This is a genomic window from Mesorhizobium qingshengii (assembly GCF_027563465.1).
Classification (GTDB): Bacteria; Pseudomonadota; Alphaproteobacteria; order Rhizobiales; family Rhizobiaceae; genus Mesorhizobium; species Mesorhizobium qingshengii_A.
This window is the reverse complement of record NZ_JAPFQA010000023.1, coordinates 1-56,899: the sequence shown is the minus strand read 5'-3', so window position 1 is coordinate 56,899 and position 56,899 is coordinate 1. Positions and strand designations below refer to the sequence as shown.

Genomic DNA, 56,899 nt, shown 5'->3' with positions numbered 1-56,899 from the left:
CGTCTTGCCGAAGGCCAGAGCCTCGGTCTGCGCGAACAGATTTGCCATCAGGAGATCGTGGTGCCGCCCAAGCGGGTTCAATGCCCGACAAAACCCAATGAAGTCGCATGGAACCAGTTTGGTGCCCTGGTGAATGAGTTGGTAGAAGGAATGCTGCCCGTTGGTGCCAGGTTCGCCCCAATAGATCGGCCCTGTCTGGTAATCGACTTTCGTGCCGTCAAGCGTGACGTGCTTGCCATTGCTTTCCATCGTCAGCTGCTGGAGGTAGGCGGGAAAACGCTTCAGATATTGCTCGTAGGGCAGCACCGCGACCGTCTGCGCTTCGAAGAAATTGATGTACCAAACTGCGAGCAGGCCCATCAGGACCGGCAGGTTCTGATCGAACGGCGCGGTGCGGACGTGCTGGTCCATGTCGTGGAAACCCGACAGCATCGCGTGGAAATTCTCCGCGCCGATGGCGAGCATGGTGGACAGGCCGACTGCTGAATCCATCGAATAGCGGCCGCCGTCCCAATCCCACATTCCAAACATCTCATTGGTGTCGATGCCGAATTCAGCGACCCCTTCGGTATTAGTCGATACGGCGACGAAATGCCGGGCCACCGCCTGCTCGTCGCCCAACTTTCGCAGGACCCATTCCCGTGCGGTGTGGGCGTTGGTCAGCGTTTCCAACGTCCTGAACGTCTTCGAGCAGATGATGAACAGCGTTTCTTCAGGATTCAAATCCCGCGTCGCCTCTACGAAGTCGGTACCGTCGACGTTCGAGATGAAGCGGAAAATCATGTCGCGCTGGCTGTAGTGGCGCAGCGCTTCATAGGCCATGACCGGCCCGAGGTCCGAGCCGCCGATGCCGATATTGATGATGTTGCGTATCGGCCGGCCTGAATGGCCGCGCCAGGCGCCTCTGTGAATCTTGTCCGTGAAGTCGGCCATCTTGCCGAGCACCTTGTGAACTTCCGGCACAACGTCGATACCGTCGACTAAAATTCGCTCGCCAATAGGCGCGCGCAGGGCCGTATGAAGCACCGCGCGCCGCTCCGTCACATTAATCTTCTGACCGCTGAACATCGCTTCTTGGCGCTCACGCAACCCGCACGCCTCGGCAAGTTGAATGAGAAGCTGGACCGTCTCGGCCGTGATGCGGTTTTTCGAATAGTCGAGATAAATTCCGCACGCATCGATGGCGAAACGCTTGCCACGCTGGGGATCGTCGGCGAAGAGCTGCCTCAGATGAAAACGACGCACTTCCTGACAATGTGTCAGCAACGCCTGCCATGCTGGAAGTTCCGAGAGCGGCAATGTCCTGGTCGTAAGCAGCGCGCTCATCATCCGCCGACCGAGACGGGGCTATGTAACTGCTCGCTCTTCGACGCAATCACCGCCATCAGATCGGCCCATGATTTGGTGAAGGATTGGGCGCCTTCCAATTGGAGCTGTGCGGCAAGCGCCTGAATGTCGACGCCGGCTTTTGCGAAGTCGGCAAGCATGGTTTCGCTGTTGCCACCGTCCTCCCGCATGACGCCGTTCACCGCCCCATCTTTCGAATATGCAAGGAGCGTTTTCTCCGGAATGGTGTTGATGGTGTCCGGCGCGGCGAGCGCTTCGATGTAATAGGATTGCGGAAGCTGCGGATCCTTGGTGCCGGTGCTCGCCCATAGCAGACGCTGGGAAAGTGCGCCGGCATCGGCGAGCTTCCGCCATCCGGTAGAGGCAAGCCGCTCCCGGTAGGCTTTATAGACTTGCCCGGATATGGCGATGCCGAGACGGTTCCGCAGCGTAGGGCTAACCTTATCCATGACCGCCTTGTCCAAGCGGCTGACGAAGATCGAGGCGACAGAGGCGATCTTCGGGTCGAGCCCGGCATCGATCCGGCGCTGAATGCCTCGGCAATACGCGTCGGCCGCCGCTATGTACTGCTCGCACGAAAACAACAGGGTGACATTCACCGGCACGCCGGCGAAGATCGATTCTTCGATCGCCTCAACGCCCGCGGACGTACCAGGAATCTTGATGAACAGGTTGGAACACTGCGCCTGCGCGTGCAATCGCTTGGCAGCCTCCACAGTGGCGCCGGCATCGTTAGCCAGCAAAGGCGACACTTCCAGGGAAACCCAGCCATCAATGCCGCCCGTCGCTTCATGGACTGGCCTGAACAGCGCTGCGGCCTGTGTCAGGTCTTCGAGTGCCAATTCGAAGAACACCTGCTCACCGTTTTGTCCTTCCTTGTCTTTTCGATGAAGGGCTTCGTCGTAAGCAGTGCTGTTCTTAATCGCCTTATCGAAAATCGTAGGGTTCGACGTCAATCCTGTCACCGAAAAGTCGGTGCAATAGCGTTTAAGGGCGCCGCTGCTCAGCAGATCGCGGGTGATGTTGTCCAACCAGAGGCTCTGGCCGAGTTCATGCAATCGGGTTGTTGCGTTCATGGCGACCTCGCTGGTGGGCGAGAAAGTAATTCACCCCGCCACTCTCATAATCGGCGCGCAGCTCACTCTACCAATATGCGCGCTTCCCGAGCTGCGTCGATGAAGGCGTCTCTCGCGACGTCAGCCGAAACACTGCCGTTCAAGGCCTGCTGGCATGCCCGTTTCGCGGATCGGTGCTTATCGTTACCTCCGTCACGCCAATGGTCGTTAAGCAGGTCAAAAGCTTGCCGAGCGTTGGTCAGGTTTCGGATGTCGCCGCTTATGCCGGTGGCAACGGATATTGGCTTGGAAAACCACGCATCATACATGGGGCGGCCTGCCTCGACCTGGCTGAACTGTAACAACGCGCCTCGCCAGGCGAAGTTTCATCGACAGGCATCACCCTTGCGTGAATGGCAGCGGCGCGTTTGAGAGCGGTCGCGCCGGAAAGGCAGCAAGGAGGCTTTGGTCTGGAAGAGCGAACCGGATGCGCTCATTTCTTGCTACTCTGATCGGGAAAGCGTTATCTGCGGAACACAACGCAGTTTGCTAGTCGATAGAAGCGCCGTGTCGAGGACCAGATCGCTATCGAGTGTGATATTCCCGCGAATGACTGCCTTTCCAGATGCAAACGGCGAACGCTGCCGCACTTTTCGTTGGAACCCAAACGCCGCAGGCGCAGTTGGCCGCGAAGCGCGGAACTTCGGCCTTAGTCGCAGTGCATGCAGTCGCGTATTGCGAATCGAGAGGAGCCAACCATGTCCCAAGTACGGAACCCGGGAACCGCCCCTCGATCGACGGGCCCGTAAACAACACACCAAGCCGAACAGATCCAGGATGCGCGCTGGAAGTTGATAGCGAAACTGGGGCCCGCTAGACTTCGAGGCGATACGGAAAGACTAGGGCCGCCGACTTTCACACGTCGCTGCAAGCAAGCGCAAAGCCTTGCCGGAATTAATGATGATTGAAGACCTTTTTGTCCGAAACAAAATCTGGTCAGACGAACGGAAAGCCGAAAGGGTTGATTATTTTCAACGCCTTTCGAACTTGCAAAATCCTGAATATCTCTGGATCGGCTGCTCTGATAGTCGCGTACCAGCTAATGTCATTGCCGGGTTGGAACCCGGCGAGGTTTTTGTGCATCGCAACGTCGCCAACCTCATCCATCCCACCGATCTGAATATGCTCTCCGTCGTCGAATATGCTGTAAATCAACTCGGCGTGCGGCACATCATCGTTTGCGGGCATTATGGCTGCGGTGGCATCCGTGCCGCTATAAGCGGCCAACGTCTGGGGCTTATCGATCATTGGCTGCAGCCGATCAGAGATGTTGCCGAGGCCGAATTCCAATGCCGGGAGTCGGGTACTTGGAGCGACACGGATCTTGACCGGCTCTGCGAGTGCTCAGTCGCGTCCCAAGTGAAACGTCTTGCACGCACGCCCATCCTGCATGCGGCATGGAGGTCAAATAAGAGCGTATCGATCCATGGTTGGATATATGGATTGAAGGACGGTTTGCTCTCTGACCTGAACTGTACCATAGCCAGCAACCAGGGTATCTGAATTCGTTTAGCTTGGGCACGTACCCTTTCCTGGGCGCGATCTTGCAGGCAGACAGCCCGAAATCTCAAAACCCAGCGGTAAGCTGACACCCGGTTGGCTTATACCCAGGTGTCGTCATCACGCTCTCCTTGTTGCCAGTCCGAACGGACTGATCCTCGTTGTCAAAGCGCGTTTGGGAGGGCGTAAGCGATGATGGCATCGCCGGCCTCTGTCCCCGTCGATCCGTGGCCGCCGGCAACAACGACGAGGTACTGCCGCCCATCCGCGCCCTTGTAGGTGGAGGGCGTCGCCTGTCCTCCCGCCGGCAACCGGTCGCGCCAGATTTCGGCTCCGGTTTTTAGATCATAGCCGCGGATATAGTAGTCGAGAGTGCCGCTTAGAAAGGCAACACCCCCTTTGGTGATGATCGGCCCGCCAATGCCGGGCACTCCCATCTTGAACGGCACTGGAACAGGCGACAGGTCACGCACCGTGCCGTTAACGTGCTTGTAGACAATCTGGCCGTTGGTCAAGTCGACGCCGGCGACATAGCCCCAGGGCGGCGACTGGCAGGGCAGACCTAGGGGTGACAGGAAGGCACCCATCTTGGCCGCATAGGGCGCGCCAAAATTCTCGTTGAACACGTCCTGTCCATCCTTGCTAATGACCCGGGCAAAGGCGTCGGGGCGTGGCACTAGCTTGGACGTGAAGGCCAGATAGACCGGCATGGCGAACATCACTTGTCGGTCCGGGTCTACGGCCACCGCGCCCCAATTGAACGTGCCGAAATTCCCGGGATAGATAATCGAGCCTTTTGTCGTGGGTGGCGTGTAGCGCCCAGCGTAGTTGAGGCCGCGGAAGGCAATACGGCAGGCGAGTTGGTCGAGTGGGGTGGCCCCCCACATATCCTTTTCCGTAAGCGGTACGGGTTTGAACGAAATGGTCGACACGGGCTGGGTTGGTGCGGTGGTATCGCCTTTGACAGCACCGCTCGGTGCGGGCTCCTCGGTAACCGGCAGAACCGGCACGCCCGTCTTCCGGTTCAGCACATAGACCTCGCCCTGCTTGGTCGGAGCCACCAGCGCTGGCACCTCCTTACCGCCAATGGTGAGGTCAACAAGGCTTGGCTGTGCAGGCACGTCCATATCCCATAAATCGTGGTGCACGCCTTGGAAGACCCAGGCCACCTTGCCGGTGTTCACGTCTAGCGCGAGGATCGAGGAGGAGAATTTTTCGACTTCTGCACTGCGATTGACGCCGTACTGGTCAGGCGACTGGTTGCCCATCGGGAGATAGATCAAGCCGAGCTTCGCATCATAGCTGGACACACTCCATGAGTTCGGCGCGTTTTCCGAGTACGTCTGGCCATTAGAGATCGGCGATGTCGCATCGGGCTTCTTGGAGTCAAAATTCCAGACAAGCGCTCCAGTGTATATGTCGAATGCGCGAATAACGCCCGATGGCGAGGTCGTTGAGACGTTGTCATTTACCGCCCCGCCTACGATTACCAGATGGTCGGTGACGACGGGCGGCGAGGTTGAATAGACCGAGCCCGGGGTTATGTTCGGCATGTTGGCCCACAAATTGATGGTACCGTCGTCGCCCCCAAAGCCAGGGCAGATCTTGCCAGTCTCGGCACTGAGCGAGATCAGCCGACCATCGGATGTCGGAGCGATAAGCCGCTTCACGCAGGAAGGATCGATCGAGGCGGTGATCGTTGGGTCCTTGCGGTCGACTTCGGGATTGGGTGCGCCCCGTTTGGCCTGGCCGGTCACCACATTTTGCGGCACACCTGCCGCTTGTGTCGTCACTTCGGCCACACTCGCCGCGAGGCGCTGTTCTTCCGTCGACGCCGTCTGAGGCGACCCGCTTACCGCGTTTGCTGCAGCCAAGGCGGGCTGCGCTGCGCTGCTGGGCCTCGGGCTCGAAGCCGAGCCATCGAAATAAGAAACGCCGCGGCATGTAAGGTGCTGAGTGGTCTGCTTCATCGTCTGCTGAAGATGCGGATCGAAGCGCCACTTCTCCTTGCCTGAAACCGCATCGAGGGCAATCACGATATTGTGCGGTGTACAGACGTACACGGTGTTGTCGATCATCAGCGGCGTGACCTCATAGGTCGCTTCGCCGGGATCGTTTGGGCCGCGGATGTCCCCGGTATGATAGGTCCAGGCGACTTTCAGATTGCCGACGTTCTGCGCGGTAATCTGCGTCAGGGGCGAGTAACGGTCGGCGGCAGCCGTTCGGCCATAGGCTTGCCATTCCCCGTCAGGGACGACTGTTTCTACAGCTCGCGAGGCCGACATTCGGTTATCGGCGAAGCTGCCGCCGATATCATGGGGGGACTGCAACATCGCATAAATGCCCGCCAGCGCCGTGATGACGAGGGCGCCAGCAAGGCTTCCGCTGTAGGCATCATAGCGCGCCAGACCCGTGCTCGGCCTGTGCAGTGAGCGAACCATGGGCGGCAGGAGCAAAAGCGCGCCGAGCACGATGAGAAGGCTGCCGCGCGCCGAAAGTGCCCACCAGTCGAAACCCACTTCCCACAGCGACCAGCCAAGCGTCACCAGCAGGCTTGCGCCATAGAGTGCGAGGCCGACGGGATTGCGGCGGTAAGTCAGCACCGCCGAAATCACAAGGGCAATACCAAGGCCTATGTAAAACCATGAACCGCCAAGCGACGCGAGCCAGATTCCCCCGGCGAGCAGAGCAGCCCCTATGACCAATATTATGGCTGAAAGAATTAACCGATACATGACGTTACCACGCGTTTTTGCCGCATGGTTCTTTCACCAAGAGCTAAGGAAAAGACGTCTTCGCTACGACGCCCTGCCTGCCAGGGTACCAATCACGCGGGAGGTTATTACGCCAAACGGCCAGCTACTGATAACGTTCCCAATACGGACGTTAACAATCCGTCATAACTAAGCGCCGGGGCCGCACGGAGGATAAAAAGTGGCCTGGCCAAATCTGGCGTAAGGACTCGAGGTGCGGCATTGGTTCCGAACCTTCGAAAGAGCTACGGACATAGCCACCTCACAAAGCCTTGTTGCGTGGTCCCCAACTGGGAGATCCGTCAGGCGCGCGAATAGTTCAGTCGATAATTCACCTCGTCTCCACGACCTAGGTCGGAGTCAGGCTCAGGTTCACTGCGTTCGCTGCGCAAATGGCAATTGGTTCGTATTGGTCCTGGGCGCTGTTGAAGTGAAAAGTTCTGCCACTTCAGAAGCCCGGCGGCCCTTGGCGCATTGCGCAGGAGCCGAAAAAGGGGCGTCCGACGTATGGGCGGGTTGGCGGATTGGCGGGATGCCGATAACCAGACGCTCTACCCATTCAACTCGGTACAAAACGATGCCGGGTTCTCAGCCTGGGTTTTTCCAACTGTTGCCCGACTTATCCGCACTTGCGCTTTCGGACACCCGGTTGATCCGCAAATTCGGAACAAAGCAGCACAGGCTGCGTTTTTTTCAGAGACGAGGTCCATACGTTCAACCGACCGCGTTTGGAGTGGGCAAGAGAGTGCTCTTTAGACGCCGAAATCCTGATGGTCTCTTCGAGCGATTGCGCATTTATATGTGGCCGCGCCGCTCCTTCTCGCGATCGTTTCAGTATGTTTCAAAGCGTATCCTCCGTCTGAACGCCACTCCAACGGCCGTCGCGGCGGGGGTGGCGGCTGGGGTTTTCGCGTCTTTCTTTCCACTAGGGTCCCATTTCGCCATTGCCGCCATCGTGTGCTGGCTGATTTCAGGAAACATGGTGGCGGCAGGGCTAGGAACATTTGTCTTTGGCAATCCGCTGACCCTCCCGTTTGTTGTGGGAGCGACTTGGGAGACCGGCAAGATCATGTTGCACGGCCACATGCAAAGTCACGAACAGCCAGCCCATCTGAGTGAGATGTTGCAGACCCTTTCAATTTCGCAACTGTGGGCACCGGTCTTAAAGCCCATGCTGTGCGGTGCGGTGCCACTCGGGCTGATTTTTGGCCTGTTGTTCTATGGCATCACGCGCTATGGCATGACAGTTTTCCGCGAACAAAGGCGCAAGCGACTGGCCGAAAAGGAGAGCTTGCTCCAGCAGCACGAAGACATCGTGTTATCGCCCCCTCTGCCCACTCGACATCGCCGTTCTGGAGGGTGAATTACGGAAGGGCAGCCGTAAAAATGCGTCCGCTCGTCGGCAATATCGCCGCTATAACCGCTTCTTCCCTACAACTGACGGGCCCGGATCTGGAGCCTCCGTCAGGGGTTCCTCATCGCACTCTCATTGATGAACGTTGATGAACGCCCACTCAGAGGTCGTCTGCCGAATGGTAGCTATCCTCCGAGCTCGCCCTGACAGCGGACCGGCCGGTTCCGGCCCCAATGCTGCCATTCCAGAACCTCCGCTCAGTGGCCTGTCATGGTGCCTAGCCAGCACCGCCGAACTTGCCGAGCATATAGACGAACACGGCCTAGCCGCGAGCATCCCCAGGTTTTGAATCGACAGATATTATGGCGCCCACGGAAATTTGAGCTCTATCATCTCCTCCCAGAGATCGCGCGTCTCCACGAAACCCCATGGGCGCAGTTTCTCTAGAAGCTCCTCGGAACTTCGCTTGAGGTCGTCGATAACCTTTATGTCCTTTTGGATGTCTTTGTTGATGCGCTTTCGCCTGGCCGGATTGCTTTCCACTCCGAGCGCTTCCTCAGAGGCCGCAAGTCGGTTCCTGATGAATTGAACCATTTGGCGGGAATCCTCTCGGTATTCCTCGTAGGTGGCGATCGACTGGGCCTTTTCCTCCTTAGTCCAAGGACCAACAAACCAAATCTTGTTGTTGCGGATATCGAAGGTGATCTGGTCGGGATGCGGTATGATTTCCGGCAGGTCTTTTAGACCTAGCCGAGCGCGCCGCTCGAGTTCTTGCTCCGCCTAAATTTTGTATTCCATGAATTCTGAAAGGTTTTCGCGTTCAATGCGATCTTGCTCTCTCTGGGCTGCATGCATCAGTTCGGTTGCTCGGCGCTGGGCGTGTACATTGCCCTTCAGAGCATTGATGCAAATGGCGCGCACTACGGCCCGTCCGACTGATAGCTTGATCGAGCGCCCGCCGTCATTGATCTTGATGGAGCGCTGAGCTTCCCCCAACACGATAGAGGTAAGGTCGCTATCCTTGATTCTGTTTTTGGAGCCACGTGGGCGACCGGCAGGATTGCCGGACCGACCGGGCTTGAACTTTCTCTCAGCAGGCGGCTTGGCATAGCCGACCTCATAGTTCCGCTCCGGCTTCTTCGAAGAAGGCTTGTCACCTCGATTGCTTGCCTTACTCATTGTGCTGCCTCCTGGAATTTGGAACTGGTTGACGTGCCTTCGACGATGCGGATCGCTTCGTCCTTGGCGTAGACCTCCCATCGTCGAATGATGCGATCGCAGTAGATCGGGTCGAGTTCGCACAGAAAGCCCCGTCGACCGGTCTTCTCCGCCGCAATGAGCGTCGAGCCTGACCCGCCGAAAATGTCGAGAATGATATCGCCGCGGCCAGAGCAATCCTTGATCGCGTCGGCAATCATCTGAACGGGCTTGACCGTTGGATGGAGCGCAAGCTCGTCCATTCGGCCGGCCTTCAAAGTGTTGACGCCCTTGTACTGCCAGACGTTTGTCCGGTAGCGCCCGTGCTGGCCAAGCTCGAACGTGTTGATGTGCGGCGCGTCGCCATTCTTGAAGGCAAAAATCAGTTCGTGACGAGACCGGTAGAATGTCCCCATTCCGCCATTGTCCTTGGCCCAGACGATCAGGTTCTTCAGGTCGGAATAGACACCTCCGCCGGCCTTGAGCATTTCACCCATATGGCGCCAGTCCATGCAGATGAAGTGAATGGAGCCACCGCAGGAGTGACGCACGAGATTTCGAAACGAGGCGGCGAGGAAATCGGTAAACTCGGTAGAGGTCATCTCGCCCGAAGCCATCGCAAACTCGCGGTGCTTCGTCTTTCCCGAACCGCCGACGTGGCCCTGGATTTCAACATTGTAGGGCGGATCAGAGAATACCATCCTGGCAATCTGGCCATCCATCAGGGCGGCGATCACCTCAACATCGAGCGCGTTGCCGCAGATCAGTCGGTGCCGGCCAAGCTGCCAGACGTCGCCTGGATTGCATCGCGAGCCTTCTTCGAGCGGAGGTAACGCATCGTCTTTGGGGTTGCCTTCTTCCTCTGGAGCCAGCCCTTCGACGAGGTGGTCGATCTCGGCGATCGAGAAACCGGTAATCTCGGCGCCGAAGCCAAGGTCAACATCGACATCGATGAGCGCTTTGAGTTCTTCGGCAAGCAAGTCTTCGTCCCATCTTGCATTGAGAGCTAGCTTGTTGTCCGCCAGTACGAAGGCGCGCTTCTGCTGCGGCGTCATCGTGTTCAGCATGACGCAGGGAACCCGGTCCATCTTGAGCAGCTTGGCTGCCTCTACCCGGCCATGACCAGCGAGAATAGTCCCTTCCTGATCAAGCAGAACCGGGTTGGCGAAGCCGAATGTCGTGATGCTGTCGGCGATCTGTTTGACCTGTTTGCGCGAATGCGTTCTTGCATTGCGCGCATAGGGCTTCAGCGATGTGATCTGGCGGTATTCAACATGCAGAAGCTCGTTTGAGGCGCCAGCTCCGGTGGGTGGTTCTCGCTCTCCATCGTGAGAGCCTAATTTGGTAGTTCTATTTTTGTTCGACATATGTAATCCTTTTGTTCAGACATTGGGTAAGCTTCGGCAGCGAATGTCAGCGAGAAGCGATGTGTGTTATCAACGGCGGTTGCAAATAAGGGCGCTCCGACGTCGGGCACTAATCTACGTTTGTGGTGATTCGTTCACTCGCGTCGAGATCGTACTATTTCTGTCCCACGATCCGATCACGTACACAGTGAAAGGAGCTGAGCGACCGATTTGCGCCGACGGCTGTCAGAACGGTTCTAGCCGAGATGCTAGATCACGCGCTTCATGGAGGTTGAGGGACTGCAGGGACTTTCGGAGTTCTTCACAAAGGCAGTCGAGGATCCTGTCGTCACCATCCGATCCCGTGTGGCGAGCGGCCCGATGCTCGAAGAAGAGACAAAGCCACAAGTCTCTTGCGCTTCCGCGCCACGGCGAACGGCCGTCCCGTACACCTGTGGCGATCCGACGGTGCAGGTGAGCGAGTTCATCAAACCCGCCGGCTTCCTTGTAGCCATTCAAGAAATGCGCCAAGCGCGCCGACTGACTCCAGAGGAATGGATGCGGTATTTGGGAAAAATCCCCAGCTAGCGACCGTCGCTCCCAATCTTCCAACTCGTCGTCCAAGTGCGTCGTTACCGCCGTGTTATCCCGATCATGCAAAGACGTTCGCTCTGGTGCGGGACTACATCAAGTCCTTTTTCAGCGTATTGGCGACCGGGTCCACGACGGAGAGGTACTCGAACTCTGGCGCGATTATGAAATTCCGCAGCTTCGATAAATTACTGTCAATTGGGAAACCGGGAGTTTCGGACGATTTAGTTGCATTCTCGGTTCCCTGCTTCGCGATAGGCACCCGTAAATTATAAATGTCTGAATTCATTGATCAAAACAGCAGAATGGGAGGCGAGGCAACGCCTCCCAGCGTGAAAAATCGCTGTAAATTCCCTGTAAACAGGCAGAGACGGGTTCGCCTGAGACTGCGTCCTTCACCAATATTTTCAAGCGCTTAGCGAAAATCCGCCGTACTTTTTTTGCGAATTGAGTACGGCGGAATTTCGTGGACGCACGACATCGAACAGACTGGCATACGCCTCGACAATGCGATGGAGAGTGTCCTTCCGGCCAGGAGCGCTCCCGTTCCATGGGCGTCACACGCCATTCCAGGCTGGACTCCCGACTTGAGAGGGGTAGTCTGCTTTCGCCGGTGATAAAAGATCACGAGCATTGGCGGGCTTGAACCGAGCTGCCATCCAGGTGGGAGTGAGCCATGGCTAACCCCAAAACGTCCAGATTTGGAACCACTCATCGGAGCGACCTCATCCTTTTGAAGCGGGTCTACAACCGCGTTTGCCGCGAGCAGGGAATTGCCGAAGGCAGTCATCGCGCGGCCGAACTGAGAGCAAGCGCAATGGCGCTTATCTCGATGGGCACGCTCGACGAAGCATCTCTTTACGAGCGCCTTCGACGGGTCGAATATCCCGTTCCTCCTCGAGGCTAGATAACGATCCGGCCCGTCGCAACGCCGTAGATCCCAACAAGGCAGCCAACTGCCGCGGCCGCAAAGACAATCCATTCCGCGCCGACCAACACCGGCTTGTTCTGCTCCCGTCTGACCTGAACAAAAAGCAAGGTGCCGGGTGCATAGAGGATGGACGACAGCAAAAGGAATTTCAGGCCGCCTGCGTAGATCATGAACGCGGCATAGAGCGTTGCGATACCGGCAACGATCAGGTCGCGGGATCGCTCCTGCGGTCTGGTGTCGTAGGTCTCGTGACGCAGCGCGAGAAGGAGGCCGTATGCGGCAACCAGCAGGTAAGGAATCAGGATCATGGCGCTGCTCAGCTTCACCATCAGCGCGAATGCGTCTTCCGAGAAAAGAGTGCTGATCAGAAACAACTGAATCACGATATTGGTCAGCCAGAGGGCGGCGGATGGCACCTTGTGGCGGTTTTCGATCGCAAAGATCTTGGGCATGTCTCCGCTCTTCGCGGCTGCGAACAACACCTCCACACAAATCAGAGACCAGGCCAGATAGGCTCCAAGCACCGAAACAATCAGTCCAATGCTGACGAAAATTCCGCCCCACGGTCCGACGAGGGCCTCCAGCACGGAGGCCATGGATGGCTGTCTCATAGCCGCGATTTCCGTCCGCGCCAGTGTGGCGTAGGGCAGCAGAGTAACCAGGACCATCAAGCACAGCACGCCGACAAAACCCAGGATCGTGGCGGTGCCGACGTCCGAGCGTTTTTGTGCGTAGCGGGAATAGACGCTTGCTCCCTCGATACCGATGAAGACAAATATGGTGACCAGCATGGTCGCGCGGATTTGCTGGAAGAGACCATCCGGCGATGCGGACCCTGCGTCCCAGAGGTTCGCGACGAACAGGTCGGTGTTGAACGCGCCCATCAGAAGCACGATAAAGACAAGGATGGGGACGACTTTTGCGACGGTCACAACGGTGTTGACGACGGCAGCCTCTCTGATCCCGCGCAGGATCGTGAAATGGAATAGCCAGAGGCCGAGCGAGGAGACCAGGACGGCCGGAACCGTGTCGCCGTTGCCGAAAAACGGGAAGAAAGCGCCAAGCGTCGACTTGATCAGGACCCAGTAGGAGACGTCGGCGATACAGGCGACCAGCCAGTAGCCGAAGGCGGAGAGAAACCCCGCGTAGTCACCGAAACCGGCCTTGGCATAGGCAAAGATGCCGGCGTCTAGTTCGGGCTTGCGCTCCGCGAGTGCCTGGAAGACGCGCGCCAGGGTGTACATCCCGGCTCCGGCGATACACCAGGCGATGATGGCGCCAACCGGCCCGGTCGCGTGGGCGAAAGTGCGCGGGAGCGAAAATATACCCGCGCCGATCATTGATCCGACCACCATGGAGGCTAGCGCGGCCAATGAAAGGGATCGCGGGGTCTCGGATGTCATGGTCGCGTCCTAAGGAGGGCCTTTGCTTACCCGGCTGTGAGCGCTTTACTGTCGCATTCCAGACCATCCTTCCGCCCGCTCCAGCGCGGCCAGGGAGGCGATGAGGTTCGATGCTGCATCGACGTCATCGCCAAGTCTAGCCGAGGTGACGCTCTGCGACGCCACAAGTCCCAAATAGAGACTTGGTGCCAAGCCGTGAGATTCCCAGCTAATTTCACGCCCGTTTCAAAGGCATAGATTTGCTCGCCCATCGGTTGTGGGCTCGCTTTGTCGCCCATCGCCGGAGAGAACCGTGACCAGCAAATCCGAGCAGAAGCTGTCCTTATTCGCATTGATCGGAATGGTCGTCGGATCGATGGTTGGGGCGGGTATCTTTAACCTGCCTGGCCGGTTCGCTACCGCAACCGGCCCGTTCGGCGCCATCATCGCCTGGCTGATCGCCGGTACCGGCATGTACATGCTGGCCCGTGTGTTCCAGGCATTGGCCGAGAAACGGCCAGACATCGATTCCGGCGTTTTCGCCTATGCCAAGGCCGGCTTCGGCGACTATATGGGCTTCCTGTCCGCCTTCGGTTACTGGCTCGGCAGTTGCCTCGGTAACGTGTTCTACTGGGTGCTGATCGGCTCGACGCTGGGACGCTTCTTCCCGGGCCCCTTCGGCGATGGAAGCACCGCGATCGCGATCATCGTGTCGCTGATCGGCATCTGGGCGTTCCACTTTCTGATCCTTCGGGGGGTTGAGCAGGCGACCTTCATCAACACCGTCGTCACCATCGCCAAGATCGTGCCACTGATCGTTGCGATCCTCGCCTTCATCTTCTTCTTCAACTATTCGCAATTCTCCGAAAACTTCTTCGGCGGCGTGGGCATGCCCGAGAAGACGCTGGTTGCGCAGGTGCGTGACACCATGCTCATTACGGTCTTCGTGTTCCTCGGCATCGAGGGCGCGAGCGTCTATTCCCGCTTTGCCAAGACGCGGTCGGATGTGGGTTCCGCAACCATCCTCGGCTTCGTGGCCGTGACCGGCCTCATGGTCGCGATCACGATGCTGCCCTATGCGACCGCGCCTCGCGCGGCGATCGCCGGGGTGCAGAACCCCTCTCTCGCCGGCGCGCTGGAACTGGCCGTCGGCCATTGGGGCGCGGTGCTGATTTCCATCGGCGTTCTGATCTCGGTGCTCGGCGCCTATCTCGCCTGGTCGCTGATCTGCGCCGAGGTGCTCTTCGCCGCCGCCAAGTCGCAGGACATGCCGAAGCTCTTCGCGGCGCAGAACAGCAACCGCGTGCCGGCCAATGCGCTCTGGCTGACCAACATCGTCGTCTCGCTGTTCGTCATCTCAACCTACTGGTCGCGTGACGCCTTCAACTTCATGCTCGACATGACCAGCGTGACGGCGCTGCTGCCCTACCTGCTGGTCGCGGGCTATGGCGTGCTGATCGCGCGCAGCGGCCTGGGCTACGAAACCACGCAGAACGAGCGCGGGCGCGACCAGCTCTTCGCCTGGATCGCTGTCATTTATACACTGTTCATGTTCGTCGCCGCCGGCCTGAAATACGTGCTGCTGGTGGCGGTCCTCTTCGCGCCTGGCACCATCCTCTATTTCTGGGCGCGGCGCGAACAGAACGCGCGGTTCTTCACATCGGTCGAACTCATCATCTTCGCTGTCACCCTGGTCGCTGGGCTCGCCGGTTTCGTCGGCCTGCTGACCGGCGCCATCACACCTTGACGAGAAAGGCACAATCCATGGCGATGGAAACGAAATTCGGCGTGCATTCCGAGGTCGGCCAGCTTCGCAAGGTCATGGTCTGTGCGCCCGGCCGCGCCCATCAGCGCCTGACGCCCAGCAACTGCGACGAACTGCTGTTCGACGATGTGCTGTGGGTCGACAATGCCAAGCGCGACCATTTCGACTTCATGACCAAGATGCGCGACCGCGGCGTGGAAGTGGTCGAGATGCACAATCTGCTCGCCGAGACCGTCGCCATTCCTGAAGCAAAAAAGTGGATTCTCGACAATCAGGTGGTGCCGAACCAGGTCGGCCTCGGCCTCGTCGACGAGGTGCGCTCCTATCTGGAGGGGCTCTCCAACCGCGATCTGGCGGAGACGCTGATCGGTGGCCTCTCGACCCATGAATTTCCCGAATCCATCGGCGGCGAACAGCTCGAGCTGATCCGCGACGCGGCCGGGGTGAACGAGTATCTGCTGCCACCGCTGCCGAACACGCTCTACACCCGCGACACGACCTGCTGGATTTATGGCGGCGTCACGCAGAACCCGCTCTACTGGCCGGCGCGGCATGAGGAGACCATCCTCACCACCTCGATCTACAAGTTCCATCCCGACTTCGCCGGCAAGGTGAACGTGTGGTGGGGTGACCCGACAAAGGATTGGGGCCTCGCCACGCTGGAAGGCGGCGACGTCATGCCGATCGGCAAGGGCAATGTGCTGATCGGCATGAGCGAGCGCACCTCGCGTCAGGCCATCAGCCAGCTCGCGGCGACGTTGTTCGAGAAGGGCGCGGCCGAGCGCGTCATCGTCGCGGCGATGCCGAAGCTGCGCGCGGCGATGCATCTCGACACGGTGTTCACCTTCGCCGACCGCGACTGCGTGTTGCTCTACCCCGACATCGTCAATGGCATCGAGGCATTCTCCTACCGGCCTAACGGCAAGGGCGGCGTCGAGCTGCACAAGGACAAGGGCACCTTCGTCGAGACGGTGCGCGACTCGCTCGGCCTCAAGAAGATGCGCGTGGTGGAGACCGGCGGCAACGCCTATGTGCGCGAGCGCACCCAGTGGGACAGCGGCGCCAACCTCGTCTGTGCGTCGCCAGGCGTCGTCTATGCCTATGACCGCAACACCTACACGAACACGCTGCTGCGCAAAGAGGGCATCGAGGTCATTACCATCATCGGCGCGGAACTGGGCCGCGGTCGTGGTGGCGGCCATTGCATGACCTGTCCGATAATCCGGGATCCGGTGGACTACTGACAGCGAAGAGCGCTTCCGGAGATCAGAGATGGACGGCGTTCATGCAGGAATTCTGGTTAGGCAATCGACGATGAGCGGCGTTTCCACGAACGGAACCGATCACCGGCATCAAGCGGCCTCCCTGCGTTCCAAATGGGGGTGGTTTTTGGCGTTGGGCATTGCCCTGGCGTCGGCTGGAGTGCTGGCTGTCGCCCTGCCCGTGGTTTCAACATTTGCGGCAAGTGTCGTCCTCGGATTCGTTCTTTCGCTCGCAGGCATCGTGAAGATGGTCCAATCCCTGCAGGTCAAGGAGTGGAGCGGGTTCATCTGGCAGGAATTGACCGGCGCGGTCGAGCTGGTCGGTGGTATCCTGATATACTTCAACCCCTTGAAGGGCGCTCTCGCGATCACTCTCGTGATCGCTCTGGTGTTTCTCGTTCAGGGCATTCTGCAAGTCGCGCTCGCGGTGCGGGTGCGGAATCAAGCTGGTTGGCAGTGGTTCGGAGTTTCGGGCCTGGTGGCGCTGGCGGCTAGCGCAACGCTCGCATTGAAGTTGCCCTACACCAGCACCTACACGCCAGGTACGATTGCTGGCATTTCCCTCCTTGTCGCCGGCGGCGCGTACATTGCCATATCCCTGACGATGCGCAGGGCCGGGTCATGAACATCTCACGCGAAACATCCGGGCAACATTGTTCGGTTGAGAAGCGGATGACCAGGCATGTCTGCACCTGCTTGATGATCGTTTGTCTGGCCGCCGCCGCAACCCCTTGCATCGGCTCCATTGCCTTCGCTCAGCAGGCTGGAGCGAGGCAGGGACTTCCGCCGCCTGCTGTCGTCATCGAACAGATCAAGGTCCAGGAGGTGAGCAGTCCCGCGCAGTTTACCGCTCGTGTCGAGGCGATCGAAGCAGTGGACATCCGCGCGCGCGTCACCGGCTTTCTGCATTCCGTCGATTTCAAGGATGGGCAGACGGTGAAGGTTGGGGACACGCTGTTTGAAATCGAACCGGATCAGCTTGATGCCCTGGTCACGTCGGCACGGGCGCAGGTGGCGCGCGCCGAGGCGACACGCGGGTCGGCCGAACGGACGCTGACGCGCAACCGGGATCTGTTCGCTCGAAGAACGGTCTCGCAGGCCGCCCTGGACGAGGTCCAGGCGGCATTCGATGTCGCTGCCGCCGATGTGCAGGTTGCGGAGGCGGCCCTCCACACCGCCGAGCTCAACCTGGCCTATGCTCGCGTCACGGCACCGATCTCCGGCACCATCGGCCGTGCGACATTCACGACGGGCAATCTGGTCGGACCGGATTCCGGTTCGCTGGCACGAATAGTCAGCCTGGACACGGTCCGCGTGGCTTTCGCCGTGACCGAGGGGTTGCTTGTGACCATACGGCAGCAGGAGGCGGACGGCAGCAACATCGATCCGAACAAGCTGAAGCTTTCACTGCGTCTTGCCAACGGGACGGACTACGACGCGCCTGGTCGACTCGAATTTGTCGAGAACGAGATCGACCCGCAGACGGGTACCGTCGCGGCTCGCGCGGTTTTCCCCAATCCTCGTCACATCCTTCTCCCCGGGCAATTCGTCACCCTCTATGTGCAGCGGAAAGACGCACCCAGCTTGCCGGTAGTGCCCCAGACGGCGGTGCTGCAGGATAGCGAGGGGCGGTTCGTCTATCTGCTGGGCAAGAACAATGTCGTCTCGCAGCGGCGCATCGATACTGGGGCGCGCGTCGGCAATGGATGGGCGGTCAACACCGGCTTGAATGGAGGCGAGCAGGTCGTCGTCCAGGGAATCCAGCGTCTCGCCGAAGGCATGACGGTCCAGCCGAGCGAAGGCCAGCCGGTCGGCGGCGGCACATGATTTCCGATCTCTTCATCACCCGGACCCGGCTGGCGATCGTCATTTCAATCGTCATTTCGATTGCCGGCGCGATCGCCATCTTTTCGCTGCCGGTCCAACAATACCCTGAGATCACGCCGCCGACGGTCACGGTTTCCGCCACCTATCCCGGCGCCAGCGCGGAAGTGATTGCCGATGTCGTCGGTGGCCCATTGGAGACCGCCATCAATGGCGTCCCCAATATGATGTACATGTCATCGACGAGTTCGAATGCCGGGCAATATTCGCTGTCCGTGACTTTCGAAGTGGGGACAAATCCCGACATTGCGCAGGTCAATGTGCAGAACAGGGCGCAACTGGCGATTTCCCAGTTGCCGGCCGCGGTCACCCAGCAAGGCGTATCGGTGCGGTCGCGCTCGCCCGATTTCGTGCTCGGCATCGCCTTCTATTCTCCGGACAGCAAGCTCGACGTGCTGCAGATCACCAATTTCACGTCGACGACGATCGCCGATGCGATCTCGCGCGTCGCGGGTGTCGGCGAGGCTTCCGTCGTCGGCGCGTCCGAATACTCGATGCGTGTATGGATGGATCCGGCGCGCATGGATGCGCTCGGCATAACGGCCGACGACGTGGCGGCTGCCATTCAGCGGCAGAACATCCAGGCCTCGCTCGGCCAGGCCGGCGCCCCGCCGGCGCGGGAAGGCACCGAGCTACAATATACACTCGTGGCGCGCGGCCGGCTCATGAGCACGGATGAATTCGGCGACATCGTCGTGCGCACCGGCGGGGCCGGAGCTATCATACGGCTGCGCGACATCGCCCGCATCGAACTCGGTGCCCGGAATTATTCATCCAGCGCGAGCTTCGCTGGGCATGAAACGGCGATGTTGCAGATAAACCAGGCGCCGGGGGCCAACGCCATCCAGACCGCCAACGCCGTGCTCGCCGAGCTCCAGCGCCTTTCATCCGGGTTCCCGCCCGGCCTCCAATACCAGGTCGTCTACGATGCAACGCGTTTCGTCCGGACGAGCCTTGCGCTGATCGTGCGTATCCTCGGCGAGGCTTTCCTTATCGTGCTCGTCGTCACATACCTGTTCCTGCAGGACTGGCGCGCCACCCTGGTCTCGGCACTGGCGATGCCCGTCTCGATGCTGGGCGCCATCTCCGTCCTGCTGGCGGTTGGATACTCGATAAACTCGATCTCGCTGCTCGCCCTGGTGCTGGCCATCGGACTGGTCGCGGATGACGCGATCCTTGTCGTCGAGAATGTCAAGCATGTCATGGAGGACGACCCCGCGATCGATACGGCGGCGGCCGCCCGCAAGGCGATGGGGCAGATCACGGGTCCGATCATTTCCACCACGCTCGTGCTCCTCGCCGTGGTGACGCCGACAGCTTTTCTGTCCGGCATTAGCGGGCAGCTCTACCGTCAATTCGCGATCACGCTGTCGGCGGCGCTGGTTCTCTCGTCGTTTGTCGGCCTGACACTCAGTCCCGCACTCAGCGCGATCCTGCTGAGACGCGGACAGGGCGGATATCGGCGCGGTCCACTTGGCTGGTTCGCTCGCCTCCTGGAGGCGACGCGCGTCGGCTATGGCCGGATAGTCGGGTTCCTGGTGCGGCTGTGGATCATACCTCTCGGCGCGCTTGCCGCCTGCTTCCTGGCCGCCTACCTGCTGCTCGGCAGCCTGCCTGCCACCTTTCTCCCGGACGAGGACCAGGGCGCCCTGTTTGTGGATATCCAGCTTCCGAACGCAGCCTCCCTTGATCGCACGAGGGCGATTGTAGGCGAGGTTCAAAAGACGCTGTCGGCGACGAAAGGCGTCGAAAACGTCATTTCGGTCGCCGGCTTCAGCATCGTGCAGGGGACGCAATCTCCCAACGGAGCAATGGTGGTCGCGGCGCTGGATCCCTGGGACCAGCGCAACACGCCGGACCTGCGGCTGGACGCCATCCTCGCAAGATTGCGCGCACAGTTCTCGACCATTCCGGGCGCAAATGTCGCTGTCTTTTCGCCACCGGCCATTTCCGGCATCGGCGCGGTCGGCGGCCTCGACCTGCGCCTCCAGGCTTTGCAGGGGCAGTCGCCGGAGGAGATCGCGGAGGTGGTGCGCGGATTCGTTGCGGCGATCAACCAGGCACCGGAAATCGGCGGCGTGGCGACAACCTTCAGCGCCGATGTGCCGCAGATTTACGTCGATGTCGACCGGATTCGCGCAGAAGCGCTTGGCGTGAGCGTGTCCGACATCTATTCGACGATCGGCGCCAGCTTCGGGTCGCGTTACGTGAATGATTTCACGCTGCAGGGGCGGGTCTTCCAGGTCAACCTGCAGGCTGACGCCGAGCATCGTGGGGACGCCGAGGATATCCTCAATCTCCATGTACGCAGCCGGACCGGTGCAATGGTGCCGCTCAGGGCGGTGGTGTCGACCAGCACCATCCTCGCGCCCTTCGTCATCTCCCGCTACAACCTCTCGGTAGCGGCACAGATCAACGGGCAGGTCGCGCCCGGCGGCAGTTCCGGAGCGGCGATGGACGCCATCGAACGCGCCGCTGTCCACGCGCTGCCGGCCGGCTTTGGCTACGAGTGGTCCGGCCTCTCGTTCCAGGAGCGACGCAGCGCCGGACAGGAGACCCTTATCTTTGGGCTGGCCTTTCTGTTCGCCTATCTGTTCCTGGTAGCGCAATACGAAAGCTGGATGCTTCCGATCGCCGTCATCCTGTCCCTTGGAGCCGCCTTGTTCGGCGCCACCGGGGCACTCATGCTTTTCGGACTGCAAAACAGCCTTTACGCGCAGATCGCCATCGTGCTGCTGATCGGGCTGGCCTCGAAGAACGCCATCCTGATCGTCGAATTCGCCAAGGAACGCCGCGAACAGGGGCACCCGATCGCCGAAGCGGCAAGACTTGGTGCCGAGCAGCGCTTCCGCGCCGTCATGATGACGGCCCTGTCCTTCATTCTGGGCATTATCCCACTGGCGGTATCCACCGGCGCCGGCGCCGGCGCGCGCCAGGCGGTGGGCGTCACGATCTTTGGCGGCATGCTGGCCGCAACGACGATCGGCCTCTTTATCATCCCGACCCTGTTCGCGGTGATCCAGCACATCGCGGAATGGGCCGCTGTCCGACCGAAGGCAGAAATCGAACGCCGATGAGACAGTCCCGCAATCGAGGAGGAGAACATGACCGCCTATGAGAATGGAACGGCATCGACTGCGCCACCCACTGCGGTTCGTCTTCTTCTTGGTCTTGTGCTGATTGTCGGGGGAGTGTTCGTTTTGGGGGATATAGCGCTGGCCACGGTAATCAGCGCCATAGTCATTGGTGTCACCGCCATCGTCGTGGGTGCGTTCGAGATGATGCACGCCTTCTGGATGAAAGGATGGGGCGGCTTCGTATGGCAATTCCTCCTTGGCATCCTGTACGTCGTTTTCGGCGCCATGGTGGTGAGCCAGCCTCTGTCTGGGGCCCTTGTCCTGACCTACATCCTCGGACTGCTGCTCACGGCCTCCGGCGTCGTGCGCCTTTTTGTCGGCGTCAAGCGCTGGAGCGACGTCGGCTGGACAATGGTTCTGTCGGGCGCATTCGGAATTCTGGCTGGGCTGGTCATCCTGACTGGATGGCCCATGACTGGTCTTTGGGTGCTTGGATTCTTGCTCGGCATTGACCTCATTTCGCATGGCATTGCCTGGCTGACATACGGCTGGCTGCCAGCGGCCAAGACAGCGTAGTGTCCGCATGCTCGAGTTGGCGCAGCATCTGGCCGGAACGAACTTGTTCTCGCTGATGTTCGGGGCGCTGATCTTCGACATTCCCCGTTACACATTCTCCTTGATCTCGCTTGCTCTGCTCCTCATGCTGAGGAGGCCTGGGCATGGCCACGCCCCGCCCGGCGACGCTTCAGTCAGCGTCATCCTGCCGGCCTTCAACGGCGCCGCCGGGCTCGACAGTTCGATCGCTTCACTGCGCCGGCAGACCTTGCCACCGCTCGAGATCATCGTCGTCGATGACGGATCCACCGATGCGACCCGGGCGATCGGTGAGCGCGCTCGCGCGCGCGGCGAGGTGGACATGATCATCTGCCACGGCACGCGCGGCCGCAGCGCAGCAGTGAACGCCGCGGCGCGATTCGCCCGTGGCGATCTGCTGCTGACCGCGGATCCGGATACGACCTTCGATCCGACGACGCTATCGCGGATGGCAGCTGTCTTCAGCGATCCGCACGTGGCGGCTGCGAGTTGCAACATCGACGTCGCCAACGAGCGACAAACGCTGACGACCGGGCTTCAGAGCGTCGAGTATCTGATGTCGCTGTCCGCGGGACGTTCTTTCCTCGACATGATCGAGGCCATCGCATGCTGCTCCGGGGCCTGCTCCATGTACCGGCGCGAGGTATTCATGCAGCAGGGCGGGCTCGATGTCGGTCCCGGCGAGGATCTGGAATTCACTCTGCGCCTGCGCCGCTTGGGCCATGCTGTCCGCTTTGTACCGGATGCCTGGGCAACCACAGCCGTTCCGGACAACCCCGTCAGTCTGTTGCGGCAACGGGCGCGCTGGGACCGGGACGCCTTGCGAGTCCGCTTCCTGATGTATGGCGAATTCAGTCTGCTCCACCCGCAAGAACGGCTGCCGGATACGCTTCAAAGACTGGACTTCATCGTTCTCGACTTGATTCCTACGCTCGTGTTTCCGTTTTATCTGGCCTACATTGTTGCTGTGTTTGGCGAGAACGCGTTTCTTTTTCTTGCGGCCGTCTACATACTGATGCTTGCCATATCGTTGTTCAATGTTGCGCTTGCATTCGCATTGTTTAACAATTCCGCCGGCTTCTTTAGCTTTTCGGTGTCGCTGATCTTCCCGCTCTACCAGGGCATCGTCATGAAGTGCGCGCGGTTCGTGACCTACTCCGCCGAAATCCTGTTCGCCAGTTCGCGGCATGACGACTACGTGCCGCTGCGCGTTCGTCGCGCGCTTTTGAGCGACCGGAGCTGAGACGAAACAGATGAACATCGAGCTCAACCGCCTTGATCCCAATATTCCCGATCCGATCGAGAGTCGCCGGCGCGCGGCCGGAAGGTTCGTCCGCATCGTCTACGGTACGAGCGTCTTTGGACTGCTCGCCGTCGTCATCATTTATTTCGGCGCGCCGCTCGTCTTTCTCGGCGGACCCGGCATCGTCTCGGCGCCCCGACAGCTGGTGTCGCTCCCCTATGTTGTGCAGGTCATCGACACTCATGTGGCGCCCGGCGACAAGATCAGCGCAGGCGACAAGATTGCGCAAGTCCGCTCGCCGCAGCAGGACGAGATCGTCGCGACCTACATGCGCGCGCTGGCCGACCTTGCGGGCCGCGAGGCCGAGCTGCGGATTAGGGAGCGTGTCGCGCGCGACTCCCTTGAGGCGACGCGCTCCTACCTGCGACTCACCGAGGAGGCGGTGAAACGCCTCGAAACTGCCCCTTCCGCGAGCGTGAGCCTCTCCTACCAGATGGAGGTTCTCAACGCGCGTGCGCAGGCGCTCAAAGCCGTCGCCTCGCAGGAGGCTGAAGCCGCGGAGGCTTCCGTCCAGATCGAATCCTTGAGCGCATTGCGTCAGCGGCTGCAGCAGCACCTCGACCGGACCGAGCGTGAGTTCGCCGATGGCCGGGTTGTCGCGCCGATCGCCGGCGTCGTGTCGCGGCGTTTCGCGCGCACGGGGCAGTCGCTGGTGGCGGGCACCGCCATCGCCGAAATTTATGACACGACGGACATCTACGTCGACTGGTACGTTCCAAACTATCGCTTGGTCGATCCGACGGTAGGAGATGAAGTCTTCGTGCTGTTCGGCAACAGGCGAATCCTGGGCGTGATCGCCGAAATTTTGCCGATCTCTGACGTGCTCGGCGCGGAGCAGACTGTCGGGCCGCCCACTGGTCAGTCGGCGCAGATCGCACGCGTCCGATTCAGCCAGGACGCGGTAGCGCCCGCCCTGGACGCCACCGTCGAAGTCCACATGTACTATACTGGTTTCGCCGCCCGCACAGCCGCCGCGCTGGTTGATTTTCTTGGGCTTCGCTAATTGTCTCGTCGGGGGCGCAACCCAAATGCAGATCGAGGCGGATCAGTCGTTTTGTCCGGTGTGCGGCGCTGCTCGCCTGGTATTTTCCCCGGTCATCCATCACATGGTCTGCGCTTATGTCGGCCCGCAGTTTGATTTTGCGGAGACACCGGCAGGCCTCACTTGCCCGAAATGCCGCAGGGAGCTGCGCGTGAGCGACGCCGAGATTGTCGGGACAAGCGCGCGCTGCGCCAATTGCCACGCGGAAATGATGGTTTCCCCGCCAGCTGCGTAAGGGTCAAATCTGGACAGGCCTGCGCTGTCGAACCTTATCGCCGCGCGGCGCGGCCAAATGCCGGTCGCGTCCTTGATTGGCCTGCGATCATGCTTGCAGTCTGTGAAGAAGTTGGCCCAACCGCTGGACAGGAGCGGCCGCCTGCACCTCGTCTACGTGCCAGTTCGACGGTCCGTTCTTGACACCGGTTCTCACTTCGCTTGGGCAGTATCCGAACGCGCGCCTGAAAGCGCGGCTGAATTCTGCGCCATCACAGAAACCGTATTCGTCGGCAATGTCGAGAATTCGACGGCGGTCATTCGGATCGGCGAGCGCTGCGTGGGCCGCCAGGAGGCGCCGATGCTGGATATAGTGCACGACCCCTCCGGAAGCTTCGAAAAGCCGGTAGAGCCGGGAGCGCGATATCCCGAGTTCGCGTGTCATTTGCTCAATGGACAGATCAGGCTCGAAAAGGTGGCGCTGCACGAATCGACGGGCGCGCTCGAGCAAGGTGGCGGAGATCTGGTCATGGGCTTCGGCGAGAAGGTCCGAGTATGGTGCGATGCAACCGTGTAGCATCGCGCGGGTCGCACTGAGCAAGTCAGGAAGATCACCAACATCCATCGTAGGAAGTCTCTGGGCGAGGCTGGTCAGGTAGTCGACAAACAGCGGTCCCATGCCCCCACGAAGCACGGAGAATTCGGCGGCGTCGAGACCCCACCCCATGTCGCGGCAGAAGTCGCGGGGTACGAAAAGCAACAGCATTTCGCTGTCTGTAACGCTTCCCTCGAAGACACCGCCGAGCGGATGCACCTGCACCGATCCGGCGTCCCCGTCGAAGGACCGGGAGGGAGTGATCGTCTGCGATCGGCCTTCCTGGATAAGAGTCACCAACCAATGATCGATGGGATCTCGGCGAATGTGGCCCGCCAGACTGGTGAAGTCCAAACCATCGGTGCTGACCTCAGCCAGGGCAAGATCGCCCAGGTCCCAGATGACCTGCGTGCCGGCGAAACCCGCCGCCGTGTCGCTCGGCTCGGCAAAGTCGAGCATGGTCGCGAAGCTCTGGCGCCACGCGGCAAATTGATCCTTCCGGGGCAACTCGCGGGTCGAGAATTCGAAGCGGGGAATTGAAGTTCGTTGCGGGATGACGGGCGCAGGATCAGCCGTGATGCGAGCCGCGGCTCCGCCGATCGCATGCCCGTTCAACCCTGCCGGAGCCGTTCTCGCCATGTGGGAGATCACGACGGAACCCTCGACGGCGCGAGCAATGAGCATGGGATGAGCAAGCGGGAGAGCGAGACAACTTCTCGACTGGAGTCATTCAACAACCCCGCCGTCGTGACACGGTGTTGAAGCCCCATATGCATTAGGAATGAATAATATATATTCTTTACGGCGCAGTCGACATGCGCCAGACACGCGAGAAAACCCATCGGAGACATCTTTCTGCCAAAGAACATCTCCCCGCATAGGCATCAATCTAACCTGAATTGCCTGAAAACTCAAGTTTAATCGCCTGATTAATCGCTCCGCTTCGAGGACGGTATAGTTAACGGCATCGACAGACATCAAGCCGATGAAGATCCCCCAGACAGCAACGTTGCGACCCAGCGTGTTGACTTCTCGTGCGCGCACCATGTGACCACAACGATCAGGATCGGCACGCCGATGAAAGCCCCGGGCACCCCCCACATGAAGCTCCAGAAAAACACCGAAAACATAACGGCGAAAGGCGAGATTGCCAGCGATGTGCCGGTCAGGAATGGCTCCAGATAGCTGCCAATGGCAAATTGAATGACATTCAGGCCGACGAACACAAACAGCGCCAGCTGCCAGGACCCCGACTGCGCGATGGCGAACAGGGTCGGGAAGATCGTAGCCAGCAGCGGCCCGACAAAAGGGATGTAGTTGAGCGCAAAGGCGATTGCCGCCCATGCGCTGGCGAGTTCAAGCCCGGCAGCAAGCGCAAACACCCACACGACCAAGCCCGTCATGACGCACGCAATGCTGCGTACAACCATGAAGCGGCGAATCTTGCCACCAATTTCGCTGCCGATATGCAAGAGCGTCTCGCCATGCGGCTGGGCCGACGTGGAAAGCAGACGACATCGCAGGTCGTCGGCTTCCAACAGGCCAAGCATCACGAAGATAAAGGTCAAAACCGCAAAGCCCGCGATGCTGTTCAGCCGCATGACCAGGCCGCGCGTCAGGCCGATCAGCCTGGATATGCTGAAAAGGTCTCCCAACGGGCCGACAATTGCGATCCCGTGATTCTCCAGCCAGTCCACCCAGTGAGCGTAGATCGCCTGCAGTTGGCTGGTATTGTAGAACAGCCATTGCGATAGTTCGCCGAGCCCCCAGACAATCGCCGAGCCCACGACGACGATCACTAGAACGGTAAGCAGAAGTGTAGTCAGCAAGGCTGCCAAGCGCGGGATTCGTCGCTGCAGAGCCGTCTGAATTGGCCATGCCAATGCGATCACGAACAGTGAGAATGCAAGGGGCATGAGAATTGATCTGGCGAAATACAGCGCGGCGAGAACGAGGATGGCGGTCGCAACCGGGTTGACCGCACGGCGGTTGCTCGCTTCTGCCACGTTTGCCTTCTCGCTTTTCGAGCGCGGTCGCCGCGATCTTGTTTCACTCACGCGTGGTGGTTCTCCAGCACGGACTCATGGAAGTTTTTCGCGCCGGAGAAAACCGACCCTCATCCTGTCGACAGGCTCAGCGGCAACGGCCGGCATGGACGCGCCGAAAGCCGTCCGCGCGAGCCAGGCATTCGTTGGAAAACGTGCGCGAGCGCCCGCCTCTGATTGCGCAGACCGGAGCATACTGGAGGGTGCAGGCTACCGGCCGTTTTGGTTGCGACATGCGGCACTCACCATTCCTCACGATCCGGAATCCTTGAGCGCGGGCCATGCACGCGTTGCCAAATGTCCGCAGCCTTTCGCCGCGCCGACCACAAACGGGCGCGTGTACCAGGCTGCAGGCTTGCGGCCGATGCGAAATCGGATGGGACTGATCGACAGCCACGGTACATGCGGACAACAACGAAGCGACCAGCAGCCACGTGCTCGGGCGGGCAAATAGACATTGTATCTGCTTCATCTAACCTCTCCTTCGGGTCACCCTCCACGCCCCGCTCCACCCACGGCAATGGCAATGGCAATGCTCGCGGTTAGGACGAGGCCGCCTGACAATCCCGCAATGCCAATTCCGACAAGGACTGCCGGGGTAAGGACGCCAACGCCTCGCGCCGTGGCATCCACTGCGCTCTCGACTTGTCCGACAAACCGGGCGACGCCTGGCAGCTGTCCGGCCAGCCAGGTCAGGGCGATTCCGCCGGTCGCGCCCGTCAAGGCATCGACCTTTGCGCCCAGACCAAGAGCCGTCCATCGCCCCAAAGCGAGACCGGCCGCTGCACCGCAGACGCCCTCTATGGTGAGTACGACCGCGGTCTCGATTGCGCCCATCATTCTTTGTCCACATTGCCAGGCGATCGGCTCACGCACTTCCTGAGCGGCGCGAAACCTTCTGGTTTACACAGCTGCGGACGCCTGACTGAGCGCCTCGCGCAGGATTCGCTCCTTCGTCTCGTCCAGCGATGTCTTGAGTACGACGCCACCAAATCCCTTGATCGCGTTCAGCACCTTGTCGGCGGTCATCCCGTGAACGAGCACGAACAGGGCGGCATTTCCCGGCTGCAGGCTGGCTGACAGATCCTTCATGAAAGCATCGTTTATTCCGACGTCGGTCAGCGCGCCGCCAAGCGCGCCGGAGGCAGCCCCAATCGCCGCACCGACGATGGGATTGAGGAAAATCACACCTATGAGCATACCCCAGAAGCTTCCCGACACGGCACCAGCGACGGTCGTGTTCATGATCTGATTGAGCTTCACATTGCCGGCTTCCGTCTTGGTCGCAATCACGGCGTCTGTCAGGTTGATGAGGTATTCCTTCTGCAATGCAAACAGGCGCTGGCGCACCTCTTCCGCCTTGGCTTCGGTGGGGTAGACTATGGCGATCAGGTCGGACATGAAGCCTCCACTGCGATACTCGATGGGATCGAGATGCGCCCTCAAGATTGCGAGATGCCACTTTAGGTCTCTCCCGCAGCGAAGAAATTAGCCGGGAGTCCCGCGCCTTGGCGGTCCGTCCCTTTTTGATTGCAGCCCAGGATGACGGAAGACCTTCGACTTGCGCCGGATCACCGCACGCGATTACCTCATCTCAACGGTACGCGGCCGTCACATATCCGGAGGTCTGCATGAAGCGGCATTGGCTGATCGGGCCGTGGTATTCGCTCTCGGCCGGTGGCCTTCTTCTCGGAACGCTGTTCTTTGCCGCCTCGCTTACCCCGACGCTGCTTCCGCGGACCTTTCTGACCCAAGGTGTGCTTTCGGGATTCGCCCTGGCCGCGGGCTATGGCATCGGCGTGTTCGGCCAGTGGCTTTGTGTCTACCTGGAGTTGCCAGCGCCGCGAGGCCTGAGCGCCGCAAAGCTGGTCGCCGCCGTCGGATGTTTGGTCGTCGCGTGCATCTTCCTCTGGTGGGCGGCGCAATGGCAGAACTCGATCCGGAAGCTGATGGGTCTCGACCTTGTCGAAAGCGCGCATCCGCTCAAGGTTGGTCTGCTCGCACTGGTGACGTCCGCTCTCGTCATTGCCCTGGCATGGCTCTTCCAGCAGACGGCCCGCTTTGTTTCCACGAGGGTCAGCCGCTTTGCGCCGAGGAGGGTTTCGAACGTCGTCGGCGTGATCGTCTCGGTTGCACTGTTCTGGTCGATCACCAGCGGCGTGCTGTTTCGTGCGGCGTTTCACTTCGCGGACTCGTCCTACAGGCAATACGATGCACTGATCGAACCGGAGACGGCACAGCCAACCGACCCCTACAAGACCGGCAGCAGCGCCTCATTGCTCGATTGGAGCGAGTTGGGACGGGCGGGGCGCGAGTTCGTTGCCAATGGGCCGACGGGCGAAGAAATACACGCTTTCACCAACAAGGAGGCGCTGCAGCCGATCCGCGTCTATGTCGGGTTGCGATCCGCCGATAGTCCGGAGAACAGAGCGCGGCTCGCGCTGAATGAGCTGATACGGGTCGGCGGTTTCAAGCGTTCGACGCTGGTCGTCGTGACACCCACCGGAAGCGGATGGATCGATCCGGCGGCGATGGACAGCCTGGAATATCTTCACAACGGCGATGTCGCGAGCGTGGCGGTACAATACTCCTACCTTGCCAGCTGGCTGTCGCTGCTTGTGGAGCCTGACTACGGAGCCGATACTGCGCGGGCCCTCTTCCAGGATGTCTACGACTATTGGATCAGACTTCCCAAGAATAGCCGCCCGCGGCTCTATCTGCATGGTCTCAGTCTTGGGGCGATGAACTCCGAACGATCAACCGACCTGTTCGACGTGGTCGGAGATCCTTTTCAGGGCGCGCTGTGGAGCGGACCGCCTTACCAGAGTAGCCTTTGGCGTTCGTTTACCAGGGACCGCAATCCGGGCTCGCCTGCCTGGCTTCCCCGGTTTCGTGACGGATCGATTGTCCGGTTCATGAATCAGGAAGGCGTGGCAGCGGCTCCGGGCTCCGTTTGGGGGCCGATGCGAATCGTCTATCTCCAATATGCGAGCGACCCGGTGACATTCTTCGACTATCGCGATCTCTACCGCGAGCCGGATTGGATGAAGATCCCGCGCGGTCCGGACGTCTCGCCTGAACTGCGTTGGTACCCTGTGGTGACTCTCCTGCAGCTCACGCTCGACATGGCCATGGCAACGACCGCGCCGATAGGCCACGGACACGTCTATGCGCCAGCCCACTACATAGATGCCTGGATCGAGGTGACGAATGTTCAGGGGTGGTCCTCGGCGCAGATAGCGGAATTGAAACGACATCTCGGTCGTTTGCCCTGACGGGATGCGTTCCTGGAAGTCGCTCACAAACCCAGACGCGATCACCTGCACGGCGCCTCGAAGATTCGCCCGTTCCGATCCCGGAATCGACAATATCCACGCCGGTCGGCCGCCGCTCCGATCAAGGTACCCGCAACGGCCCCGATTGCACCGCCAACGACCGCATTTCGCACGTCGTTACCGCCAGCTGCCGTGCCGAGCGCGGCGCCCCCGACTCCTCCGATTACAGCGCCTTTTTCCGCGTTTGTGCAGCCTGCCAAACCTGAAGCGACTGCAAGAGCAAAAGCCAATTTCCTCATAATGTCTCCTCCTGGTTACCTCGCAATCGCCAGCAGTGGCCCACCCGGTGGGCGGAAAGCGTCTGCCTAGCCGTCATCTTGCTCATTCGTGCTTGTCAGCCTTTTATGAGTGCGCCGACGAAACCGGCCAGCACAATCAGGACAAGACCTCCGAGCAGCCCTGCTATGCCGGCTCCGATCAACATGGTCGGCGTCAGGCCTTCGGCGTGGTGGCCGATCAGGGGCCCGACACCCGGGATCCGGGCTGAGGGCCATACAAAAAGCAGACCGCCGATGCCGCCGATTATGCCGTCGGCTATCCAGCCAAGGCTGAAGCTTGGCACCCGGCGGGCGAGCGCAATTCCGCTAGCCGCGCCGCAGACAAACTCTACGACCAGCAATGTGCTTGCGACCCCCGACATGGCTAAGCGAACTCCACCATAGAAGCCTGCGTCGCTGCTTCTGCGGACGCTCGAGCGGGCGCATCGCACAGAACCTGTTCCCGCAGCGTACCGAGTTGTTGCACGCAAGCACTCTATCTGCGCGGACGCGTGAAGAAATTAGCCGAAAATCTCGTAGCTGGGCTCTGCGTCTCTTTGTGAATGCCGACAGCCCAGAGGTGATCCAGCTACGCTGATGGCTTCGAACAGCTCATGCCGCTCCGGATTTCGAAGTTCACACGTCGCGCCTAGCGAAGAACCGGTATTTCTGCGAAATTTGGCCCATTGGAGAGGACGAAACCATCACGGCCTCATGCACGCGTTTGACAATCGCCGGGCCTCGGAGGTGAGAGAGAATCGCCGCCTGCACTGGCATTTTGGCGTTCGTCTGCTGCACTGGCTGACCGCGATCGCGCTCGCGGCGCAGATCGCCATTGCCTTCGGACCGATGAACGGGCCGGGCATGGCGACGATGAACTGGCTTCCGCTCCACATGTCGATCGGCGTGACGATCCTTGCCACCATCGTCCTCAGGCTTTGCTGGCGCGTCTCCACCCGGGCCCCTGTCAGGCCAACCTCACGGTTCATGCGGTTTGCGACCACTTTCTTCCACGTGTCTCTCTACGCCGCGATTCTCGCCGTCCTGATAACGGGATGGCTGGGCTACCGGCCGATGCCTTTCATGCCTCCCGCACGGCTTTTTGGAACCTTGCCTGTGCCGTTGGCGCCATCCGTCGGCGCGCTGTCGGCGAGGGGTTTCGCGCTCATCCATGCAAAGCTGGTTTGGATATTGCTTGGACTTGCCGGCGTTCACATCCTGGCTGCTCTGGCGCATTTCGCGCTGTTGCGCGATGGGGTCATGCGAAGCATGGTCTTCAGTCGGTCGGACACGGCCTCGCGGGGATAGAACATACCGCTTGCGGGCGACGATGAGGGCGGCTGTTCACGCCATCGCCCATAATCCCCCCGCAACGATCACCGCATAGCGTGCGGCCTTGCCTATTGCGACAAGAGCGACGAACACACCGAGGTTCACGCGTGCCGCGCCCGCCGCGATGGTGAAGGCATCTCCGACGACCGGCAGCCAGGCAAACAGCAGTGTCCATTCGCCAAAGCGCCGGAAGATTCGGCTTGCCTGCTCATAGCGATCGGGAGTGACGGGGAACCAGCGCCTGTTCCGGAGCGAGTCGATGCCACGCCCCAGAACCCAGTTCACCACGGAGCCGAGCGTGTTGCCGACCGTGGCCACCATAAGGAGCAGTCCCGGATCACCGCGGCCCGCGACGATCAGGCCGGCGAGCACCACTTCCGATGAGACCGGCAGGATGGTTGCCGCGAGGAACGCGCTGAGGAACAGCGCGCCATAAAGCGCCACCACGCCTGACTATGCCTGCACGTCGACAATGCCCATCATGCCGAGCTGCTCGTGCTCGAGGATGTGGCAGTGATACATCCTCGGCCCCGGCCGGTCCTGCCGCAGCAGCAGCCGCACCGTCTCTCCGCGCGCGACGTTGACGGTGTCTTTCCAGGCGCGATAGGCCGGCTTTGATATCTCGCCGCCGCGCTCATGCTCGACCACCTGGAACTGCGTCCCATGCACATGGAATGGATGATCCATGTCCGTCTTGTTGACGATCTCCCAGAGTTCGACCTGTCCAGCCTTGGCGACGACGTCGACGCGCTTTATGTCGAAAGCGGCGCCGTTGATCAGGAACCCCATCTCCATGCCGGTGGCGTTCATGGTCATGGTTTCGGTGAAGACGAAGCGTCGGCTGACGGCAGGAGCGCCGAACTGCGCGATCGGCCGCAGCCTGTCGGGCAATGGCGGGGCCGGCTCGGCCGGCGTCTCCGAAACATTGACCGTGAACAGCGCCAGCCCGGCGTCGGCAGGACGTCCAGCACCCATCCAGCCGCGATCGTAGTCGAGCGTGGACAGCGTCGCGGTGCCGGGCTTCTCGAAGGAGACAATCAGCTCAAGCCGCTCCGCCGGGCTGAGCAGGATGTCGTCGGCCGCGACTGGCGCCTCCAGCAGACCGCCATCCGTTCCGATGATCGTCATCGGCGCGCCGTCGAAAGAGAGCCGCAAAAAGCGCGCGTTGGTCGCATTGTAGAACCGGAAGCGCCGCTTCGTGCCGAAGGGGACCGTCAGCACCGGATTCTTCTGTCCATTGACCAGCACATGGTCGCCGACGCGCCCGTTCATCAGGTCCGTCATCGTGCTGTCGGGCAAGGTGCCATCGGCCGCAAGGCGCAGGTCGGTGAACACCAGCACGGTGTCGCCATAGGCGGCCGGGATCGGATCGGCCTTCGGCTTGACCACGAACGCTCCGGCAAGGCCGCGATAGACCTGCTCGGCCGTCTTGCCGTGCGGATGCGGGTGGTACCAGTAGGAGCCGGCGCTGCCTTCCGGCAGATCGAAGCTGTAGGTGCGATCGGTGCCCGCCGCGACCGGGTCCATCGGATTGCCGTCCTGGTCGGCCGGCACCGGCATGCCGTGCCAATGGATGGTGCTTGCCTCGTCAGCAATCCGGTTGGCGAAGGTGATCTCGACGCGGTCGCCCTCGACCGCTTCGATCAGCGGCCCGGGGCTGGTGCCGTTGTAGCCGAGGATCGGCGTGTCCAGCCCTTCCGCAAAACGCGCCGTGGTGGACTCAGCCGTCAGCTTCGCCTTGAACAGGCCGGGCGTATCGGCTTCGTTGGCGAGGCGGGACAAGTCGCGAAGGGCTTCTCCTTCCGGCAGCACGGCCGCGCCTTGCGGCGCGGCGCCCATATCCATGCCGGGCATGTTGTCCATCTTCATCTGGGCGGTGGCACGCTGGCTCACGAGAACCGTCGCAAGACCCGCCGCCAGAAAACCGCGTCGATGCATCCGTCGTCTCCTCGATCAGCCATTGAATGCCAAGGGCGATCCTAAGAAGACCGCCGATGCCCGGCCGGGTCAATGCGGCGTTTGGGCAAGCTGGTCGGCCCAGCATCATCGCCATTGGAAAGCTCTTCGATGATCGGCAGTGCGGGCGACCATCGCGCCAAGGATCCGCCATGGGCGCCGACCATCAGCAGCCCACGCGAACAGGCCGCTTCAGCCAATCCTGACCACAAAATGCTTCGTCACCGGCTCGACGATCTTCCAGGTTCCCTTGAAATCGGCTTCCACCACGAAGGCGTCACCTGGGCCCACCTCGACCGGTGCGCCACCGTCGGGCGTGATGATGATGCGGCCGGCGATCATGTGCACGAACTCGTAGTCGGTGTAGGTCGCGTGATAGGTGCCCGGCGTCGCTTGCCATGTGCCCGACATCACCTTGCCGTCCTCGGTCGTGTGCTGGACCGCGGTCTTCATGGTCGGCTTGCCCTCGACTACGACCCAGCCGGCAAGGTCGCCGGCTTCCGCGTTCTCGACGGAGCCGAATTTGAGGATCGTCTTGCGTGTCATGCCCTGGGCTCCGTCTGGTCCGTTGTGCTGGCATCATGTGCCTGGACGGTCAGATAGCCGATGCCCCTGCCGCGGGCAATGGCGGCATCGTGCGCCGCGTGACGCGGCGCTACATCCGGTTAGACGGCGGGTTACGGTTTATGCTGCGCCGAGACAAGCTCGGCCTTGCGCCGCGCCGTCTCCAGTCCGAGGCCGATGAAGGCGCGGGCATGCTTGGCGAGCGCCATGTTGTCGGTCCACAGATTGCGCCAGATGGCGGTTTTCTTCGACAGGTTCTCATCGACGATCTCCGACGAGAAGGATTCGAAGCTGAGGTCGTCGCTGTAGCCGATGGCCGTCAGCGCATCGAAGACCGCGGCGAAGTCGATGTTGCCGGTGCCGAGGAAGCCGCGATGGCTCTCGCCGATATGGACATAGCCGATCTTGCCTGCGGCGTGGCGGATGGCTATCCCGACATCGGCCTCCTCGATGTTCATGTGGAAGGTGTCCAGATGCAGGAAGATGTTGTCCGAACCGGTATCCTCGATGAAGGCCAGGCCTTGCGCGGCGGTGTTGAGCAGGTTGCTTTCGAAGCGGTTGACGATTTCGAGGTTGAGCGTGACGCCGGCCGCCTTGGCCGTATCGGCGACCTTCGCCAGCGTGGCAGCGCTGCGGTTCCATTGATCGCGCGTCGGCGCCTCGACCTGCAGTCCATGACTGGCCGAGAGGATACCGCCGACCTTCTGGCCGCCGAGATCGCGCGTCAGCGCGATGGTGTTGTTGAGGATGTCGGCACCGCGCGCGGCAACCGCCTTGTCAGGGCTGGAGATGTCGCCGTCGGCCGGCAAGCCGATGCTGATCGCCACGCCGAGCCCGAGATCGGCGATGCGCCTAGCTAGCCTGCCGATATCGACATTGGCGGGATCGAGATAGGAGAACTCGATCAGGCCGAAGCCAGCCTCCCTGGTGTTGGCCAGCGTCCGCTCGAGCTCGGCCTGCGCCGAACTTGCCGACCAGACGAAGGAATGGATTCCGATGCGCGACATGATCGTCTCCGGTTTGCGGACGGGAACGGGCGCGGCCGGGTCAAGTCGGCCGCGCCCATGTTGGTCGGATCGGCGGGCCGTGATCCAGCCCTTGTGGTCCTTCAGGCTCTCGGCGGTGATCAGCTTCGAGCCGAGCAGCACGGTTGCCTCGGACGGTTGTGCCACATTCCACCACCGGCTGGCGTGCCGTCTCGGCCTTGGCGGTCGCGGTCATCGCGTGCCTCCCGCCGCTACGCCGGCAATGCCGCGGTCCATGGCGAAGGCGCGCCAGTCGTCACGATAGCCGGCCAACCCCGTAAAACCCGAAGCGCGCACCGGCTGCGGCACGTCCGCGGCGAATTCGCGCCCGACGCTCTCGAAGGCGAGCGCAGCGGCACCCGTGGCGCTGCCTTCCAGCGTGGCACCCTGCAGGAAGGCCTGGCCGGGACGCAGTTGCGCCAGCAGGCTGGCGAGCAGGCCGCCATTGTTCAACCCGCCATCGACGATGACGGTGTCTAGCGAATGGATGAGATCGAGCGAAAGGTCGACCATCAGCGCCACGTAGAGCAGCGCTACGGCCGCCCGTTCCTCGGCGCCGGGCGTACCGCCGATGATTTCGCCGGAATGGCCGGACATCGGTCCGCCGGGTGCGAAACTCGGCAGGGCCATGATGCCGGCGTCGATCACCCGCTGGATCGAGGACAGGGCGATCGTCCCTTGCCAGCCGCCGCTGATAACAGCGAACTCGCGTCCGCCCATGAAGCGGATGGTCGGCACCGGGCCGCCATCGACATCGACGTTGACCAGCATGTCGCGGTCACGGTCGAGCGCGTCGAGCGGGCAATCGGGATTGAGCACGATGACCCAGGTACCGGTCGAAACGACGGTGACCGGACCAAGCTCTTGCCGGCGATAGGCATGCAGCGCCGCATTCGAGTCATGGACGCCATTGTGGATGGCGACCGGTCGTGCCGTATCGCCGAGGCGCCGCTCGCCGATGACGGTACCGGCGCGTTCGAAGGAAGGCATCCGGCCGCGCCATCCCTGGGCATCGACCAGCGAGGAGAAATCACGCTTGCGTGGTGCCCACAAATGCGAATGGCAGCCGAGATAAGACACTTCCGAGACCGGCCGGCCGCCGAGGCGCCAGCTCCAGTATTGCGGATAGCCGAGGATCGCTTTCGCCGCCGCGAAAGCGTCGGGCTCGACCTCCTGCAGCCACAACATATGCCGGCCATAGTTGAAGCCGAGCGGCAGTTGCGGCGAGAAGGTTTCGGCGAAATCCGGAATGCGGCGATCGATCCGCGCGGCAATCCCGGCCGGCGGCTCCTGTTCGTAGTCGAGGATCGGATGCGTCAGCGCCGTCTCGTCGACCAGGGCAAAGGTACAGCCATGGCCCGACACCATCAGCCCTTCCACCCCGTGGCCGTCGACTGCGGCGGCGACGGCACTGAGTACCCAGTCGTGGAGCTCGGCCTCGTCGAGCACGCTGAAGCCGCCTTGGCGCACCCATTTCGGCTGCGTCCGGCGCTCGTCGAGGATGCGTCCGTCCTGACCGAAGACAAACAGCTTCGAATTGGTCTTGCCGAAGTCGAGCACCGCCACTTTCACTGGACTGCTCCCGAGGAAGGAGCGATGCGCACCATGACGCCGGCGTCCTCCAGCATGCGCGCATCGGTGTCGGAGAGGCCATCATCGGTCACCAGCGTGCCGATGCGGGAGAGCGGCAGGGCGACATTGCGCGCGTGGATCGACAGTTTGCGGCTGTCGGCCAGCACCACGATCTGGTCGGCGCACAGGCTGAGCTCGACGATGGAGCGCACCAGCAGCGGATGCGATTCCAGCACGCCTTCCTGGCCAAGGCCTTGCGCGCCGAGAAAGAATTTCGAGGCATAGAAGGGGATGCCCTGGGTGAGCGAGTGGATGATGCCGGGTTCGCGATGCAGTTCGCCGCCGGCAACCGTCAGGCTGCAATGGCCGTGATCGCTCAGATAGGCCGCGAGCGGCATCGAGTTGGTATAGAGGCGGATGTTGCGCTCGGCGAGCTTGACCCCGAGGTGGAAGCAGGTCGAGCCGCCATGGACGATGACCGCATCGCCGTCGCGCACCATGGTCGCGGCAAGGGCGGCGATCTGCCGCTTGGCCTCGACCGCGAGGTCGCGGTTCTCATCATAGGGCATGGCATAGGCAACGCCCTGCGAAGCGCCGTCAAGCGCCGAGATGCCGCCATAGACCTTCCGCGCTTCACCGGCCTCGTCGATCTTGTCGATGTCGCGCCTGACCGTCGCCGCCGAAACGCCAAGCCGCTCCTGCAGCTCGCGCACCGAGGCGAACGGGCGATCCCGCAGCAGTTCGACGATCTGACGCTGGCGGCCGGAATCGCTCAACTCTTTCCTCCCGAATGCCCTCTTCCACGGTGACTGGCGAAACTTACTCAACATTGGCGCGATTGCAAAGCCAGTTTTGATGATATTAGATCATTGTTGACGTAGATTGCTCGTATCTGCGATATCAGCCCGACATCAATCCCGGTGACGGGATTTCGTGCGAGACACAGCCAAACCGTTGGAGGAAAGGCACCATGGCGACCCAAGCAGACGCGCAGGAACTGGCTGCCTTGCGCACGCTTTCGGCCAGCATCGGGCAGAGCCCGCACCTGACCCAGGCGGCGGGCGGCAACACGTCGCTGAAAGCCGGCGGCACCCTGTGGATCAAGGCCTCCGGCACCTGGCTGAAAGACGCGACCGCCAGGGACATCATGGTGCCGGTGGCAATGTCGCCGCTGCTCAAGGCCGTCGAACAGCGCGACCGCGCCGCCGACCAGCCGCTGGCCTTCACCATTGCTGCGCTCAACCCGCGCGGGCTGCGCCCGTCGATCGAGACCACGGTGCACGCCTTGATGCCGCAACGCGTCGTTCTGCATGTCCACTGTGTCGACACGATCTCGCTTGCCGTACAGGCCAACGGCGAGACCGAATTTGCCAGGCGGCTCGACGGGATCGAATGGGCCCATGTGCCCTATTTCCGGCCGGGCCTGCCGCTCGCGCGCGGCATTTCCGAAAGACTTCGGCCTGGTGTCGGCGTGCTGATCCTTGGCAATCACGGGCTGGTCGTCGCCGCCGAAACCGTCGCCGAGGCGGAGCTTCTGCTGCGCCGCGTCAGGTCGCTGCTGGCACGGCCGGCGCGCGCGACTGCCGCGCCCGACATTGCCGCCTTGACGAGGCTAGCCGGCGACAGCTTCTACCGATTGCCGGCGGATGTCGAAGCCCATGCGGTTGCCCTCGATCCGGAAAGCCGTCGCATGGCGGAGGCCGGCAGCCTCTATCCCGACCACGTCATCTTCCTCGGCCAGGGCTCTGCAGTGGCGAGACCCGGCGAGGATGTGGCGCGCGTTGTCGCGCGGCTGGGCAAGGCGCCAGCGGCGATCCTGTTCCCCGGCGCTGGCGTCCTGATGCGCGGCGATGCCGGTCCCGGCGCCGACGCCATGCAACGTTGCCTTGCCGACGTGACGGCGCGGGTCGATGTTACAGCGACGTTGAACTATCTCACTGATGCGGAGAACGACGAACTGGTGAACTGGGACGCCGAGCAATATCGCCAGAAGCTGAATGCCGCCGGTGGCTGACATGTCACTTGTCATCGGCATCGATATCGGCACCTCAGGCGCGCGTGCCGTCGCCATGCGACCGGATTTTTCCATTGCCGCGCGTTCCGCCGTTCCGCTCGACAGGTTCGGCCAGGACCTGCGCGATCCCGCGTTGTGGTGGGCGGCGGTTGGCGCAACTCTGACGGAACTGCTTTCAAACATCGACCGCGCCACCGTCCGCGCGATCGCCGTCGATGGCACGTCCGGCACGCTGCTGCCGATCGACGCCACCGGGCGGCCGTTGGCCGAGCCGCTAATGTACAACGACAAGGTCGACGACGACGCCATCCTTGCCACGATCGCCCGTAAGGCGCCGGAAGCGAGCGCCGCGCACGGGGCGACTTCAGGCCTCGCCAAGGCCTTGCGATTCCAGCACCTGCCCGGCATTGCGGCGGTGCTGCACCAGGCCGACTGGATCGCCGGAAACTTGTCCGGCCGCTTCGATGTCAGCGACGAGAACAATGCGCTGAAGACAGGCTACGACGTCGAGGCCCGCCGCTGGCCGGACTGGATCGCGGCGACCGGACTGCGCATGGACTTGCTGCCGCGCGTCGTCGAGCCGGGCGACGTCACCGGCACGCTCACCACGGCCGCCGCGGACCTGTTCGGCTTGCCGCGCGATGTGGTCGTGGTCGCCGGCACCACGGATGGCTGCGCCTCGTTCCTGGCGACTGGCGCTGCGTCGATCGGCGACGGCGTCACCGCGCTGGGCTCCTCGCTGACCATCAAGATCCTGTCCGACCGGCCGATCTCGGCGCCGCGCTACGGCATCTACAGCCATCGGCTCGGCAACGCCTGGCTGGCCGGCGGCGCGTCGAATTCCGGCGGCAAGGTTCTGGCACGGCATTTTCCACTGGCACGTATCATCGAGCTCAGCGCCGCGATCGATCCCACGACGGAAACCGGCCTCGACTACTATCCGCTCGGCACGGCCGGCGAGCGTTTTCCGATCGCCGATCCGGCGCTGCCACCACGCCTTTTGCCGCGGCCAGCGGATGACGCCGACTATCTGAAAGCGATGTTGGAGGGCATCGCCGCGATCGAAGCGCTTGGCTATCACAGGCTTACCGAACTTGGCGCGCCGGCGCTGACATCGGTCAGGAGCGTCGGCGGCGGTGCGGCAAATCTAGCCTGGACGGCGATCCGGCAGCGCAAGCTCGGCGTCGATTTCCTGTCCGCACTTTCCGATGAAGCCGCGGCCGGTACGGCGCGGCTGGCGCTGATCGGCGCAAGCAAAGCGGGACTCCCATGAGTGCTAAAAAGGTCGTGCGCCTCGATGGCATCGGGCCGCTGGCAGAGCGCTACGAGGTCTTCCTGCTCGACCAGTTCGGCGTGCTGCATGACGGCTCGGCCCCTTATCCAGGCGCGGTTGCGGCATTGTCGGCGCTGAAGCGCGCCGGCAAGACCGTGGTGCTGATTTCCAATTCCGGCAAGCGCGCCAGGCCCAACGAGGACCGCCTGCTGAAGCTCGGCTTCGCAGCCGGAAGCTGGGACCATTTCGTCTCCTCCGGCGAGGTGGCGTGGCGATCCTTCCACGAAATGGCGGCAACCGGAGCCTTGCAGCCCCGCACGAACTGCCTGCTGATCAGCCGCGACGACGACCGCTCGGCGATCGAAGGCTTGCCCTTTGTGCTGACCGAGGCTGGCGAAGACGCCGAACTGGTGCTGATCTCGGCCAGCGAGGGCGACCGGCACGACCTCGACCATTATCGCCGGCTGCTTGCCCCGGCTGCGGCGCGGCAGGTGCCGTGCTTCTGCACCAATCCCGACAGGATCATGCTGACGGCGGTCGGACCTCGCTTCGGTGCAGGCGAGATCGCCGATCTCTACGAAAACCTCGGCGGCAACGTCACCCGCATCGGCAAGCCCTACCCGGCGATATACGATGCGGCACTTGCGATCGCCGGCAAGCCGGACCGCGGCACCGTGGTCTGCGTCGGCGACAGCGTCGAGCACGACATAGCAGGGGGAAATGGCGCCGGCATCGCCACGGCGCTGGTGCTGAGTGGAATATTGGCGGACACGCCCAATCTCTCCGTCGTTTTCGACGAAGAGAAGGCCTGGCCGGACTATGTCACGGCTTCCTTCAGCCTGCGCTGACCGCCTCGAGCATGCGCCTTGCGCTTTCCTCGTCGGTGATCAGGATCGTCGGCGCGACGAGGGTCATGGCGCCGAGCAGCGCTTCGATCTTCTCCTCGCCGCCGGAGGTCAGGATCCGGATCGGCGCCTTGCGCAGCCGATCGACATCCACCGACATCACCAGGCCGTTGATCGGATGGTCGACCAGATCGCCATTGCGGTCGAAGAAATGGAACAGAAGGTCGCCGACGGCGCCACGCGCAAGCAGGGCCTCGCGGTCCGCTTCCTTGAGAAAGCCGCCGCGCGAGAAGGTAGTGGCCGAAGCGATGCCGCCGACGCTCAGCAAAACGGCATCGAGCACGTTGGCCATCTCAAAAACCTCCTGCAGGCCGCAGCGCTCGACCAGCGCGATCTTGGTCTCGACGCTGTCGACGACGGCCGGCGTCGGGATCAGATAGCCATCGCCCTGAAAGATTTGGGCGAAGCGCCAGGCGAACTCGGCCGGGTTGAACCGGCGCACGACGCCGACACCGCCAAGCAGCGAAATGACCTTGAAGTCGGTGAGCGATTTGGCGCTGATGAAGGGCAGGCTCGAGAACAGCGTCCGGCCCCAGCCGACGCCGACGCGCATGCCGGATTTCATCGTGTCGGACAGGAAACTGCCGGTTTTGGCACTGATTGCCGGTAGCGGATCGGCGTCGGGTGCGGAAAGCGGCGCCACCAGCGCCTGTTGCAGCCCGAATGTCTTTTCAAGCGCCCGCTCCAGCCGCACGATTTCGGACAATTCGCTCTCGATGCTGATCTTCACCTCGTTGCGCGAGCGGGCCTCCGCCAGCATGCGCACGATGGTGACGCGGCCGACGCCAAGCACGTCGGCGATCTCGTTTTGCGTCATCTGCTCGACGAAATACATCCACGCGGCGCGAATCCTGAGGCGATCCGTCCGGCTTTCATTGACAACCTGCTCGGTTGCCCCGGTTCCTGCCCGACCGTCGTCGCTTTCGCTCTGTCGCCGCCTGGCCAAATCTATCCCTCCCCCGCGGCGATGGACGAGCCCGCCGTCGCCGATTCTGCCTGCTGGTCTAATATCCCCTATTGATCTACCAATCGATAGGAACAATGTAGAGTGGGCGAATGGCCTCCTGCGGGCGGCCACGCGTATGAATTCGAGGCGATCCGCGATGCTCCGACAAATCTCCGAAGATGTCCGCGTCAACCTGAAGGACCGGTTGCGGGAGGTCCGCGATGTCATCCGTCAGAGCCGCCATGACGGCACTGGCGACGCCAGTGTCTTGCGCGAAGCCACCAGCCATCTGCCGCCGTTTCCGGGCAAGGGCATCGAAGGCCTGCTCAGCCATGCCGCGAGTGCCGTCGACGAAGCGCTGTCGATTGCCGAATCGTTTGTTCCGCACGAGCGTCCGATAAAGGTGGACGGCACGACCGCAAAAGGCCTCGGCACCTATTTCCCGGTCGGCAACGAGGATCGCCAGTTGAGCGCGGAGCGGCTGTTCCGTCGCGATATGTACTATCTGACCAAGGCGGTGCTTGCCGGCCTGAACATCGACAATGCCCGCATTCACGAAGCCGATTTTGCCGCCGTCCATGCCACGATGCGCAAGCGGCATGGCGATCTGCTGGCCGCCTTGACCGCGCCAGGTGCCGGACTGCAGGCGATTGCGGCCACCTGTTCGGCGCTGCTGGTCGAGTGCCTCAACCAGCGTCCTGTTCGCTTTACCGAAACCGCATTGGAAACACCAGCGGCGGTGGGTGGCCGAGCGCTTGACATCAGCTGCCTGGCACCGCTCGTTCTGGCCTGCGGCCTGGCGACCACCGGCCGGGACGGTTCGCCGGAGCCGGACATGCTGGAGATCGCGATCCTGGCAGCCGATATCCGTCACGATCGCATTGCTCAGGCCTGCGCCAAGGCGAGCCCGATCGATGAACTGACACCGGTCTTCGCCACCTTGCTTGCGCACTTGCCGTAAGCTCGGCTGGCGGCGGGGATTCAGTCCTCGCCCGCCATAGCCATGATCGTCTTCTTGGCGCGCTGGATCGAGGCCGGGCTCATGCTGAGTTCGGTCAGCCCCATCTTGACGAACATCGGGACAAGGTCAGGACGGCCGGCCGCCTCGCCGCACATACCCACCATGATGCCGGCTGCAACACCGGCTTTCGCGGTCAGTTCGATCGCCATCATGACGGCCGGGTTGGTGACGTCGTTGAGCTTGGCCACGGTCGGGTTGAGCCGGTCGGCGGCCATGATGTACTGGGTCAGGTCATTGGTGCCGATCGAGAAGAACGCCACCTCCTTGGCCAGCGCCGGGGCGATCAGCACGGCGGCCGGGGTTTCGATCATCACGCCGAGATCGAATGTCGCATGCGGCACGCCCTCGGCTTTCAGTTCCGCCGCGCATTCCTCGACCAGGCCGCGCGTCCGCCTCACCTCCGATATGTCGGACACCATCGGCAGCATCACCTTGATGTTGCCATGGACGGCCGCCCTCAGCAGTGCCCGCAACTGCTGCTTGAAGATGTCGGGCCGGTCGAGGCACATGCGAATGCCGCGCCAGCCGAGGAAGGGGTTTTCCTCATCGGGAAACTCGATGCCGGCAATCGGCTTGTCACCACCGATGTCGAGCGTGCGCACGATGACCGGGTATGGGGCGAATGCCTTGGCCAGCGCCGCGTAGGTTTCCGCCTGCATGTCCTCCGAGGGAAGGTGCATATGGCGCATGAACAGAAGCTCGGTGCGGAACAGGCCGACGCCCATGGCGCCGGCTTCCTGTGCCGCCTCGATTTCCTCCAGCGAGCCGATGTTGGCGGCGACCTCGATGATCGTGCCATCGGCGAGCTTCGGCGTCACCGTCTTGAAGACGGTCAGCCCGGCGCGCTCCTTTGCGGCCGCTTCAACGCGGTTGGCGAAATCGGTTCGGGTCGCCGCATCGGGATCGATGATCACATGACCGGCATTGCCGTCGATGGCCACTTCGCGCGCCGTGCGCAAGGCATTGACCTGATCGCCGAGGCCGAGCACCGCCGGAATGCCGTGCGAGCGGGCGATGATGGCGATGTGCGAGGTGGCGCCGCCATGGCCGCACACCACGCCGCCGATGCGTTTCAGCGGCGCACGCGCCAGATCCCAGGCGCCGATGTCGTCGGCGATCAGGATGGCCCCTTCGGGGATGTTTTCGAGGCTGACGTCGTCTTGCCCGAGCAGCACGAGGCAGATCTGCCGTCCGACCGCATGGACGTCGTCCGCCCGCGCATTGAGATAGTGATCATCGACGACGCTGAAATCGGCGGCGATGGTGGAGGCGGCGGTGATGACGGCCGAGACCGCGTCGTTGCCACCCTTGATCAGCCCCTCGGTCTCACCGGTCAGGCTGTCGTCGGCGGCAATATCCCTGAGTGCCGCGATGATGCCGCGGTCTCCCGCCGACAGTGTGTCCTGCGCCAGCGCCCGGTCCATGCGCGCCTGGACGGCGGCGACGGCGGCGCGGAACCTGTGGACCTCGCCCGCGATTTCTTCAGCTTGCAACATGCGGCCTTGTCCGGCGATATCAGGCGGGAAATGCGCGAAGGCCGGCCCGATGGCGAACCCTTCGCTTGCCGCCACGCCGCGCAAGCCGCTTGCTCCAGCAGGTGCCGCCGGCGCGGTTTCGGGCACTGGTGCGGGTGCCGTTTTCTGCCCTGCATCATTCGCAGGGCTCTGCGACTCAGCTTCATCGTCGAGGCCCGCCTTCGGATTCTCGAGATAGCCGATCAGCGCCTCGATGGCCTCGATGGCGTCGGCGCCGTTCGCCCGCACCGTGACCTCCTGGTTTTCCTTGACCGCCAGCAGCATCAGCTTGACGGAGCTTTTGGCGCTGACCGCCTTGCCGTCCTTGACCAGTTCGACATCGGATTCGAAACCCTTGGCGAGCTTGACGAACCGCGTGGCGGGACGGGCGTGCAAACCTTCATGCACTCTGACGATGGTCGAGCGTTCCATGGCAATACTCTGGTTCTGGGCGCCGCTCCCAACATAGGCTGCGGCGCGAATGCTGTCAGGCGGCGATGGTGATGATCGCGCCCGTCTTCAGGGCGGCCACGAGCGCTTGGCTGTCGACTTGCGATGCACAGATCTCGCCCGGCCTCTCGGCTTCGGCGGCGCCGTTGAACGAGATGACGACATGGCCCATCTCGAGCACCTTGCTCCAGGCGCTGGAGCCGACCGCCGTGATGGTTGCGGAAACCGGTCCAAGGGTGATCGACGCGCCCTTGGCGGGCGCGCCGTTGCTGGGTCCGTGCTCCGTCTTGTGGAGCACGGAAACCTCGGCAAGCTCCGGCGGCGAGCCATCCGCGAACAGGATGACCACGCCCCCTTCGGCAAGGTCCGCCACTTCGGGCCCGATGGCAGTGACCCGTGTTCTCAACAGAACCGTCATATGGCGAACCTCATTTCGTGCTTTCCCTAGAAAACGATCAGGCTGACGACCCAGGCGATCAGCACGGAGATCGGGCCCATGATCTGGCGGCTGATGAGCACCGCCGGAACGCCGATCTCGATCGTTTTCGGCTTGGCCTCACCGAGCGCCAGGCCGACAGGAACGAAGTCGCAGCCCACCTGGGTATTGTAGGCAAACAGCGCCGGCAGCGCCATCGCCGGCGAAATCGTGCCATTGGCGATCTGCGGGCCGATGATGGCCACGCCGATGACCTGCGCGATGACCGCGCCTGGCCCGAGAATGGGCGACAGGAACGGCAGGCCGCAAATGGCCGAGATGATCAGCAGGCCGACGATGTTGTTGGCCAGCGGACCCATCGGCTGTGCCAGCACATCGCCAATGCCGGTGTACAGGATCAGACCGATGAGCATGGTCACGAAGGCCATGAACGGCAGCACGTTGCGGACAACCTGGTCGATGGTGCGGCGGCCGGCATTGAAGAAGATGCCGACGACACGACCCATGATACGGCCGATCGTGCTGATGAAGCCGATAAGCCCGCCCTCGCTGGGCAGCGCCGTTGGCGTCGCATTGTTGTTGATCGAACTCATCGATGCTGCTCCCCCTGCAGTCGTGACCGCTTCGGATCCGTCCGCCATTGCGATGTTGGCCGGCTTCACGCCCGAAACGTAGATGTCCTCGGTGATGAACTGGGCAAGCGGCCCAGACTGACCGACCGGCGTCAGATTGACGGTCGGGATACGCTTGCGCGGATAGACGCCGCATCGTGCGGTGCCGCCGCAATCGACGACGACAACCGCCATCTCGCTTTCGATCGGCGGCGCCTTGAAGCCGTCGACGGCCTCGGCGCCGGTCATTTCGGCGATCAGGGCAGCCACCGGATGAATGCCGCCACCGGTGACGGAAACAACCTTGTTGCGCTGTTCGGTCGGCTCGATGACGAGCGGGCCGCCCCAGCCGGTTTTGCCCCGGGAGATTCGTACGGCTTTGTATGTCTTGGCCATGATGTCCTCCCCGCCCTTACAGCTCGACGCCCTGGCGGCGTGCCATGATGGCGGTGATGCGCTCGGTCAGCATGCCCTTGAGCAGGATGACGACGAGACCGACGATGGCGTACCAGATCGCCACCTTGACGTGGTAGCCGGCGACGACGGCGCCCTTCTTTTCCAGCTCCAGCAGAGCGACGAGAATGCCGCCCCAGACGAAATACTCGCCGGGATTGATGTGCGGGAACAGGCCGAGCGGCGGGTGGACATAGGAGACGGCCGCGTCATAGAAGGCCGGCTTGTGCTTTTCTTCCAGGAACGATCCGAACGTATAGGCCATCGGGTTGGTGAGGAAGAACACCGCCAGCAGCGGCAGCAGTGTATAGCGCGTCAGCGCGATCCTTCCGGCGCCGCGCGCCAGACCGTGGACACGCTCCTCGCCGACCAGTTCGGTGACGGCATAGAAGGCCGTCATCAGCACCACCAGCGTCGGAATGATGCCGGTGACAAAGCCGGCGAAAACCTCGCCGCCCTTCTGGAAAATGCCAATGAAGTACTTGCCGATGGCGGTCAGCCAGCCGAGCTGCTCTTCCTGCTGGACCTCTTTCAGCTTTTCCTTGAACTGATCGACGGTGATCGGTCCGCTGTCCGCTTGCGCCAGGACAACGAGATGGTCAGAGGCATGCTCGACGGCGAGCTTGCCATGCAATGCGGCATCCGAGACCATGGTACCTGCGACATGCAGATTGTGCACGGCCATGTCGGCATGCTGCGCCAACAACGAAAATACAGACATTTCTCCTCCTTATGCCGCCCCGCCGGTTATCCCAGTCGGCGCACGGCGTCCTCTAGAGCATGATGCCGAAAAGTGTGAAGCGGTTTTCGGGCGACATCATGCTCTAACCCTTTGATTTAGAGGCGGATTCAGATTTCAGGTCGATTCGACCTGAAATCATCCGACTCTAGGCCCTTGCTACGTTCAAGCCGGACAGGCCCGGCCTCTTCCCCGGCTCCGACCGTGCTTTGTCGATCTGTTCGATCGCCCGCTTCACGGCCTCGGCCACACCGGGTTCCCCCTCTCCCATGATTGCAGGATTGGACCGGAGTCGATCGAGGGGAACGCCCTCGAATTCTTGATGTCGTTTGAACTTGGTGAAGACGGACCGGCCGCTCATCACCATCAGGCGGCGCACGATCAGGTCAGGCGTCACCACCACCAGCGCGATGGTTCCCTTGGCAAATCGACCGCGAAAATTGCCGGCGCCGACGAAGCCGTCCTTGTATTGATCGGTTACGCCGCGGAAGACATCCGAATAGTGCCGCATCTGCAGCCAGACGCCGAGCGATTGCAGCGCCCAGACAATAACCAGCAGAAGCAGTCCCCACTGCCAAATCGCCATTCGGTCTCCTCCCGAAGCCTCCGTCGCACCGCACCTTGGCCCGGCGCGCGACAACAGCAAAGTGAGAACATTTGTTTCCGAGAATGTCAATATGTATGATATTGGCGTTTGCTGTCGTCATCCACAGGGGCGCTGATCGATTTCGGCGGCGACGCTGTTGTGCTAGTCTTGCCGGAAACAGGAAACGAGGAACATGGATCTGCCCTTCAGGGACGAACTGGCCCTTATGCCCGACCTTCGCCACCGGTTGCGGCAGCTGCGCTGGTTCCGCGCCACCTTTCGCGGCAGCGCCAAGGTGGTGTCCGACACGTTCGGCGTGCGCTTTGAAATCGATGAAGCGAAGCTGACCAGGGCCTTTCTCGACTGGGTCGAGATCATGGAGGCGCAGAAACGCTTCGCCGCGATCGACCGCGCCGACTTCATCGTCTTTGCCGCCGGCCTGGTGCTGCGCGAACTGATAAGACAGGCGCCGGCCAGGGAGGTCTCCGGCCTTACCCAGCTGATTGAAACGGATTCGAATGCCGGCACGCTGGAAATCGTGCGTTTCTGGCCGGAAGGATTCCTCTACACCAACTACTGCGTCTCGGTGATTTCGGCGATTTATGAGCAGGAGTTCGGCAGCGCGCCGAGCATCGACAAATGCGCCGACGACCTGCGCACCTGGTGGTCCTATCGCGAGAATGTGACCGAGATGCCGGCCTACGCGGTGGCTTTCCTCGACCGCTTCCTTGGCGCGGAGCCGAACTGGATCACGCCGGACCGCGCGCAGTCCCGGCAAGCCATGCAAAGGGCGCTCGGATCCTCGCGTGCGAGCGATGCGCTGCGCCAGCTTTGAGTCTCGCCGGTTTCGCTCCACCGAAACACCGCGCTATTGAACATTTGACTCGTTGTCGATAGCGATGTGCGGAATTGACTCCGGGGAGATGCGCGTGGCGCGATCAAGGCCTATCATTTTCGATTGCGACGGCGTTCTCGTCGACAGCGAGCCCCTGGCCGCCAGGGCCTATGAGCGTGTCTATGAAAAGTATGGCATGCCCGGCGTTCACGGCGGCATCATCGCCCAGTGCATCGGCATGAAGCAGTCCGACATCATCGTCAGGATCAGGGAATTGACCGGCCATCAGTTTCCGCCGGCGGCGGGCGGCGATATCTGGGCCGAGACCAAGATCCTGTTCACAGAGGAACTGAAGCCGACGCCCGGGATCACCGCGTTTCTGGAGACGCTTGGCGGCGACCGCTGCGTTGCCTCGTCATCCTCCGTCGAGCGGATAAACCACAGCCTTGCCGTGACCGGACTGGCGCGCTTCTTCGGCGACGCGATCTACAGCTCCTCCATGGTCAAGAACGGCAAGCCCGCGCCCGACATCTTCCTGTTCGCCGCCGACAAGATGGGCGCAAATCCCGCCGACTGCATCGTCATCGAGGATTCGCCCTTCGGCATCCAGGGCGCGGTTGCCGCCGGCATGACGGCGATCGGCTACACCGGCGGCGGCCACACCTATGCCGAGCATGCTGCTCGGCTGACGGCGGCCGGCGCCGATTTCGTCTGCGCGGACTGGCAGGAAGTTAGCCGGCAATTGGCCGGGCTCGGCGTGCCGGCCTAGGCTATTAGCGAACAGGTAGTCCGAGGCGGACCCAGTCGTCGCGCGGGATAGGATCCCCGACACGGAAGGTGAAGGACAAGACCCTCGTTGCATCGGTGTCGACCTCGCACCGGAAGCTGAGATGGTACCATGTGTTTGTCGTGCGAAAGGCGACATCCGGGGCGTCCAGAATATTGCCCACCTTCAGCGGAACACTTGGGATCAATTCGGGAAAATAGGAGGCATCCAGCAATTGCTGCTGCAGCGCGCTGGCGCAAAGCGTGGCGGCACGCCGACCGCGAGGCACCCCGCCCATCGAGGTCGTGGCCAGCGCATCGCCGGTAGCACCCTGCGAGTAGAGCTTGCGAATGCCCGGAAGACCCGAATAAGCCCGCGATTTGGCAATGGCGGCGTCCGGGGAACTTGGCCTGCTGGTGCTCCCGCTTCCGGACTTCGAGACCGCAAAGGGGTTGGCCTTCGGCGCATTTGCGGGTTTGGGCCGCGGCGTTTCGGCAGACATGGGAAGCTCGATCTCGCCGTCGCTGCCTGCGGCAGCCAATGGCGTTGCTGACGCGGCTGTCTGCTTGTCGGCGTCGTGCGCCTCCGCCGGCGCGGCGGACTTGTCCTCTGCCTGCTTCGGTACGACCGGCGGCTTCGAAGCGTCATCCTTGGCCGGCGACGGCGAGCTGTCCTGGGCGCTGGCCCCATCCAGGGATTTCCTCGGGCCGGTATCCTTGTCGCCAAACTGAAAAACAGGCTTCAGGACCTCGACTGGCGGTGGCTTCTGAGGCTGCTTTTGCGGCGGAAGCGGCTTTTCAACTTTCTGCTCGGATGGTTTCGGCTCCGATGGCTTAGGAGCCGGCACGGGAGCAGGTTTCGGCTGATCGGGCGGCACGAGCGCGACATTGACCGGCTGCTCCTCCTGCGGCTGTTGGGGAGGAACTGGCAGGCCATATATCAGGAGCGCCGCGACGAGCACGTGCAGGATCAGCGATGCGGGGATGCCCCACAACAGATACCGACGCCGTTCTCCCGTCTCGCCCTTCATCCTGACCGATGTGGAATGAAATAGCGGCGGCTTCAAGCATAGGCGTTGGATTTGCGCAATCTAGCCGCTGACAGCTTGGTGATCTGGATCATTATACCCAGGGGCAGCCCGACCAAGGCGCTGGGGCGACTCAACGAGCAACTGCCCACGATCCTGCCCATCAAGACCTGGGATCAGCCAGTTCGCTGCCGCCACGATGGGCACCAACCCGGCCGACTGCATCGTCATCGAGGATTCGCCCTTCGGGATCCAGGGCACGGTTGCCGCCGGCATGACGGCGATCGGCTACACCAGCGGCAGCCACACCTATGCCGAGCACGCCGCAAGGCTGACGGCGGCGGGTGCCGATTTCGTCTGCGCCGACTGGCATGAAGTTGGCCGGCAACTGGCCGGACTCGGTGTGCCGGCCTAGTTCAGTGGCCACCGAGTTAATTTACGTCCCGCCCATTCGCCGGGCGGGATCAATGGCCCAACACGAAAGGTGAAGGACAGGACCCTCGTCGCATCGTCGTCGACCTCGCACCGGAAGTTCAGGTCATACCATTGGGTCCTGGTGCTGAAGGCGGCCTGCGGAGGATTGAGGACATTGCCTGCGTCCAGCGGGTTATTTGGCACCCATTTGATCGCATAGTCGGCACTCTGCAACTCCTGGCTCAGAACGTTGCCGCAAAGGTTGGCCACGCGCTGACCGCGCGACACGTTCTCCATGGAGCTTGCGGCCAGTGCATCGCCGGTAGCGCCCTGCGAGTAGAGCTTTCGAACACCGGGAAGGCCGGAATAGATCGGCGATCCTGCAGCGGCAGCGTTCGCGGAACTTGACCTCCCTGCTTTGCCGCTTGGGGCCTTGAAGGCTCGCGCCGATTTGAAATTCGTCGTCTTTGCAGGTTTGGGCTTTGCCTTTTCGGCAGAGGGTGGCGGTGCTGGCTTGTCGCCGGCCTCGGCAGCCAATGGCTTTGGCGCCACGACGGCCTGCTTCTCGTTGGTTTGCGGCGCCACTTCCTGTTTGTCCGGCTGCTGTTTGTCGGCATCCTCGGTCGCCGGCTTTTCCTCGCTTTGCGCGGGGTTTTCGTCCGGCGCGGCGGTTACCGGCTTCTCGTCAGCTTTGCCGGGCTCTGTCTTCTGCTGTTGCGTTGCAGCCGGAGCGGACTGGGTGGGCGCGGGCTTCGGTTCGATTGGCGTCTTCGTAGCCTCATCCTTGGCCGGCGACGGCGCATTGGCTTGAGCGCTGCCACCGTCGAGAGATTTTTCCGGCCCGGTATCCTTTTCGCCATACCGGAAAACGGGCTTCAGAACCGGAGTGTTCACCGATTTAGGTGGCTGCTCGGGCGGTTTTTCAACCTTCTGTTCCGGCGGCTTTTCGGCTTTGGGCTGCTTTGGCGGCGGCGGGGGAACAGGTTTCGGCTTTGGCTGATCGGGCGGAGGCACGATCGCGACATTGACCGGCTGCTCCTCCTGCGGCTGTTGGGGAGGTGGGGGCACGCCATATACCAGGAGCGTCACGACAAGCGCATGCAGGATCAGCGATGCGGGGATGCCCCACAACAGATTCCGACGCCGTTCTCCTGTCTCGCCCTTCATCCGCACCGATGTGGAATGAAAAAGCGGCGGCTTCAAGCATAGGCACTGGGTTGATGCAATTTGACCGCTGACAGGTTGGTGATCTGGATGATCACGCGCGGGCCGTGTTCCCGGCGCGCGACTCAAAGCCGCCGAGCAGATCGAGCATCATCACGATGCTGCTCCCGCCACCGGGATCAGCCAGCCGGATTTTATGCGCAGGCGCGCTTGCGCTCCGCTCTCAAGCCTGACCGGGTCTGGCTGCTCGAAATGCAAGATGAGGTCAGGACCGGCCGCAGGGGTGAATTCGATGCGTGCGGCGCCACCCTGATAGATCACCCGTTTGACGAGACCATCAAAGCCCGGGCCATCCGGCGACACGTCGAGATCGGCCGACCGGCAGCAAATCTTCGCGCCCGCGCGTGGCCGCTCGCCTGGCCGGCAACGGACGACCAGCTCGGTCCCGAGAACCCTGACCTTGCAGTGACCGGCCTCCTCGGCTGTGAGCACATCGGCCGGGAGCAGAATGCCCTGCGAAATGAAAGAGGCCACCATTTCATTTGCCGGCTCATGATAGAGCTCGCGCGGCGTCGCCAGCTGCGCCAGGCGGCCGCCATCCATCACCGCGATCCTGTCGGCCAGCGCCATCGCTTCGGCCTGATCATGGGTGATGTAGACGATGGTCGTGCCCGTGCGTTTGTGGAAGGCGGCAAACTCGTCCTCCATCGAGGCCCTCAGATGCACGTCCAGATTGGCCAGCGGCTCGTCGAACAGCACCAGCGAGGGCGCCGCGACAAGGCAGCGTGCCAGCGCTACGCGCTGGCGCTGGCCGCCCGACAGATTGGCCGGCCTGCGGTCACCCAGCCCCTGCAGATTGACCAGGGCGAGCGCATCGGCAACCTTCTGGCGGGCGACGGCCTTGTCCAGTCTGGCCACCTTCAGCGAATAGCCGATGTTCTCGGCGACCGTCATGTGCGGCCACAGCGCATAGTTCTGGAAGACGATGCCGACGCGCCGTTTTTCCGGCGCGACACTGCCGCCCTTGCCCGACACGGTCTCGCCGCCGATGCGGATCTCCCCTGATGTCACCTTTTCGAACCCGGCGACCAGCCGCAGCAACGTCGTCTTGCCGCAACCGGAGGGCCCCAGCACCGCCAGGAACTCGCCGTCGGCGACATCGATTGACACGTCCTTCACCGCGTCGAAGTTGGCGAAGCTCTTGGTCACATGATCCAGGCTCAATCGCGCCATGGCAGCACCCCGATGGGAAGGTAGGGGGCAAGCAGATTGGTCACCAGCATCAGCACGAAGGTGACCGCCACGGTGATAACGGACATCGCCGCCGCGTAGTTGGAATCGCCGCCCTGCTCGAAGGAGAACATCACCACGCCGATCGTCTCGGAACCCGAGGACCACAGCAGCGCGGAGACGGTCAGCTCGCTGAGCGCCGTCATGAAGATCAGCAGGCCGCCGGCGATCGCCGCCGGTGCGACAAGCGGAAAGATGATGGTGCGCATGCGCATGAACAGGCCGGCGCCCGCCACCTGCGCCGCCTCCTCAAGCGCCCGGTCGATCTGGTGATAGCCGCTGATGGTCGGCCGCAGCGCCAGCACCAGGAAGCGGGCGAGATAGGCGTAGAGGATGATCCAGACGGTGTTGTAGAGCTGGATGCCGGTCAGCGGGATCGGCCGCAGGAACAACAGCAGCGAGGCGATCGCCAGCACCACGCCGGGCAAGGCATAGGGCAATTCGACCGACAGGTTGAGCAGCCTCACCCAGCGCTGCTTGCCCCAGGCGATCAGATAGCCGATCGGCACGGCGACCAGGACCGCGAAGAAGGCGGCCGCGATCGACAGCCAGAAACTGTTGAAGAAGGCGCGGCTGGCCGCGCCATGCTCGAACAGCACGAAACGATAATTGTCGAGTGTTGCCGTCCTGGCGTTGAGCGCAATGCCGTAGCCCGGCACCAGCGACGTCAGCACCAAGCCGAACAGCGGCAGGAACAGCACCAGGACGATCAGCAGCCACATACCGGCCTGGACCGCGGGCCGCCAGCGGCCAAGCTCGTAGGGCTCGGCGGGCAGCGATGTCGAGCTGATGCGATAGTCGCGGCGACGGCTCATGACCTCCTGGGCGAAAATGCCAGCCATGGCGATGGCGCCGATCAGCACCGACAGGAACGCGGTTTCACCGAGCACGGCCGGACCGCCGCCGGCCAGCCGCTGATAGATCAAGGTCGGCAGCACGAGGTAATTGGCGGGAATGCCGAGGAAAGCGGGAATGCCGAAATTGCCGACGCAGGACACGAAGGCGAGTGCGGCGGCCGCCATGATCGACGGCGTCATCAAAGGCAACACGATGGTGACCAGCACGGTGAACCAGCCGGCGCCGGCGGCACGCGCCGCCTCGACCAGTTCGCGCGGCAGCTTGCGCAGGCCGGCGCGCACCAGCAGGAAGACCAGCGGGCCATACTGCACGCCGAGCAGCAGGATGATGCCTGATGTGGAATAGAGCGGGTTCTTCGTGCCGAGTGGGGGTGCCGCGCCGAACAGCTTGAGGAACGGGCTTGCCGGGCCGGACAATTGCAGCCAGGCAAGCGCTGTCACCTGCGGCGCGATCATCAGCGGCATGACGTAGCACAGCACCAGGGCGCTGTGGCCGCGGATGTCGGTCAGTGTGATGAGGACGGCCACCAGCGTCCCCGACAGCACCGCAAGGATGGTGCCGCCGATTCCGGCCACCAGCGTGTGCCAGGTCGCGATCCAGGTCGCTGGGCTGGCGAGCCCGGCTTTTATCGCCACGGTCGACAGCGTGCCGCCAGGCGCTACGATCTCCTTGATGAGCCGCAGCATCGGCAGCAGGGAAAGCAGCACGATGACGACGGCTACCGCCGCCGTCAGTGCCATCTCCTGGCCCCGACTCTCCCTGGTCGATGTTGACATGACTGCTTTTCCTGAGATCGATGTGACCGGGGGCGTCACCCGAAGCGACAGGGGGGCCGTTTGGACGGCATCCCGCCGCGATTGCCGGCTCAGCCGCCGAACAGTTCCGAGAACTTCGCCTTGTCGGCTTCGGCCTTGGCGACAATTGCCTTGGTATCGAACGGCATCACCTTGACCTTCATGCCCTCCGGCAGCCATTCAGGGCGGCCGACCGAGGCCCGCGCCGGCAGGTAGCCCATGGACAGCGCCAGCTTCTGGCCTTCGTCCGAAAGAATGAAGTCGACGAACTTCTTGGCGCCATCGACATTCTTGGCGGTCTTCATGATGGCGACCGGTTCGGTCACCGCCGGCACGCCTTCGCTTGGGAAGACGAATTCGACCGGTGAGCCCTTCTTCTTGGCGTTCATCGCCATGAAGTCGACCAGGATGCCATAGGGCTTCTCGCCTGATGCCACCGACTTCAGCACGGCGCCATTGCCGCGCACGCTGACGGTGTTGTTGGTCTTCAGCTTCTGGAAGAAATCCCAGCCATAGTTGGCGTCGCCGACGAAGCCCGAGAGCAGGTAGGCGGCCGCGCCCGAATAGAGCGGGCTCGGCATGACCAGGCCATCGGCATAGGCCGGCTTGGCGAGATCGGCCCAATGCTCCGGCTTCTGCGTCGCCGCTGTGTTGTAGACGATGCCGGTGGTGATCAGCTTGCTGCCGAAATAGGTCTTGTCGGCATCATAGGCATCCGCCTCGATGCCGTCGAGCTTGGCTTCGGGATAAGGCAACAGCCGGTCGTCCTTCTTCAGCAACTCCATGCTGACCGCGTCGGCGATCAAGAGCACGTCGGGCTGCGGGCTGCCGGCGGCGAATTCGGCTGCCATCTTGGTGAGGATGTCGCTGGTTCCGGAGCGATAGATGGTCACATCGATGCCGGGCTGCGCCTTCTTGAAGGCATCCACGGTCTTGGCCGCGTCGGCTTCCGGCTGGGATGTATAGAGCGTCAGTGTTTCGGCGCCGGCCGAGCCGGCAAACAAAGTTGCCGCGAGCGCAATCTGGCTGGCCAGCAGCTTGATGAGTAGCGTCTTCATGAGACCTCCTGTCTTGTCTGTGCACGACCGGACCGGCCCCTGGCCGGCTCCCCGTCCCTTCCTCCCTGCACGGCGCATATTACTGGTGGATGACAGCGCGTATGCGCGACGGCGGCTTCATGCGAAACGCCCTCACGGCACAACAACAAAGGCCCGCGGAACTGGCGTTCCACGAGCCTTTTGCCACCATGGGCGGGCTAGCGGTCCCCGATCACCCGGGCCGCCATCGGCAAGCGTTAGACCAGCATGCCCATCGGGTTCTCGATCAGCCGCTTGAAGGCGACCAGCAGTTCGGCGCCGAGCGCACCGTCGACGGCACGATGGTCGGTCGACAGCGTCACCGACATCACGGTAGCGACCTTGATCTCACCGTTCTTGACCACCGCCCGCTCCTCGCCGGCTCCAACG

General features: G+C 62.1%; 52 protein-coding genes (1 of these 52 cut by a window edge). 20 read left to right on the top strand and 32 right to left on the bottom strand.

From position 1 onward, the window contains the following. The 3 genes from pgi to OOJ09_RS29135 form a co-directional block, all read right to left on the bottom strand. Nucleotides 1-1,326, bottom strand: the 5' portion of a protein-coding gene (gene pgi / locus OOJ09_RS29145; RefSeq protein WP_269908513.1) for a glucose-6-phosphate isomerase. It extends 330 nt beyond the left edge of the window; only the first 1,326 of its 1,656 coding nucleotides appear in the window; its start codon is at nt 1,324-1,326; its stop codon lies off the left edge, out of view. Further along, on the bottom strand, nt 1,326-2,423 hold the full coding sequence (gene tal, locus OOJ09_RS29140) for a transaldolase (RefSeq protein ID WP_269908512.1): 1,098 nt from the start codon (nt 2,421-2,423) through the stop codon (nt 1,326-1,328). The genes pgi and tal overlap by 1 nt, the downstream gene beginning before the upstream one ends. 62 nt (nt 2,424-2,485) lie before the next feature. Then, nucleotides 2,486-2,731, bottom strand: coding sequence for a DUF982 domain-containing protein (locus tag OOJ09_RS29135; RefSeq protein ID WP_269908523.1), 246 nt, complete (start codon nt 2,729-2,731; stop codon nt 2,486-2,488). A gap of 631 nt (nt 2,732-3,362) precedes the next feature. Here OOJ09_RS29135 and OOJ09_RS29130 point away from each other — a divergent pair. Continuing rightward, complete coding sequence (locus tag OOJ09_RS29130; protein WP_269908511.1) at nt 3,363-3,965, top strand: carbonic anhydrase; 603 nt, start codon at nt 3,363-3,365, stop codon at nt 3,963-3,965. Nucleotides 3,966-4,126: 161 nt separating this feature from the next. Here OOJ09_RS29130 and OOJ09_RS29125 read toward each other — a convergent pair whose 3' ends face one another. Beyond that, complete coding sequence (locus OOJ09_RS29125; RefSeq protein ID WP_269908510.1) at nt 4,127-6,697, bottom strand: membrane-bound PQQ-dependent dehydrogenase, glucose/quinate/shikimate family; 2,571 nt, start codon at nt 6,695-6,697, stop codon at nt 4,127-4,129. A 763-nt stretch (nt 6,698-7,460) separates the two neighbouring features. Here OOJ09_RS29125 and OOJ09_RS29120 point away from each other — a divergent pair. Next, nucleotides 7,461-8,078 (top strand): DUF2062 domain-containing protein, encoded by a 618-nt coding sequence (locus OOJ09_RS29120; protein ID WP_269908522.1) that lies wholly within the window; start codon nt 7,461-7,463, stop codon nt 8,076-8,078. Nucleotides 8,079-8,429: 351 nt separating this feature from the next. On the opposite strand, the gene OOJ09_RS29115 is transcribed toward OOJ09_RS29120, so the two are convergent. The 4 genes from OOJ09_RS29115 to OOJ09_RS29100 all read right to left on the bottom strand — a co-directional run bounded on the left by OOJ09_RS29115 (nt 8,430) and on the right by OOJ09_RS29100 (nt 13,537). Continuing rightward, the gene (locus tag OOJ09_RS29115) at nt 8,430-8,663 is read right to left on the bottom strand and encodes a hypothetical protein (RefSeq protein WP_269908509.1); all 234 of its coding nucleotides are present in this window, start codon (nt 8,661-8,663) and stop codon (nt 8,430-8,432) included. Nucleotides 8,664-8,849: 186 nt separating this feature from the next. Continuing rightward, on the bottom strand, nt 8,850-9,248 hold the full coding sequence (locus tag OOJ09_RS29110; RefSeq protein WP_269908508.1) for a DUF5681 domain-containing protein: 399 nt from the start codon (nt 9,246-9,248) through the stop codon (nt 8,850-8,852). Then, nucleotides 9,245-10,633 carry a site-specific DNA-methyltransferase gene (locus OOJ09_RS29105; RefSeq protein WP_269908507.1) on the bottom strand — a complete coding sequence of 463 codons (1,389 nt, stop codon included), beginning with the start codon at nt 10,631-10,633 and terminating at the stop codon, nt 9,245-9,247. The genes OOJ09_RS29110 and OOJ09_RS29105 overlap by 4 nt, the downstream gene beginning before the upstream one ends. Before the next feature lie 1,473 nt (nt 10,634-12,106). Continuing rightward, on the bottom strand, nt 12,107-13,537 hold the full coding sequence (locus tag OOJ09_RS29100) for a basic amino acid/polyamine antiporter (RefSeq protein ID WP_269908506.1): 1,431 nt from the start codon (nt 13,535-13,537) through the stop codon (nt 12,107-12,109). A 292-nt stretch (nt 13,538-13,829) separates the two neighbouring features. Between OOJ09_RS29100 and OOJ09_RS29095 the strand changes: the two genes are divergently transcribed. Genes OOJ09_RS29095 through OOJ09_RS29055 form a run of 9 tightly spaced genes read left to right on the top strand, consistent with a single transcriptional unit; the run spans nt 13,830 to nt 24,678 of the window. After that, entirely contained in the window at nt 13,830-15,263 is a 1,434-nt protein-coding gene (locus OOJ09_RS29095) for a basic amino acid/polyamine antiporter (protein WP_269908505.1), read from the top strand. A gap of 17 nt (nt 15,264-15,280) precedes the next feature. Next, complete coding sequence (arcA, locus tag OOJ09_RS29090; RefSeq protein ID WP_269908504.1) at nt 15,281-16,525, top strand: arginine deiminase; 1,245 nt, start codon at nt 15,281-15,283, stop codon at nt 16,523-16,525. Nucleotides 16,526-16,553: 28 nt separating this feature from the next. Further along, nucleotides 16,554-17,168: an HdeD family acid-resistance protein gene (locus tag OOJ09_RS29085; protein ID WP_269908503.1), complete on the top strand. Its 615-nt coding sequence runs from the start codon at nt 16,554-16,556 to the stop codon at nt 17,166-17,168. Then, nucleotides 17,165-18,370, top strand: coding sequence for an efflux RND transporter periplasmic adaptor subunit (locus OOJ09_RS29080; protein WP_269908502.1), 1,206 nt, complete (start codon nt 17,165-17,167; stop codon nt 18,368-18,370). The genes OOJ09_RS29085 and OOJ09_RS29080 overlap by 4 nt, the downstream gene beginning before the upstream one ends. Next, a complete protein-coding gene (locus tag OOJ09_RS29075) occupies nt 18,367-21,504 on the top strand; it encodes an efflux RND transporter permease subunit (protein WP_269908501.1) in 3,138 nt (1,045 codons plus the stop codon). The genes OOJ09_RS29080 and OOJ09_RS29075 overlap by 4 nt, the downstream gene beginning before the upstream one ends. Nucleotides 21,505-21,531: 27 nt before the next feature. After that, the gene (locus OOJ09_RS29070) at nt 21,532-22,080 is read left to right on the top strand and encodes an HdeD family acid-resistance protein (protein ID WP_269908500.1); all 549 of its coding nucleotides are present in this window, start codon (nt 21,532-21,534) and stop codon (nt 22,078-22,080) included. 7 nt (nt 22,081-22,087) lie between these two features. Beyond that, on the top strand, nt 22,088-23,341 hold the full coding sequence (locus OOJ09_RS29065; RefSeq protein ID WP_269908499.1) for a glycosyltransferase: 1,254 nt from the start codon (nt 22,088-22,090) through the stop codon (nt 23,339-23,341). A gap of 10 nt (nt 23,342-23,351) precedes the next feature. Then, the gene (locus tag OOJ09_RS29060; RefSeq protein ID WP_269908498.1) at nt 23,352-24,404 is read left to right on the top strand and encodes an HlyD family secretion protein; all 1,053 of its coding nucleotides are present in this window, start codon (nt 23,352-23,354) and stop codon (nt 24,402-24,404) included. A 25-nt stretch (nt 24,405-24,429) separates the two neighbouring features. Beyond that, nucleotides 24,430-24,678 carry a hypothetical protein gene (locus OOJ09_RS29055; RefSeq protein ID WP_269908497.1) on the top strand — a complete coding sequence of 83 codons (249 nt, stop codon included), beginning with the start codon at nt 24,430-24,432 and terminating at the stop codon, nt 24,676-24,678. An 87-nt stretch (nt 24,679-24,765) separates the two neighbouring features. Here the strand turns inward: OOJ09_RS29055 and OOJ09_RS29050 are convergent, their stop codons facing one another. The 4 genes from OOJ09_RS29050 to OOJ09_RS29035 all read right to left on the bottom strand — a co-directional run bounded on the left by OOJ09_RS29050 (nt 24,766) and on the right by OOJ09_RS29035 (nt 28,697). Further along, the gene (locus OOJ09_RS29050) at nt 24,766-25,935 is read right to left on the bottom strand and encodes a helix-turn-helix domain-containing protein (protein WP_269908496.1); all 1,170 of its coding nucleotides are present in this window, start codon (nt 25,933-25,935) and stop codon (nt 24,766-24,768) included. Between the two features lie 293 nt (nt 25,936-26,228). Further along, nucleotides 26,229-27,257: an AI-2E family transporter gene (locus tag OOJ09_RS29045; RefSeq protein WP_269908495.1), complete on the bottom strand. Its 1,029-nt coding sequence runs from the start codon at nt 27,255-27,257 to the stop codon at nt 26,229-26,231. A 127-nt stretch (nt 27,258-27,384) separates the two neighbouring features. Then, the gene (locus OOJ09_RS32105; RefSeq protein ID WP_269908521.1) at nt 27,385-27,531 is read right to left on the bottom strand and encodes a hypothetical protein; all 147 of its coding nucleotides are present in this window, start codon (nt 27,529-27,531) and stop codon (nt 27,385-27,387) included. 668 nt (nt 27,532-28,199) lie between these two features. Next, the gene (locus OOJ09_RS29035) at nt 28,200-28,697 is read right to left on the bottom strand and encodes a DUF1269 domain-containing protein (protein ID WP_269908494.1); all 498 of its coding nucleotides are present in this window, start codon (nt 28,695-28,697) and stop codon (nt 28,200-28,202) included. Nucleotides 28,698-28,927: 230 nt separating this feature from the next. On the opposite strand from OOJ09_RS29035, the gene OOJ09_RS29030 reads away from it, so the two are divergent. After that, nucleotides 28,928-30,571 carry an alpha/beta hydrolase gene (locus tag OOJ09_RS29030; protein WP_269908493.1) on the top strand — a complete coding sequence of 548 codons (1,644 nt, stop codon included), beginning with the start codon at nt 28,928-28,930 and terminating at the stop codon, nt 30,569-30,571. A gap of 41 nt (nt 30,572-30,612) precedes the next feature. Here the strand turns inward: OOJ09_RS29030 and OOJ09_RS29025 are convergent, their stop codons facing one another. Both OOJ09_RS29025 and OOJ09_RS29020 read right to left on the bottom strand, forming a co-directional pair. Next, a complete protein-coding gene (locus OOJ09_RS29025) occupies nt 30,613-30,870 on the bottom strand; it encodes a YMGG-like glycine zipper-containing protein (protein ID WP_256752159.1) in 258 nt (85 codons plus the stop codon). 95 nt (nt 30,871-30,965) lie between these two features. Continuing rightward, a complete protein-coding gene (locus OOJ09_RS29020) occupies nt 30,966-31,271 on the bottom strand; it encodes a hypothetical protein (protein ID WP_269908492.1) in 306 nt (101 codons plus the stop codon). 214 nt (nt 31,272-31,485) lie between these two features. Between OOJ09_RS29020 and OOJ09_RS29015 the strand changes: the two genes are divergently transcribed. After that, nucleotides 31,486-32,196 carry a cytochrome b gene (locus OOJ09_RS29015; RefSeq protein WP_269908491.1) on the top strand — a complete coding sequence of 237 codons (711 nt, stop codon included), beginning with the start codon at nt 31,486-31,488 and terminating at the stop codon, nt 32,194-32,196. A 36-nt stretch (nt 32,197-32,232) separates the two neighbouring features. Here OOJ09_RS29015 and OOJ09_RS29010 read toward each other — a convergent pair whose 3' ends face one another. The 6 genes from OOJ09_RS29010 to OOJ09_RS28985 form a co-directional block, all read right to left on the bottom strand. Continuing rightward, complete coding sequence (locus tag OOJ09_RS29010; protein WP_269908490.1) at nt 32,233-32,667, bottom strand: YqaA family protein; 435 nt, start codon at nt 32,665-32,667, stop codon at nt 32,233-32,235. Between the two features lie 6 nt (nt 32,668-32,673). Continuing rightward, nucleotides 32,674-34,158, bottom strand: a complete 1,485-nt coding sequence (locus OOJ09_RS29005) for a multicopper oxidase family protein (RefSeq protein ID WP_269908489.1) — start codon at nt 34,156-34,158, stop codon at nt 32,674-32,676. 210 nt (nt 34,159-34,368) lie between these two features. Beyond that, nucleotides 34,369-34,722 carry a cupin domain-containing protein gene (locus tag OOJ09_RS29000; protein WP_269908488.1) on the bottom strand — a complete coding sequence of 118 codons (354 nt, stop codon included), beginning with the start codon at nt 34,720-34,722 and terminating at the stop codon, nt 34,369-34,371. 131 nt (nt 34,723-34,853) lie between these two features. After that, entirely contained in the window at nt 34,854-35,747 is an 894-nt protein-coding gene (locus OOJ09_RS28995) for a sugar phosphate isomerase/epimerase family protein (protein ID WP_269908520.1), read from the bottom strand. Between the two features lie 210 nt (nt 35,748-35,957). Beyond that, nucleotides 35,958-37,337 (bottom strand): FGGY-family carbohydrate kinase, encoded by a 1,380-nt coding sequence (locus tag OOJ09_RS28990; protein WP_269908487.1) that lies wholly within the window; start codon nt 37,335-37,337, stop codon nt 35,958-35,960. After that, nucleotides 37,334-38,113, bottom strand: coding sequence for a DeoR/GlpR family DNA-binding transcription regulator (locus OOJ09_RS28985; RefSeq protein ID WP_269908486.1), 780 nt, complete (start codon nt 38,111-38,113; stop codon nt 37,334-37,336). Before OOJ09_RS28985 ends, OOJ09_RS28990 begins: the two co-directional genes overlap by 4 nt. Nucleotides 38,114-38,307: 194 nt before the next feature. Here OOJ09_RS28985 and OOJ09_RS28980 point away from each other — a divergent pair, with 194 nt between their 5' ends. Genes OOJ09_RS28980 through OOJ09_RS28970 form a run of 3 tightly spaced genes read left to right on the top strand, consistent with a single transcriptional unit; the run spans nt 38,308 to nt 41,472 of the window. After that, on the top strand, nt 38,308-39,351 hold the full coding sequence (locus tag OOJ09_RS28980; RefSeq protein ID WP_269908485.1) for a class II aldolase/adducin family protein: 1,044 nt from the start codon (nt 38,308-38,310) through the stop codon (nt 39,349-39,351). A gap of 1 nt (nt 39,352) precedes the next feature. Continuing rightward, on the top strand, nt 39,353-40,624 hold the full coding sequence (locus OOJ09_RS28975) for an FGGY-family carbohydrate kinase (protein WP_269908484.1): 1,272 nt from the start codon (nt 39,353-39,355) through the stop codon (nt 40,622-40,624). Next, nucleotides 40,621-41,472: a TIGR01459 family HAD-type hydrolase gene (locus OOJ09_RS28970; RefSeq protein ID WP_269908483.1), complete on the top strand. Its 852-nt coding sequence runs from the start codon at nt 40,621-40,623 to the stop codon at nt 41,470-41,472. Before OOJ09_RS28975 ends, OOJ09_RS28970 begins: the two co-directional genes overlap by 4 nt. On the opposite strand, the gene OOJ09_RS28965 is transcribed toward OOJ09_RS28970, so the two are convergent. Further along, entirely contained in the window at nt 41,459-42,364 is a 906-nt protein-coding gene (locus tag OOJ09_RS28965) for a sugar-binding transcriptional regulator (RefSeq protein ID WP_420107568.1), read from the bottom strand. The two genes, OOJ09_RS28970 and OOJ09_RS28965, sit on opposite strands and share 14 nt — an antisense overlap. A 268-nt stretch (nt 42,365-42,632) precedes the next feature. Here OOJ09_RS28965 and OOJ09_RS28960 point away from each other — a divergent pair, with 268 nt between their 5' ends. Continuing rightward, nucleotides 42,633-43,436, top strand: a complete 804-nt coding sequence (locus OOJ09_RS28960) for a hypothetical protein (protein WP_269908481.1) — start codon at nt 42,633-42,635, stop codon at nt 43,434-43,436. Nucleotides 43,437-43,456: 20 nt separating this feature from the next. On the opposite strand, the gene ptsP is transcribed toward OOJ09_RS28960, so the two are convergent. From ptsP to OOJ09_RS28935, 5 genes are all read right to left on the bottom strand, one after another. Beyond that, complete coding sequence (gene ptsP, locus OOJ09_RS28955) at nt 43,457-45,442, bottom strand: phosphoenolpyruvate--protein phosphotransferase (RefSeq protein ID WP_269908480.1); 1,986 nt, start codon at nt 45,440-45,442, stop codon at nt 43,457-43,459. A 55-nt stretch (nt 45,443-45,497) separates the two neighbouring features. Further along, nucleotides 45,498-45,878 carry a PTS glucitol/sorbitol transporter subunit IIA gene (locus OOJ09_RS28950; RefSeq protein ID WP_269908479.1) on the bottom strand — a complete coding sequence of 127 codons (381 nt, stop codon included), beginning with the start codon at nt 45,876-45,878 and terminating at the stop codon, nt 45,498-45,500. A 26-nt stretch (nt 45,879-45,904) separates the two neighbouring features. After that, the gene (srlE, locus tag OOJ09_RS28945) at nt 45,905-46,903 is read right to left on the bottom strand and encodes a PTS glucitol/sorbitol transporter subunit IIB (protein WP_269908478.1); all 999 of its coding nucleotides are present in this window, start codon (nt 46,901-46,903) and stop codon (nt 45,905-45,907) included. A 16-nt stretch (nt 46,904-46,919) separates the two neighbouring features. After that, on the bottom strand, nt 46,920-47,681 hold the full coding sequence (gene srlA / locus OOJ09_RS28940; protein WP_091584736.1) for a PTS glucitol/sorbitol transporter subunit IIC: 762 nt from the start codon (nt 47,679-47,681) through the stop codon (nt 46,920-46,922). Between the two features lie 166 nt (nt 47,682-47,847). Further along, nucleotides 47,848-48,285, bottom strand: a complete 438-nt coding sequence (locus OOJ09_RS28935) for a transcriptional regulator GutM (RefSeq protein ID WP_091584733.1) — start codon at nt 48,283-48,285, stop codon at nt 47,848-47,850. A 193-nt stretch (nt 48,286-48,478) separates the two neighbouring features. Between OOJ09_RS28935 and OOJ09_RS28930 the strand changes: the two genes are divergently transcribed. Further along, nucleotides 48,479-49,120, top strand: coding sequence for a hypothetical protein (locus OOJ09_RS28930; protein WP_091584731.1), 642 nt, complete (start codon nt 48,479-48,481; stop codon nt 49,118-49,120). Between the two features lie 94 nt (nt 49,121-49,214). Continuing rightward, nucleotides 49,215-49,889, top strand: coding sequence for an HAD family hydrolase (locus OOJ09_RS28925; protein ID WP_269908477.1), 675 nt, complete (start codon nt 49,215-49,217; stop codon nt 49,887-49,889). Between the two features lie 4 nt (nt 49,890-49,893). Here the strand turns inward: OOJ09_RS28925 and OOJ09_RS28920 are convergent, their stop codons facing one another. Continuing rightward, the gene (locus OOJ09_RS28920; RefSeq protein ID WP_269908476.1) at nt 49,894-50,916 is read right to left on the bottom strand and encodes a DUF930 domain-containing protein; all 1,023 of its coding nucleotides are present in this window, start codon (nt 50,914-50,916) and stop codon (nt 49,894-49,896) included. A 172-nt stretch (nt 50,917-51,088) separates the two neighbouring features. On the opposite strand from OOJ09_RS28920, the gene OOJ09_RS28915 reads away from it, so the two are divergent. Then, nucleotides 51,089-51,328: an HAD-IA family hydrolase gene (locus tag OOJ09_RS28915; RefSeq protein ID WP_420107569.1), complete on the top strand. Its 240-nt coding sequence runs from the start codon at nt 51,089-51,091 to the stop codon at nt 51,326-51,328. Here the strand turns inward: OOJ09_RS28915 and OOJ09_RS28910 are convergent. From OOJ09_RS28910 to OOJ09_RS28890, 5 genes are all read right to left on the bottom strand, one after another. Further along, complete coding sequence (locus OOJ09_RS28910; RefSeq protein WP_269908519.1) at nt 51,325-52,494, bottom strand: DUF930 domain-containing protein; 1,170 nt, start codon at nt 52,492-52,494, stop codon at nt 51,325-51,327. The genes OOJ09_RS28915 and OOJ09_RS28910 overlap by 4 nt on opposite strands. Before the next feature lie 150 nt (nt 52,495-52,644). Continuing rightward, on the bottom strand, nt 52,645-53,724 hold the full coding sequence (locus OOJ09_RS28905) for an ABC transporter ATP-binding protein (RefSeq protein ID WP_269908475.1): 1,080 nt from the start codon (nt 53,722-53,724) through the stop codon (nt 52,645-52,647). After that, nucleotides 53,712-55,415 carry an ABC transporter permease gene (locus tag OOJ09_RS28900; RefSeq protein WP_269908474.1) on the bottom strand — a complete coding sequence of 568 codons (1,704 nt, stop codon included), beginning with the start codon at nt 55,413-55,415 and terminating at the stop codon, nt 53,712-53,714. The genes OOJ09_RS28905 and OOJ09_RS28900 overlap by 13 nt, the downstream gene beginning before the upstream one ends. 89 nt (nt 55,416-55,504) lie before the next feature. Then, nucleotides 55,505-56,491 (bottom strand): ABC transporter substrate-binding protein, encoded by a 987-nt coding sequence (locus OOJ09_RS28895; protein ID WP_269908473.1) that lies wholly within the window; start codon nt 56,489-56,491, stop codon nt 55,505-55,507. A 236-nt stretch (nt 56,492-56,727) separates the two neighbouring features. Then, nucleotides 56,728-56,899 (bottom strand): 2-oxo acid dehydrogenase subunit E2 (locus OOJ09_RS28890; RefSeq protein WP_269908518.1); only part of this gene is annotated, 172 nt, incomplete at its 5' end.

Bases quoted from the DNA above. Each gene is read 5' to 3' on its own strand.
- tal (WP_269908512.1), bottom strand. From the start codon at position 2,423: ATGAACGCAACAACCCGATTGCATGAACTCGGCCAGAGCCTCTGGTTG.
- OOJ09_RS29135 (WP_269908523.1), bottom strand. From the start codon at position 2,731: ATGTATGATGCGTGGTTTTCCAAGCCAATATCCGTTGCCACCGGCATA.
- OOJ09_RS29130 (WP_269908511.1), top strand. From the start codon at position 3,363: ATGATTGAAGACCTTTTTGTCCGAAACAAAATCTGGTCAGACGAACGG.
- OOJ09_RS29125 (WP_269908510.1), bottom strand. From the start codon at position 6,697: ATGTATCGGTTAATTCTTTCAGCCATAATATTGGTCATAGGGGCTGCT.
- OOJ09_RS29115 (WP_269908509.1), bottom strand. From the start codon at position 8,663: ATGGTTCAATTCATCAGGAACCGACTTGCGGCCTCTGAGGAAGCGCTC.
- OOJ09_RS29110 (WP_269908508.1), bottom strand. From the start codon at position 9,248: ATGAGTAAGGCAAGCAATCGAGGTGACAAGCCTTCTTCGAAGAAGCCG.
- OOJ09_RS29105 (WP_269908507.1), bottom strand. From the start codon at position 10,633: ATGTCGAACAAAAATAGAACTACCAAATTAGGCTCTCACGATGGAGAG.
- OOJ09_RS29100 (WP_269908506.1), bottom strand. From the start codon at position 13,537: ATGACATCCGAGACCCCGCGATCCCTTTCATTGGCCGCGCTAGCCTCC.
- arcA (WP_269908504.1), top strand. From the start codon at position 15,281: ATGGCGATGGAAACGAAATTCGGCGTGCATTCCGAGGTCGGCCAGCTT.
- OOJ09_RS29085 (WP_269908503.1), top strand. From the start codon at position 16,554: ATGGACGGCGTTCATGCAGGAATTCTGGTTAGGCAATCGACGATGAGC.
- OOJ09_RS29080 (WP_269908502.1), top strand. From the start codon at position 17,165: ATGAACATCTCACGCGAAACATCCGGGCAACATTGTTCGGTTGAGAAG.
- OOJ09_RS29075 (WP_269908501.1), top strand. From the start codon at position 18,367: ATGATTTCCGATCTCTTCATCACCCGGACCCGGCTGGCGATCGTCATT.
- OOJ09_RS29070 (WP_269908500.1), top strand. From the start codon at position 21,532: ATGACCGCCTATGAGAATGGAACGGCATCGACTGCGCCACCCACTGCG.
- OOJ09_RS29065 (WP_269908499.1), top strand. From the start codon at position 22,088: ATGCTCGAGTTGGCGCAGCATCTGGCCGGAACGAACTTGTTCTCGCTG.
- OOJ09_RS29060 (WP_269908498.1), top strand. From the start codon at position 23,352: ATGAACATCGAGCTCAACCGCCTTGATCCCAATATTCCCGATCCGATC.
- OOJ09_RS29055 (WP_269908497.1), top strand. From the start codon at position 24,430: ATGCAGATCGAGGCGGATCAGTCGTTTTGTCCGGTGTGCGGCGCTGCT.
- OOJ09_RS29050 (WP_269908496.1), bottom strand. From the start codon at position 25,935: ATGCTCATTGCTCGCGCCGTCGAGGGTTCCGTCGTGATCTCCCACATG.
- OOJ09_RS32105 (WP_269908521.1), bottom strand. From the start codon at position 27,531: ATGTCGCAACCAAAACGGCCGGTAGCCTGCACCCTCCAGTATGCTCCG.
- OOJ09_RS29035 (WP_269908494.1), bottom strand. From the start codon at position 28,697: ATGTCCGACCTGATCGCCATAGTCTACCCCACCGAAGCCAAGGCGGAA.
- OOJ09_RS29030 (WP_269908493.1), top strand. From the start codon at position 28,928: ATGAAGCGGCATTGGCTGATCGGGCCGTGGTATTCGCTCTCGGCCGGT.
- OOJ09_RS29025 (WP_256752159.1), bottom strand. From the start codon at position 30,870: ATGAGGAAATTGGCTTTTGCTCTTGCAGTCGCTTCAGGTTTGGCAGGC.
- OOJ09_RS29020 (WP_269908492.1), bottom strand. From the start codon at position 31,271: ATGTCGGGGGTCGCAAGCACATTGCTGGTCGTAGAGTTTGTCTGCGGC.
- OOJ09_RS29015 (WP_269908491.1), top strand. From the start codon at position 31,486: ATGGCTTCGAACAGCTCATGCCGCTCCGGATTTCGAAGTTCACACGTC.
- OOJ09_RS29005 (WP_269908489.1), bottom strand. From the start codon at position 34,158: ATGCATCGACGCGGTTTTCTGGCGGCGGGTCTTGCGACGGTTCTCGTG.
- OOJ09_RS29000 (WP_269908488.1), bottom strand. From the start codon at position 34,722: ATGACACGCAAGACGATCCTCAAATTCGGCTCCGTCGAGAACGCGGAA.
- OOJ09_RS28995 (WP_269908520.1), bottom strand. From the start codon at position 35,747: ATGTCGCGCATCGGAATCCATTCCTTCGTCTGGTCGGCAAGTTCGGCG.
- OOJ09_RS28980 (WP_269908485.1), top strand. From the start codon at position 38,308: ATGGCGACCCAAGCAGACGCGCAGGAACTGGCTGCCTTGCGCACGCTT.
- OOJ09_RS28975 (WP_269908484.1), top strand. From the start codon at position 39,353: ATGTCACTTGTCATCGGCATCGATATCGGCACCTCAGGCGCGCGTGCC.
- OOJ09_RS28970 (WP_269908483.1), top strand. From the start codon at position 40,621: ATGAGTGCTAAAAAGGTCGTGCGCCTCGATGGCATCGGGCCGCTGGCA.
- OOJ09_RS28965 (WP_420107568.1), bottom strand. From the start codon at position 42,364: ATGTATTTCGTCGAGCAGATGACGCAAAACGAGATCGCCGACGTGCTT.
- OOJ09_RS28960 (WP_269908481.1), top strand. From the start codon at position 42,633: ATGCTCCGACAAATCTCCGAAGATGTCCGCGTCAACCTGAAGGACCGG.
- ptsP (WP_269908480.1), bottom strand. From the start codon at position 45,442: ATGGAACGCTCGACCATCGTCAGAGTGCATGAAGGTTTGCACGCCCGT.
- OOJ09_RS28950 (WP_269908479.1), bottom strand. From the start codon at position 45,878: ATGACGGTTCTGTTGAGAACACGGGTCACTGCCATCGGGCCCGAAGTG.
- srlE (WP_269908478.1), bottom strand. From the start codon at position 46,903: ATGGCCAAGACATACAAAGCCGTACGAATCTCCCGGGGCAAAACCGGC.
- srlA (WP_091584736.1), bottom strand. From the start codon at position 47,681: ATGTCTGTATTTTCGTTGTTGGCGCAGCATGCCGACATGGCCGTGCAC.
- OOJ09_RS28935 (WP_091584733.1), bottom strand. From the start codon at position 48,285: ATGGCGATTTGGCAGTGGGGACTGCTTCTGCTGGTTATTGTCTGGGCG.
- OOJ09_RS28930 (WP_091584731.1), top strand. From the start codon at position 48,479: ATGGATCTGCCCTTCAGGGACGAACTGGCCCTTATGCCCGACCTTCGC.
- OOJ09_RS28920 (WP_269908476.1), bottom strand. From the start codon at position 50,916: ATGAAGGGCGAGACGGGAGAACGGCGTCGGTATCTGTTGTGGGGCATC.
- OOJ09_RS28910 (WP_269908519.1), bottom strand. From the start codon at position 52,494: ATGAAGGGCGAGACAGGAGAACGGCGTCGGAATCTGTTGTGGGGCATC.
- OOJ09_RS28905 (WP_269908475.1), bottom strand. From the start codon at position 53,724: ATGGCGCGATTGAGCCTGGATCATGTGACCAAGAGCTTCGCCAACTTC.
- OOJ09_RS28900 (WP_269908474.1), bottom strand. From the start codon at position 55,415: ATGTCAACATCGACCAGGGAGAGTCGGGGCCAGGAGATGGCACTGACG.
- OOJ09_RS28895 (WP_269908473.1), bottom strand. From the start codon at position 56,491: ATGAAGACGCTACTCATCAAGCTGCTGGCCAGCCAGATTGCGCTCGCG.